This is a genomic window from Planomicrobium sp. CPCC 101110 (genome assembly GCF_007859395.1).
Lineage (GTDB): Bacteria > Bacillota > Bacilli > Bacillales_A > Planococcaceae > Planococcus.
Window position 1 is genome coordinate 173,014 of the sequence record NZ_VOHD01000011.1, and the last position, 48,060, is coordinate 221,073.

At 44.6% G+C, this 48,060-nt stretch carries 50 protein-coding genes and 1 riboswitch; of the genes, 33 read left to right on the forward strand and 17 right to left on the reverse strand.

Translation table 11 applies throughout. The features are described from left to right. Positions 1 to 105 precede the first annotated feature (105 nt). From FQV30_RS18050 to FQV30_RS16745, 16 genes are all read left to right on the forward strand, one after another. Positions 106 to 264, forward strand: coding sequence for a YuzK family famiily protein (locus tag FQV30_RS18050; protein ID WP_186725692.1), 159 nt, complete (start codon positions 106 to 108; stop codon positions 262 to 264). 367 nt (positions 265 to 631) lie between these two features. Then, entirely contained in the window at positions 632 to 1,417 is a 786-nt protein-coding gene (gene sufC / locus FQV30_RS16675) for a Fe-S cluster assembly ATPase SufC (RefSeq protein WP_304608867.1), read from the forward strand. 18 nt (positions 1,418 to 1,435) lie between these two features. Beyond that, positions 1,436 to 2,740 carry a Fe-S cluster assembly protein SufD gene (gene sufD, locus FQV30_RS16680; protein ID WP_146501261.1) on the forward strand — a complete coding sequence of 435 codons (1,305 nt, stop codon included), beginning with the start codon at positions 1,436 to 1,438 and terminating at the stop codon, positions 2,738 to 2,740. Then, positions 2,740 to 3,969: a cysteine desulfurase gene (locus tag FQV30_RS16685; RefSeq protein ID WP_146501262.1), complete on the forward strand. Its 1,230-nt coding sequence runs from the start codon at positions 2,740 to 2,742 to the stop codon at positions 3,967 to 3,969. Before sufD ends, FQV30_RS16685 begins: the two co-directional genes overlap by 1 nt. Beyond that, positions 3,959 to 4,399 (forward strand): Fe-S cluster assembly sulfur transfer protein SufU, encoded by a 441-nt coding sequence (sufU, locus tag FQV30_RS16690; RefSeq protein WP_146501263.1) that lies wholly within the window; start codon positions 3,959 to 3,961, stop codon positions 4,397 to 4,399. Before FQV30_RS16685 ends, sufU begins: the two co-directional genes overlap by 11 nt. Positions 4,400 to 4,420: 21 nt before the next feature. Continuing rightward, positions 4,421 to 5,818, forward strand: a complete 1,398-nt coding sequence (gene sufB, locus FQV30_RS16695; RefSeq protein ID WP_146501264.1) for a Fe-S cluster assembly protein SufB — start codon at positions 4,421 to 4,423, stop codon at positions 5,816 to 5,818. Positions 5,819 to 6,001: 183 nt separating this feature from the next. Continuing rightward, a complete protein-coding gene (locus tag FQV30_RS16700) occupies positions 6,002 to 6,187 on the forward strand; it encodes a hypothetical protein (protein WP_146501265.1) in 186 nt (61 codons plus the stop codon). A 411-nt stretch (positions 6,188 to 6,598) separates the two neighbouring features. Next, positions 6,599 to 7,459, forward strand: a complete 861-nt coding sequence (locus FQV30_RS16705; protein ID WP_146501266.1) for a DUF72 domain-containing protein — start codon at positions 6,599 to 6,601, stop codon at positions 7,457 to 7,459. Beyond that, positions 7,460 to 8,287, forward strand: coding sequence for a sulfite exporter TauE/SafE family protein (locus FQV30_RS16710; RefSeq protein WP_146501267.1), 828 nt, complete (start codon positions 7,460 to 7,462; stop codon positions 8,285 to 8,287). Positions 8,288 to 8,299: 12 nt separating this feature from the next. After that, positions 8,300 to 9,643 carry a bifunctional metallophosphatase/5'-nucleotidase gene (locus FQV30_RS16715; protein ID WP_146501268.1) on the forward strand — a complete coding sequence of 448 codons (1,344 nt, stop codon included), beginning with the start codon at positions 8,300 to 8,302 and terminating at the stop codon, positions 9,641 to 9,643. Between the two features lie 71 nt (positions 9,644 to 9,714). After that, positions 9,715 to 9,902: riboswitch (Lysine riboswitch) on the forward strand. Positions 9,903 to 10,009: 107 nt separating this feature from the next. After that, complete coding sequence (locus FQV30_RS16720) at positions 10,010 to 11,575, forward strand: Na+/H+ antiporter NhaC family protein (protein WP_146501269.1); 1,566 nt, start codon at positions 10,010 to 10,012, stop codon at positions 11,573 to 11,575. 206 nt (positions 11,576 to 11,781) lie between these two features. Beyond that, positions 11,782 to 13,302, forward strand: coding sequence for a sodium-dependent transporter (locus FQV30_RS16725; protein ID WP_146501270.1), 1,521 nt, complete (start codon positions 11,782 to 11,784; stop codon positions 13,300 to 13,302). 13 nt (positions 13,303 to 13,315) lie between these two features. Next, on the forward strand, positions 13,316 to 13,432 hold the full coding sequence (locus tag FQV30_RS16730) for a methionine/alanine import family NSS transporter small subunit (protein ID WP_146501271.1): 117 nt from the start codon (positions 13,316 to 13,318) through the stop codon (positions 13,430 to 13,432). Positions 13,433 to 13,602: 170 nt separating this feature from the next. Next, the gene (locus tag FQV30_RS16735) at positions 13,603 to 13,926 is read left to right on the forward strand and encodes a YutD family protein (RefSeq protein ID WP_146501309.1); all 324 of its coding nucleotides are present in this window, start codon (positions 13,603 to 13,605) and stop codon (positions 13,924 to 13,926) included. Positions 13,927 to 14,009: 83 nt separating this feature from the next. Beyond that, complete coding sequence (locus tag FQV30_RS16740) at positions 14,010 to 14,468, forward strand: DUF86 domain-containing protein (protein WP_146501272.1); 459 nt, start codon at positions 14,010 to 14,012, stop codon at positions 14,466 to 14,468. Then, complete coding sequence (locus FQV30_RS16745) at positions 14,455 to 15,219, forward strand: TIGR01457 family HAD-type hydrolase (RefSeq protein WP_146501273.1); 765 nt, start codon at positions 14,455 to 14,457, stop codon at positions 15,217 to 15,219. Before FQV30_RS16740 ends, FQV30_RS16745 begins: the two co-directional genes overlap by 14 nt. Before the next feature lie 21 nt (positions 15,220 to 15,240). Here FQV30_RS16745 and FQV30_RS16750 read toward each other — a convergent pair whose 3' ends face one another. Further along, on the reverse strand, positions 15,241 to 15,477 hold the full coding sequence (locus tag FQV30_RS16750) for a YuzB family protein (protein ID WP_146498099.1): 237 nt from the start codon (positions 15,475 to 15,477) through the stop codon (positions 15,241 to 15,243). 150 nt (positions 15,478 to 15,627) lie between these two features. On the opposite strand from FQV30_RS16750, the gene FQV30_RS16755 reads away from it, so the two are divergent. Next, entirely contained in the window at positions 15,628 to 16,695 is a 1,068-nt protein-coding gene (locus tag FQV30_RS16755) for an NAD(P)/FAD-dependent oxidoreductase (protein WP_146501274.1), read from the forward strand. A gap of 36 nt (positions 16,696 to 16,731) precedes the next feature. Here FQV30_RS16755 and FQV30_RS16760 read toward each other — a convergent pair whose 3' ends face one another. Continuing rightward, positions 16,732 to 17,058, reverse strand: a complete 327-nt coding sequence (locus tag FQV30_RS16760; protein ID WP_146501275.1) for a YuzD family protein — start codon at positions 17,056 to 17,058, stop codon at positions 16,732 to 16,734. Positions 17,059 to 17,141: 83 nt separating this feature from the next. On the opposite strand from FQV30_RS16760, the gene FQV30_RS16765 reads away from it, so the two are divergent. Both FQV30_RS16765 and FQV30_RS16770 read left to right on the forward strand, forming a co-directional pair. Then, complete coding sequence (locus FQV30_RS16765) at positions 17,142 to 17,378, forward strand: NifU family protein (RefSeq protein WP_146498102.1); 237 nt, start codon at positions 17,142 to 17,144, stop codon at positions 17,376 to 17,378. Between the two features lie 120 nt (positions 17,379 to 17,498). Continuing rightward, a complete protein-coding gene (locus FQV30_RS16770) occupies positions 17,499 to 17,861 on the forward strand; it encodes a HesB/IscA family protein (RefSeq protein ID WP_146501276.1) in 363 nt (120 codons plus the stop codon). A 174-nt stretch (positions 17,862 to 18,035) separates the two neighbouring features. Here the strand turns inward: FQV30_RS16770 and FQV30_RS16775 are convergent, their stop codons facing one another. After that, the gene (locus FQV30_RS16775) at positions 18,036 to 19,655 is read right to left on the reverse strand and encodes a bifunctional metallophosphatase/5'-nucleotidase (RefSeq protein ID WP_255473518.1); all 1,620 of its coding nucleotides are present in this window, start codon (positions 19,653 to 19,655) and stop codon (positions 18,036 to 18,038) included. Positions 19,656 to 19,887: 232 nt separating this feature from the next. Between FQV30_RS16775 and FQV30_RS16780 the strand changes: the two genes are divergently transcribed. From FQV30_RS16780 to FQV30_RS16795, 5 genes are all read left to right on the forward strand, one after another. Next, entirely contained in the window at positions 19,888 to 20,274 is a 387-nt protein-coding gene (locus FQV30_RS16780; protein WP_146501278.1) for a hypothetical protein, read from the forward strand. A 218-nt stretch (positions 20,275 to 20,492) separates the two neighbouring features. Beyond that, positions 20,493 to 21,707 carry an NAD(P)/FAD-dependent oxidoreductase gene (locus tag FQV30_RS16785; protein WP_146501310.1) on the forward strand — a complete coding sequence of 405 codons (1,215 nt, stop codon included), beginning with the start codon at positions 20,493 to 20,495 and terminating at the stop codon, positions 21,705 to 21,707. A gap of 58 nt (positions 21,708 to 21,765) precedes the next feature. Beyond that, a complete protein-coding gene (locus FQV30_RS16790; protein ID WP_146501279.1) occupies positions 21,766 to 22,263 on the forward strand; it encodes an NUDIX domain-containing protein in 498 nt (165 codons plus the stop codon). 123 nt (positions 22,264 to 22,386) lie between these two features. After that, on the forward strand, positions 22,387 to 22,512 hold the full coding sequence (locus tag FQV30_RS18055) for a YuiA family protein (RefSeq protein WP_186725693.1): 126 nt from the start codon (positions 22,387 to 22,389) through the stop codon (positions 22,510 to 22,512). Between the two features lie 238 nt (positions 22,513 to 22,750). Then, entirely contained in the window at positions 22,751 to 23,080 is a 330-nt protein-coding gene (locus tag FQV30_RS16795) for a YuiB family protein (protein WP_146501280.1), read from the forward strand. Positions 23,081 to 23,121: 41 nt separating this feature from the next. Here FQV30_RS16795 and FQV30_RS16800 read toward each other — a convergent pair whose 3' ends face one another. After that, the gene (locus tag FQV30_RS16800; protein WP_146501281.1) at positions 23,122 to 23,595 is read right to left on the reverse strand and encodes a divergent PAP2 family protein; all 474 of its coding nucleotides are present in this window, start codon (positions 23,593 to 23,595) and stop codon (positions 23,122 to 23,124) included. A gap of 151 nt (positions 23,596 to 23,746) precedes the next feature. On the opposite strand from FQV30_RS16800, the gene FQV30_RS16805 reads away from it, so the two are divergent. Next, a complete protein-coding gene (locus tag FQV30_RS16805) occupies positions 23,747 to 25,237 on the forward strand; it encodes a leucyl aminopeptidase (protein WP_146501282.1) in 1,491 nt (496 codons plus the stop codon). Between the two features lie 39 nt (positions 25,238 to 25,276). On the opposite strand, the gene mnhG is transcribed toward FQV30_RS16805, so the two are convergent. From mnhG to FQV30_RS16845, 8 genes are all read right to left on the reverse strand, one after another. Further along, positions 25,277 to 25,645 (reverse strand): monovalent cation/H(+) antiporter subunit G, encoded by a 369-nt coding sequence (mnhG, locus tag FQV30_RS16810; RefSeq protein WP_255473520.1) that lies wholly within the window; start codon positions 25,643 to 25,645, stop codon positions 25,277 to 25,279. After that, positions 25,629 to 25,910 (reverse strand): Na(+)/H(+) antiporter subunit F1, encoded by a 282-nt coding sequence (locus FQV30_RS16815; protein WP_146501284.1) that lies wholly within the window; start codon positions 25,908 to 25,910, stop codon positions 25,629 to 25,631. The genes mnhG and FQV30_RS16815 overlap by 17 nt, the downstream gene beginning before the upstream one ends. Next, a complete protein-coding gene (locus tag FQV30_RS16820) occupies positions 25,907 to 26,386 on the reverse strand; it encodes a Na+/H+ antiporter subunit E (RefSeq protein WP_146501285.1) in 480 nt (159 codons plus the stop codon). The genes FQV30_RS16815 and FQV30_RS16820 overlap by 4 nt, the downstream gene beginning before the upstream one ends. Positions 26,387 to 26,392: 6 nt before the next feature. Then, positions 26,393 to 27,874, reverse strand: a complete 1,482-nt coding sequence (locus tag FQV30_RS16825; RefSeq protein ID WP_146501286.1) for a Na+/H+ antiporter subunit D — start codon at positions 27,872 to 27,874, stop codon at positions 26,393 to 26,395. Next, positions 27,867 to 28,214 (reverse strand): Na(+)/H(+) antiporter subunit C, encoded by a 348-nt coding sequence (locus FQV30_RS16830; RefSeq protein ID WP_146501287.1) that lies wholly within the window; start codon positions 28,212 to 28,214, stop codon positions 27,867 to 27,869. Before FQV30_RS16830 ends, FQV30_RS16825 begins: the two co-directional genes overlap by 8 nt. Next, on the reverse strand, positions 28,214 to 28,636 hold the full coding sequence (locus tag FQV30_RS16835) for a Na(+)/H(+) antiporter subunit B (protein ID WP_146501288.1): 423 nt from the start codon (positions 28,634 to 28,636) through the stop codon (positions 28,214 to 28,216). The genes FQV30_RS16830 and FQV30_RS16835 overlap by 1 nt, the downstream gene beginning before the upstream one ends. Beyond that, a complete protein-coding gene (locus FQV30_RS16840; RefSeq protein WP_146501289.1) occupies positions 28,623 to 31,037 on the reverse strand; it encodes a Na+/H+ antiporter subunit A in 2,415 nt (804 codons plus the stop codon). The genes FQV30_RS16835 and FQV30_RS16840 overlap by 14 nt, the downstream gene beginning before the upstream one ends. A gap of 204 nt (positions 31,038 to 31,241) precedes the next feature. Further along, positions 31,242 to 32,474 (reverse strand): MFS transporter, encoded by a 1,233-nt coding sequence (locus tag FQV30_RS16845; protein WP_146501290.1) that lies wholly within the window; start codon positions 32,472 to 32,474, stop codon positions 31,242 to 31,244. 172 nt (positions 32,475 to 32,646) lie between these two features. Between FQV30_RS16845 and FQV30_RS16850 the strand changes: the two genes are divergently transcribed. After that, positions 32,647 to 32,907 carry a DUF1871 family protein gene (locus FQV30_RS16850; RefSeq protein WP_146501291.1) on the forward strand — a complete coding sequence of 87 codons (261 nt, stop codon included), beginning with the start codon at positions 32,647 to 32,649 and terminating at the stop codon, positions 32,905 to 32,907. A gap of 37 nt (positions 32,908 to 32,944) precedes the next feature. Here the strand turns inward: FQV30_RS16850 and FQV30_RS16855 are convergent, their stop codons facing one another. Both FQV30_RS16855 and FQV30_RS16860 read right to left on the reverse strand, forming a co-directional pair. Further along, on the reverse strand, positions 32,945 to 33,160 hold the full coding sequence (locus FQV30_RS16855) for a helix-turn-helix domain-containing protein (protein ID WP_186725694.1): 216 nt from the start codon (positions 33,158 to 33,160) through the stop codon (positions 32,945 to 32,947). Between the two features lie 102 nt (positions 33,161 to 33,262). Beyond that, the gene (locus FQV30_RS16860; RefSeq protein WP_146501293.1) at positions 33,263 to 34,597 is read right to left on the reverse strand and encodes a sodium-dependent transporter; all 1,335 of its coding nucleotides are present in this window, start codon (positions 34,595 to 34,597) and stop codon (positions 33,263 to 33,265) included. A gap of 272 nt (positions 34,598 to 34,869) precedes the next feature. Here FQV30_RS16860 and FQV30_RS16865 point away from each other — a divergent pair, with 272 nt between their 5' ends. Both FQV30_RS16865 and yugI read left to right on the forward strand, forming a co-directional pair. Continuing rightward, positions 34,870 to 37,491 (forward strand): RNA polymerase sigma factor, encoded by a 2,622-nt coding sequence (locus FQV30_RS16865; RefSeq protein ID WP_146501294.1) that lies wholly within the window; start codon positions 34,870 to 34,872, stop codon positions 37,489 to 37,491. A gap of 86 nt (positions 37,492 to 37,577) precedes the next feature. After that, complete coding sequence (yugI, locus tag FQV30_RS16870) at positions 37,578 to 37,952, forward strand: S1 domain-containing post-transcriptional regulator GSP13 (protein WP_146501295.1); 375 nt, start codon at positions 37,578 to 37,580, stop codon at positions 37,950 to 37,952. A gap of 29 nt (positions 37,953 to 37,981) precedes the next feature. Here the strand turns inward: yugI and FQV30_RS16875 are convergent, their stop codons facing one another. Beyond that, the gene (locus tag FQV30_RS16875; RefSeq protein WP_146501311.1) at positions 37,982 to 39,283 is read right to left on the reverse strand and encodes a sigma 54-interacting transcriptional regulator; all 1,302 of its coding nucleotides are present in this window, start codon (positions 39,281 to 39,283) and stop codon (positions 37,982 to 37,984) included. Between the two features lie 142 nt (positions 39,284 to 39,425). On the opposite strand from FQV30_RS16875, the gene pruA reads away from it, so the two are divergent. The 4 genes from pruA to FQV30_RS16895 all read left to right on the forward strand — a co-directional run bounded on the left by pruA (position 39,426) and on the right by FQV30_RS16895 (position 44,826). Then, positions 39,426 to 40,970, forward strand: coding sequence for an L-glutamate gamma-semialdehyde dehydrogenase (gene pruA / locus FQV30_RS16880; protein WP_146501296.1), 1,545 nt, complete (start codon positions 39,426 to 39,428; stop codon positions 40,968 to 40,970). 62 nt (positions 40,971 to 41,032) lie between these two features. After that, complete coding sequence (locus tag FQV30_RS16885) at positions 41,033 to 42,226, forward strand: ornithine--oxo-acid transaminase (protein WP_146501297.1); 1,194 nt, start codon at positions 41,033 to 41,035, stop codon at positions 42,224 to 42,226. Between the two features lie 81 nt (positions 42,227 to 42,307). Continuing rightward, positions 42,308 to 43,552 (forward strand): Glu/Leu/Phe/Val family dehydrogenase, encoded by a 1,245-nt coding sequence (locus FQV30_RS16890; protein WP_146501298.1) that lies wholly within the window; start codon positions 42,308 to 42,310, stop codon positions 43,550 to 43,552. Positions 43,553 to 43,662: 110 nt separating this feature from the next. Continuing rightward, a complete protein-coding gene (locus FQV30_RS16895) occupies positions 43,663 to 44,826 on the forward strand; it encodes an iron-containing alcohol dehydrogenase (protein ID WP_146501299.1) in 1,164 nt (387 codons plus the stop codon). Between the two features lie 40 nt (positions 44,827 to 44,866). Here FQV30_RS16895 and FQV30_RS16900 read toward each other — a convergent pair whose 3' ends face one another. Together FQV30_RS16900 and FQV30_RS16905 are read right to left on the reverse strand one after the other, a co-directional pair. Next, positions 44,867 to 45,862, reverse strand: coding sequence for a cation diffusion facilitator family transporter (locus tag FQV30_RS16900; RefSeq protein WP_146501300.1), 996 nt, complete (start codon positions 45,860 to 45,862; stop codon positions 44,867 to 44,869). Between the two features lie 16 nt (positions 45,863 to 45,878). After that, on the reverse strand, positions 45,879 to 46,610 hold the full coding sequence (locus tag FQV30_RS16905; RefSeq protein ID WP_146501301.1) for an MgtC/SapB family protein: 732 nt from the start codon (positions 46,608 to 46,610) through the stop codon (positions 45,879 to 45,881). 107 nt (positions 46,611 to 46,717) lie between these two features. Here FQV30_RS16905 and FQV30_RS16910 point away from each other — a divergent pair, with 107 nt between their 5' ends. After that, positions 46,718 to 47,620, forward strand: a complete 903-nt coding sequence (locus FQV30_RS16910; RefSeq protein ID WP_146501302.1) for a DMT family transporter — start codon at positions 46,718 to 46,720, stop codon at positions 47,618 to 47,620. The last annotated feature ends 440 nt before the right edge of the window (positions 47,621 to 48,060 follow it).

Below are 48,060 nucleotides of genomic sequence, written 5' to 3' on the forward strand. Positions count from 1 at the left end.
GTATATTTTTGTTTAAGTGGTAAAAAATCGGGTAATCCAATAATAACTAGATATTCGAAAGGAATGGTTACTATCAGTTCTCAAGAATTTAAGGTGACAGAAAACATGGAGCATGCGTTCCGAGATGCCCACGGATTTGGAATACACGAATGTGAAAACAACCCGGACCTGCTAGTGAAAGTGGAACAGAAAAGGGAGCAAGAATATCAGCAGAGCCAGCAAATGGTAGCTCGTTTGGATAACCAAGTTCACCGCAGTCTATAAAAGCAGCCGATGCCTAGCGCATCGGCTGCTTTTATATTTGGCATTTCTTCTGTAAACAGTATTCAGAGGGGATGCAAGCCTTCGGTGAAACAGCTCTATTTGCCTGCGGACCTGACCTGGAGCTTGTGACAGGCCCAGAGGATTTCAATGATATGTATTCTCAATTAGCAATCTTTTATTGAAAATAAAAAAAGCTGTAAAATGCTCCTTGAAAACGCTTAGATGCTATGGGAATTCAGTGCTGTAAATTGTTTAATTCTCATTTGGGGATTCAGTTTAATGATTTGCTACTGATGTGGTTTTCGGTTAAGATTAGAATGATACTAATTAAGAATGGTTTGCCATTCAAAATTAACTTTATGGAGGTATTTACATGTCAACTTTGGTTATCCAAGATTTGCACGTTGAAATCGAAGGAAAAGAGATTTTAAAAGGTGTAAACTTAACAATTAAAACAGGTGAAATCCATGCGATCATGGGGCCGAACGGAACAGGGAAATCTACTCTAGCTTCTGCTATCATGGGGCATCCTAAATATACAGTAACTTCTGGAAGCATTACATTAGACGGCGAAGACGTCCTTGAGATGGAAGTTGATGAACGCGCCCGCGCTGGACTTTTCCTTGGCATGCAATACCCAAGCGAGATTTCTGGTGTAACGAATGCTGACTTCATGCGCTCTGCTATGAACGCGCGCCGCGAAGAAGGCGATGAAATTTCTTTGATGAAATTCATCCGTGAATTGGATAAGAAAATGGAAGTTTTGGATATGGAAGAGGAAATGGCCCAGCGCTATTTGAACGAAGGTTTCTCAGGCGGGGAAAAGAAACGCAATGAAATTCTTCAAATGATGATGATCAAACCATCGTTTGCCATCCTGGATGAAATCGACTCCGGCCTTGACATCGATGCATTGAAAGTTGTTGCCGAAGGCGTCAACCAAATGAGAGGCGAAGAATTCGGCTGCCTGATCATTACTCACTATCAACGTTTGTTGAACTACATCACTCCTGACTATGTTCATGTAATGATGCAAGGCCGTGTAGTTAAGTCCGGCGGAGAAGAACTTTCTCACAAACTTGAAGCAGAAGGCTACGACTGGATCAAAGCGGAACTTGGCATTGAAGACGAGACCGTAGGGACAGAAGCATAATTGGAAGGGGAGACTAACGTGGCGGTTGAAACAAACATGACTATCACCGAGCAGGAAGTGCGCTCCTTCTCGGCTCTCAAATCAGAACCGGAAGAGTTCACTGAGCTGCGCGTGCAGGCATTGGCTGCTGCAGCGGTATTGCCGTTGCCAAAGCCTGATAAAACGAAAATTACAAACTGGAATTTTACTGAGTTCCCGGTTCATTCGACAGAAAGTTCAACTTACACATCTTTAGAAGAACTTCCAGAAGATGTGAAGACGATTGTCGATTTGGAGCAGAAGAATCTATACATCCAGCACAACAATACTCCGGCTTATCTTTCTCTTTCTGAAGATTTGAAAGCAAAAGGAGTCATTTTGACTGATATTTTTACAGCAATCCGCGAACATAGCGAATTGGTCGGGAAATACTTCATGAAAGAAGCTGTGAAAGCGGAAGAGCACAAGCTGACTGCGCTTCATGCAGCACTTTTGAACGGCGGAGTATTTGTTTATGTTCCGAAAAATGTTGTAGTTGAAGAACCGATTCAAGTTGTGTTCATCCATGACAACGAAGAAGCGTCATTGTTCAATCACGTATTGGTCGTGGCTGATAAGAGCAGTAAAGTGACTTATGTGGAAAACTACCTTTCTACAGTTCCGCATGCCAAAGGCTTAGCAAACATCGTTTCTGAAGTGTTCGCTGAAGACAATGCGCAAATCACATATGGCGCTGTTGATGTTCTGGCTGAAGGATTTACGACTTACGTAAATCGCCGAGGCATTGCTGCCCGCGATGCTCGCATTGAATGGGCACTGGGATTGATGAACGACAGCGACACGATTTCTGAGAACGTAACCCACCTTATTGGCGACAATTCGGTTGGCGATACTAAAACAGTAGTTGTGGGAAGAGGTTCCCAAAAACAGAACTTCACGACAAAAGTGGTCCATTGGGGCAAAAATTCCGATGGCCAAATTCTTAAGCACGGTGTCATGAAAGATTCCGCTTCTTCCATTTTCAATGGGATTGGCAAAATCGAGCATGGTGCGACAAAATCGAACGCTGAACAGGAATCGCGCGTTTTGATGTTGAGCCCGCAAGCTCGCGGAGATGCAAACCCGATTCTGCTTATAGACGAAGATGATGTTACAGCAGGCCATGCGGCTTCTGTAGGGCGTGTAGATCCATTGCAATTGTTCTATCTGATGAGCCGCGGGATTACAAAACAAGAGGCTGAACGTCTTGTTATTCACGGTTTCTTGGCACCGGTTGTTAACGTATTGCCAATAGAAGGCGTTAAAAAGCAATTGACGGAGGTTATCGAAAGGAAAGTCCGCTAATGATGAATCGAGAGATAAAAAGTTATTTTCCCATACTCGACCAGGAAGTGAATGGACATCCACTTGTCTATTTGGACAGTGCAGCAACATCTCAGAAGCCGGTTCAAGTTATTGAAGCATTAAAGCATTATTATGAATTCGATAATGCCAATGTCCACCGTGGAGTCCATACTCTGGGGAACCGTGCAACTGACATGTATGAAGGCGCACGCGAAAAAGTCCGGAAATTCATCAACGCGACTTCGACCGAAGAAGTCATTTTTCTTCGGGGAACAACAACCGCACTGAACTTAGTGGCACAAAGCTATGGGCGGGCGAATGTTGAAGAAGGGGACGAAATCGTCATTACGTACATGGAGCACCATTCGAACATTATTCCATGGCAGCAATTGGCGAAAGAGCGCGGTGCCATTCTCAAGTACATCGAGCTGAATGAAGATGGCACGATTTCATTGGAGCAAGTCCGTGCGGCTGTTACGGAACGGACGAAAATCGTTTCCATGATGTACGTGTCAAACGTCCTTGGCACTATGAATCCCATCAAAGAAGTGACGCAGATTGCGCATGAAAATGGAGCGGTCATGGTGGTGGACGGGGCGCAAGCGGCTCCCCACTTGAAAATAGATGTGCAGGATCTGGATTGCGATTTCTTCGCTTTTTCTGGCCACAAAATGTGTGGGCCTACCGGAATTGGCGTTTTATACGGCAAAAAAGATTTATTGAACAATATGGAACCGGTTGAATTCGGCGGAGAAATGATTGACTTTGTCGGTCTATATGATTCCACTTGGAAAGAACTTCCTTGGAAATTCGAAGGTGGAACGCCGATTATTGCCGGAGCCGTCGGATTGGGTGCCGCAATCGACTTTTTGAACGAAATCGGATTGCCTGAAATCGAAAAGCACGAGCATAAAATGGCGGCATATGCCATGGACGTGATGAGTGAAATCGACGGACTTTCAATTTACGGTCCAACAGATCCTCAAAAACGTGCAGGCATCGTCACTTTCAATTTGAATGATGTTCATCCGCATGACGTGGCAACGGTTCTTGATATGAGCGGCATCGCTGTCCGTGCAGGACACCATTGTGCACAGCCGCTCATGAAATGGCTTCAGTGTACAGCCACAGCACGCGCCAGCTTCTACGTTTACAATGACGAATCGGATATCGATCGTCTTGTAGAAGGCTTGCGTTCAGCAAAGGAGTATTTCAGCGATGTCTTCTAAAAATTTAGACCAGCTTTATCGCCAAGTGATTATGGATCACTACAAAACGCCGAGAAATAAGGGAACCCTTGATAACGACAGCGTAAACATCGAAATGAACAACCCGACTTGCGGAGACCGGATCCAATTGACGCTGCAAGTAGAAGAAGGCATTGTGAAAGATGCAAAATTCGACGGGGAAGGCTGTTCCATTTCTATGGCTTCGGCATCAATGATGACGCAGGCGGTCAAAGGGAAAGACGTCGATACGGCGCTTCAGCTTTCCCATATCTTTTCTGATATGATGCTTGGCAAGGAGTATGATGATACAATTGATTTAGGGGATATTGAAGCCCTTCAAGGCGTCTCTCAGTTTCCGGCACGGATCAAATGCGCAACGCTTGCATGGAAAGCCATGGAAAAAGGCGTGCAAAGCGAAGGCAAATCGTAATACAAGAACGGAGGAACGACGATGGCAAAACAAATGCCAGAAATCGGTGATTATAAATATGGTTTCCACGACAAAGACGTATCGGTATTCCGATCGGCTCGTGGACTGACTGAAGATATCGTCAGAGAAATTTCGAATATCAAAAACGAGCCAGAGTGGATGCTTGAATCTCGTTTGAAAGCATTAAAATTGTTTTATTCTATGCCGATGCCACAATGGGGCGGCGATTTGAGCGCGCTGAACTTTGATGAAATTACGTATTACGTAAAACCATCTGAAGCCAGCCAAACTTCATGGGATGAAGTGCCTGATGAAATCAAAGCTACTTTTGATAAATTGGGTATTCCAGAAGCGGAACAAAAATACTTGGCCGGTGTTTCTGCACAGTATGAGTCCGAAGTTGTTTACCATAACATGAAAGTGGAACTTGAAGACATGGGGATCGTTTTCAAGGACACAGACGCAGCACTTCGTGAAAACGAAGACTTGTTTAGAGAATACTGGCAGACGGTCATTCCTGCAGCCGACAACAAATTCGCTGCTCTTAATACAGCTGTATGGTCAGGAGGATCTTTCATTTACGTGCCAAAAGGCATAAAAGTGGATTCTCCGCTTCAAGCATATTTCCGCATCAACTCGGAAAATATGGGGCAATTCGAACGTACAATGATCATCGTTGATGAAGGCGCAAGCGTCCATTACGTAGAAGGCTGTACAGCTCCAGTCTACACAACAAATTCACTTCACTCAGCGGTTGTTGAAATTATTGTGAAGAAAGATGCTTATTGCCGCTACACAACAATCCAAAACTGGGCAAACAATGTCTATAACCTAGTGACGAAACGCGCATTCTGTGACGCGAACGCTACAATGGAATGGATTGATGGCAACATCGGTTCAAAACTGACAATGAAATACCCAGCGGTTTACCTTCGCGGCGAAGGCGCTCGCGGTATGACTCTTTCCATCGCAATTGCAGGGAAAGGCCAACACCAAGATGCCGGAGCTAAAATGATTCACTTGGCGCCAAACACATCTTCCTCAATCGTTTCGAAATCCATTTCGAAACAAGGCGGGAAAGTTTCTTATCGCGGAATCGTCCGTTTCGGACGCAAAGCGGATGGTGCTCGTTCAAACATCGAATGCGATACATTGATCATGGACAACCAATCCACATCTGATACAATTCCATACAACGAAATCTTAAACGATAACGTATCATTGGAGCATGAAGCGAAAGTTTCGAAAGTATCAGAGGAGCAATTGTTCTACTTGATGAGCCGCGGAGTTTCCGAGCAAGAAGCGACAGAAATGATTGTAATGGGCTTTATCGAGCCATTCACAAAAGAACTTCCGATGGAATATGCGGTAGAAATGAACCGCCTCATCAAGTTCGAAATGGAAGGTTCAATCGGTTAAGCAATCAATAAAAACCCTTGGCAGGACAATTCCCATGCCAAGGGTTTTTTTATGGTTTTACTTCGTACTGAAATGTTCATGATGGAGGGTCTTTCAAGTTCCTCGCGAAAAACCATACAGTTTTACTGAATGCACAAAGGGTATACAACCTGGGAAGATAAATTTCAAGGAGGTATGTTGTAAATGAGCCAGACATTTGATGCATTGAAAGAAAAGCTAAGCAACGCTGATATGGGGCAGGCAAAAGAAGTCATGGAACAAGCTAAACAAGCTCACGCTGATGGAAAGATTGATGAGAACGAAAAGAAGGAACTGTTTGAATCCGCAAAGTCTGTAATCGGCGGCAAAGGACTCGGTGGAATATTTTAAGAAGATATGATGAAAAGTGCAATGGATAAGAGGCGATAACCTTTGGTGTATACATAATACACCAAAGGTTATTTTTAATGGTAGATTAAAACAGAAGCTTAAAGTTAAAGGTTAGCTAGGCGCCGGAGTCCGGTTTTCTATTGAGCATGTTTCGGAGAAAAGGAGATGGGGCAAAGCCTTCCCGCTTCCTTATAGCGCTTCAGGAGTTTAGGCAAAGCGTATTCTGTAAATTGTTCTTTAAGAAACTGTTTGCGAAGGGGGCAGTGGAAGGCGTTTTTCCTGGAGGATTTCTTGGGTGCGGCAGAAATACTACAGCATGTCCCTGCTTCTTTGCCGCAACAATATAAGCCAAACGACCTTTGGCAAATATTGTGCTATCATAAAATAACAAAGAAAATCGGAGGTGAAATGATGATCAATATTGGATTGACGGGGTGGGGCGATCATCCGGATGTTTATAGCCCTGGTTCGAAAAAGACAGAACGATTAATCGATTACAGTTCCCACTTTCCCATTGTGGAACTGGATTCGTCATTTTACGCAGTGCAGCCCGAACGCAATATCACCAAATGGATCAATGAGACGCCGGATGGCTTTCAGTTCATAGTGAAGGCTTATCAAGGAATGACAGGGCATCAGCGAGGCGAGAATCCATTTGAAAGCGTTGAGGCGATGTTCGAGGCCTATATCAAATCGATTCGGCCGATGAAAGAGGCGGGAAAACTTGCTATGGTTTTGCTGCAATTTCCGCCATGGTTTGACTGCAAGAAAGAACATGTCGAGCAGATCAGGGATATTACGGAAAAGTTGAAGGAATTTGATCTAGCGGTGGAATTCCGCCATCAGTCTTGGTATGCAGCTGAACTTCGTGAAAAAACACTGGATTTTTTAAGGGGAAACAACTTGATCCACTCGGTTTGCGATGAACCGCAAGCGGGAGACGGATCTATTCCGCTTGTGCCGATATCTACGCGCAAAGATAAAGTATTGGTGCGTCTGCATGGCCGGAATGTACATGGCTGGTCAAGTCCAGGGCATGGCCAGAAATGGCGTGAAGTGCGGTATCTGTACGATTATAATAAAGAGGAACTGGCGGAGATTGCGAAAGCCGTCAACAGTCTGAACGCCACGACAGATCAAGTGTATGTTATTTTCAATAACAATTCCGGGGGGCATGCAGCAGGGAATGCAAAAGCGTTCAAAGAGCTGAACGGCCTGGAATACAATAATTTGGCGCCCAAGCAAATGGATTTGTTTGAAGGAGGATTTTAGTTGATATTTGTGGTAATGGCGATTGTCGGTTTGTTTTCCGGCGTCGTCGGGGCATTGATCGGTCTAGGCGGAGGGGTCATTCTCGTTCCGTCGCTGCTGTTCCTTGGAACGGCTTTTGCGTTTTTTCCGGATTTGTCGCCGCAGAAAATTGTCGGCTTATCGGTCATCATGATGATTTTCACCGGTTTATCTTCGACCCTTTCCTACATGAAAGTAAAGACGGTCGATTACAGGAGCGGCTTTATTTTTTTTATCGGCAGTGCGCCAGGAACGATATTAGGTGCATTTGCGAACAAAGGGTTGGACCTCCCTTCGTTTAATTTGTATTTCGGCATTTTACTCGTCTTGCTTGCCCTGCTTCTTTTAGTCCGCGACCGGTTGAAAACGGTCCATTGGTTTGTGGAGCACGGCAGAAAATACAAATTCATCGATAACCAGAACAAGGAGTATGTCTACGGCTACCCGATTTGGTTTGCAATGCTTTTAACGTTTTTCATCGGTTTTGCTTCGGGGCTTTTTGGCATTGGCGGCGGTTCGATGATTGTACCGGCTATGATTTTGCTGTTCCTGTTTCCGCCGCATGTGGCGGTCGGGACATCAATGTTTATGGTATTCTTATCTGCTATCGTCAATTCGATTACCCATGTTTCACTCGGTAATGTACCGTGGATATACACGCTGGCGGTCGTGCCAGGTGCTTATATCGGCGCTAAGATCGGTGCATCGCTAAATAAAAAACTTAATTCCGATACGCTGGTTGTTATTTTGCGGATCGCGCTCTTGGTTTTGGGGCTGCGTTCCATCTACGAAGGGTTATTCAGTTCTTAAAGAGGTGTTTTCATGAGTGAGACCATACACATTTACCATACAAACGATCTGCACAGCCATTTCTCCAATTGGCCGAGCATCAAAGCTTTGCTTACGGAACGGAAGCGCTGGCATGAAGAAGAAGGGGATACATGCCTGGTTCTTGATATCGGCGACCATGTAGACCGTTCCCACCCCTATACCGAAGGCTCGGCAGGCAGAGGCAATATTGTCTTGCTCAATGAAGCTGGCTACGACGTAGTTACAATAGGCAATAATGAAGGAATCACATTAACGAAGCAGGAATTGAACGATTTATATATTCAAGCGGATTTTGAAGTAGTGGTCGGCAATTTGAAAGATACTGCGGGATTTCGTCCGAAATGGGCGAAGCCCTATCATATCATGGAGACAAAAGGCGGTACCAGGATCGGTCTGGTCGGTGCGACAGCTGAATTTACGCCATTCTACAAACGGCTGGGCTGGTCCATTTCAGAAGGCAAAGAGGCCATTATCGAAGCGGTGGAAGAAATAAAGGGACGGACTGATCTAATCGTTTGCCTGTCGCATCTTGGCGTAAAGGACGATGAACTTCTTGCCGAAATGTGTCCGGACATCGATATTATCCTCGGAGCTCATACGCACCACATTTTCCATGAAGGAAAAATGATCGGCGATACGCTTCTTGGGGCAGCGGGGAAATTCGGCATGTATGTTGGGCATGTGACAATCGAAAATGGGTTGAAGGACAAAAAAGCTTACTTGATCGAAACGGAAAGCTTGCGCAATCCTGACGAATCCTTTGATGATTGCTTGATGGAAGAAGGGAAGAACCAGTTGAACGAACCGGTTTTTTGGAATTCGGAAATGTTGAAAGCCGAATGGTTCAAAGAGTCTAAGCTTGCTGATTTGTTCGGCGAAGCGATGATTGAATTTTCGCAAGCCGACTGTGCAATATTCAATGCCGGCATTTTTATGGACAATTTGCCTGAAGGCCAGACGACCCGCTATAATTTCCACAAAATGTTGCCCCATCCCATCAATCCTTGCTTGATTGAATTGACAGGAGCGGAACTCAAAGAAATCTATACGCAATCGCTGAACACCGAATGGCCGCATATCGAATTAAAAGGATTGGGCTTCAGGGGAGCGATTTTCGGCAACATTATTCATGCGAATATAAAAATGAAAGACCATAGATTGTATATAAACGGCGAACTTGCCGTACACGATCGAGTATACCGACTTATTACATTGGATATGTTCACTTTCGGCTATTTCTTCCCAACACTGAAGCGCGCCCAGAAAACCTATTTCATGCCGGAATTTATCCGCGATGTTTTTAGCCGGTTTTTCCGCAGCAAAGCGTTGAAGTAATAAGAACATTCGGATTTAATACACATTTGATTTTGGCTTTAGTAGTTGTTATGCTATTTAGGAATTATATATTGATGGATAGAGGCCGCGAAGCTTATCAGTATGATACGGGAGTTTAACAGCGTTGAACGTATCGGAAAGGAAGTTTCGCCGAAACTTGTTTAGCAATTGTTATAGACAAACAGGTTGGGGGCATTTTGAAGAAGGATGCCACTGTCATTTATGTTCGTTCGGGCATAAATGGAGAGCTATAGGATTGTTTGATGTTTTGTACACAGACGAATTTTAAGAAGCTGACTGTATCCGTTTATGGAGAGGTCGGCTTTTTCTCTTTTCTCTTCCATCTAAAAATAGGAGGAAAATTTCATGGAAAATACGATTTTTTCAATTTTGCCGCCGATTATCGCAATTGTCATGGTGCTTTTAACACGCCGTGTCCTGCTTTCATTAGGTGCCGGAATTGTAGCCGCAGCGCTTATCTTAACAGCTTTTTCACCTGTTGAAGCATTGCGGGAACTGGTTAACTCGTTTGCAATAACATTTTGGGATGAAGGTTTTAATGCTTATAATGTCTTCATTATTTTGTTTTTGCTTTTGCTTGGTGTGATTACCGCGTTTGTCAGCTTGTCTGGAGGAAGCCGTGCTTTTGCGGACTGGGCTTCCAAACGCATCAAAACGCGCCGAGGTGCAAAAATGCTGACTGTATTTTTGGGGATCTTGATCTTTATCGATGATTACTTTAATGCATTGGCAGTCGGACAAGTGGCGCGGCCGATTACGGACCGTTATAAAGTGTCCCGGGCGAAGCTGGCTTACTTTATTGATTCGACAGCTGCGCCAGTCTGTGTGGTTTCACCTGTATCAAGTTGGGGAGCGGCCATCATCGGAATCGTTGCCACAATATTAGCGGGGCAAACATACATTACAATGTCTGCCATCGAAGCTTTCCTTTGGATGGCGCCGATGAACTTTTATGTCGTGGCGACAATGGCCATCGTAATCTTTGTAGCTATTCGGGACGTGGATTTTGGAGCGATGAAAAAGCACGAAACGCTGGCGATGACAACAGGTGAATTGTTTGATGCAAACAAAACGATCCCAGGTGAAATGAAAGAAGATTTCCCGGCCCACAACCATGGACGGGTAATGGATCTTTTGCTGCCGATCTTGCTGCTTGTAGCAGGAACGGTAAGTGCGATGATTTGGACAGGCTATCAAAATGCCGGGCAAGTTTTTGACATATGGCTGATTTTTGAAAATACCGATGTTCCTGTTTCGCTTCTTACAGGCGGGTTGTTGGGTGCGATTACTTCGATTGTTCTTTATGCGATGCAAATGGGGTACAACGAAACAGCCAGCGGCAGCTGGATTGGCAAAGGGATTTGGGCCGGAATCAAGTCAATGATGGGGGCTGTCCTGATATTGGTTTTCGCATGGTCTTTGACTTATTTGATCGATGCGCTTCAAACAGGGCAGTATCTTGCCGACGTAGTAGCGGCAGGGAATATTCCGACTGCGATTTTACCGGTGCTGTTATTCATTTTAGCTGGCGTAATGGCTTTTGCGACAGGAACTTCTTGGGGCTCATTCGGGATTCTTTTGCCCATTGCAGGAAAAATCATGTCCCAAGCTGAACCGGAACTGTTACTGCCGACTTTGGCAGCAGTTTTAGCTGGTGCCGTTTTTGGCGACCATTGCTCTCCGATATCCGATACGACGATTCTTTCGTCTACCGGTGCGGGAAGCAACCATATAGACCATGTTATCACCCAGCTTCCATATGCAGTTACAGCAGCGGTTATCGCTGCTATCGGATATATAGTCATAGGCATTACAGGTTCTCTAATATTGTCGTTGGGAACTGTGGTAATTGTTTTAGCAATATTATTCGTTGTTTGGTCTAAACAAAAACCAATCACTGGAAAACACTAGAAAAACGTGAGTTTTTGAAAGCAGAAATCTATGATTTCTGCTTTTTTATTATTGAATGAATAGTTTTTTATAAAAATTCTTTGAAATCATCTTTACTTTGTATATGCCCCTCGGTATACTGATTTTAGATTAATAAATAATCTGAAAATATACAAACTTCCTATTTTTCTGCAAGAAAATTGGAAACTATCAAAGGGGGAAAAAACATGGAACGTTCGCAATGGGGAACACGCGCCGGTTTTATCATGGCTGCTGTAGGTTCAGCGGTTGGTCTAGGAAACATATGGCGTTTTCCGTACGTGGCCTACGAAAATGGTGGAGGAGCATTCTTTATACCGTACTTATTCGCTCTGTTAACTGCAGGGATACCGATTCTTATTCTAGAATTCACCATCGGCCACAAGTTTCGCGGATCTGCGCCATTATCGTTCTTCAGAATGGGCGGCAAAAAATTGGAATGGCTTGGCTGGTGGGCGGTCTTTGTATCGTTTATCATATCCTGCTATTACGCCGTCATCATTGCGTGGGCAATGCGGTATACGATCTTTTCATTCAACCAGGCATGGGGAACAGATACAGAAGCCTTCCTGTTTAATGATTTCTTGAATTTAACGGTTCAGCCGGGGCAAACAGGCGGAATCGTCTGGGGCGTCTTTATTCCGCTGGCGATCGTTTGGATTATTACTCTTGGCATTTTGCTGGCCGGGGTCAAAAAAGGGATCGAACTTGCAAACCGTATTTTCATACCGACACTCGTCGTTATTTTCTTGATTGTCGTCATTCGTGCACTAACATTGGATGGAGCGGCGATGGGGCTGGATGCATTCTTCAAACCGAATTTCGAAGCCATCATGGATCCTTCTGTATGGGTCGCGGCATACGGGCATATTTTCTTTAGTTTATCAGTGGCATTCGCCATCATGATCACTTATGCAAGTTATCTTCCAAAAAAATCGGACATTACGAACAACGCGTTCATTACCGGATTTGCAAACTCTGCATTTGAATTGCTTGCAGGTATTGGGGTATTCGCAGCGTTGGGGTTCATGGCGAGCCAACAAGGTGTTGCGGTAGCAGATGTCGCTTCTGCAGGTGTAGGATTGGCGTTTGTTGTCTTCCCGCAGATCATCAATGAATTCCCGGGGTTCAACGGGTTGTTTGGAGCATTATTCTTCCTGTCCCTGACACTTGCCGGTTTGACTTCGTTGATTTCGATCACTGAAACATATGTGGCAGGTATTTCCGAGAAATTCGGCATCACGCGCAACAAAGCGGTAGCTTTCGGCGGCGGATTGGCTGCCTTGATTTCTATCTTGTTCGCAACTCAAGGCGGACTATTCTTCCTTGATCTGGCCGATTATTACATCAACCAATTCGGGGTAGCCGCTATCGGACTTGTAGAAGTTGTGCTGGTCGTATGGGTATTCCGTAAAGCGAATCTGCTTCAAAGCCATGCTAATGGCATTTCCGATATCCATCTTGGCGGCTGGTGGAAGTTCTGCTTAGGCGTTATCACACCAATCGTTTTGGGCTATATGATGTTTGGGTTGTTAAGACTGAATATCCTTAAGCAATTTGATACAGAAACAGGCAACTATGAAGGATATTCTAATATGTTCACATTATTCGGCGGCGTTTCAGTCGCTTTGGCAGCTATTGTTTTGGGGATTCTTTTCACACTCGGCAAGTGGCACAAAGACCACGCTCAGTTCGAAGAAAACAAATAAGGGGGTTCGCAATATGTCGACAAGCGCAATCATAGTCATGATTATCGGTATGGTGATTATATGGGGCGGATTAGCTGCAAGTATTGGGAATGCCGTCAGCAAAAGCAAAAAAGCAAAAAGAACTGCATAATTGTTAAGCCCGGAAGCTTCGGCTTCCGGGTTTTCTATTCTCCGCTAACTTGTGGGGGAGCGTGCTTTATGGTACATTTGGAAGAGAAGTTAACGGCTGGGATTTTGATTCCAAGCTATGGTTTATTGGACAAAGCAGCTGAAAATGTCAGCTAATGGATGGTGAGAAAGTTGATCACGATAGAGCAGTGGAACTATGAAATAGTCATCGATTACCGTGAAGGATTCAATGAAGAAGCATTGACCGGCCGGTACAGTGAAATATTAGCCAAATATGATTATATTTTAGGCGACTGGGGCTATGGCCAATTGCGCTTAAAGGGCTTTTTTGAAGATACGAACCATAAAGCGACATACGATACCAAAATCAGCACCCTGCAAGATTATTTGTATGAGTATTGCAATTTCGGCTGCGCTTATTTTGTGATAAAGAAAAACGGCAAAGCGGCAGTCCCGGAAGCGGCGCCAGAAAAGACCCTCGAAACGGATGCATAATCCGCCGAGGGTTTTTTATTGGCATATGATATGATAAATAGGAAAACATTCAAGATTTATGAAAGCAAAACGGAGGAGAGTTTATGTACTTTATTGACCGCACAAAAATTACACAGACGGTTTCTTATATGAAATCCTTGTTGGATCTATATGAAAAAAAAGGCAGTTGGGACTCGCTTGAAGATCAGCTGGCTTTGGAAAGATTGGCTTCGAATGTTGTCGAATCCATTATTGATGTGGGCAACACAATGATTGATGGCTTTATCATGCGCGATCCGGGCAGCTATGATGATATCATCGATATTTTAACAGATGAAAAAGTGATCACTGCTGAAATGGATGAACCGTTGAAAAACGTGATTGCTTTGCGCAAAATGCTGGTGCGTGAATTCATGAAGGTGGACCATTCCAGTATCATAGCCGTATTTGACGCTAGTTTCAAAGAGTTGAAAGAATTTGGTCCTAAAGCGGAGCATTACTTGGAGCATGAACTTGGCCCAGTATCGGCTTTCTTGCCGGAGGCCAAAGATGAAGAGTTATAAAGCTTATTGCCTTGATTTGGACGGAACCGTTTACCGGGGGACAGAAGTGATTCCGGAAGCGAAAATATTTATCGAACGGCTGCAGAAAAAAGGGATTGAACCGTTTTTCGTTACGAACAATGCATCTATGACCCAAAAACAATTGAGCGATAAATTGGCTCGGTTCGGGATAAAAGCTGAAAAATCACGCATCATCTCTTCAGCCATTGCAGCAGCTAAATACGTCAAGCACTGGCATCCGGGCAAGACGGTTTTCATGATCGGTTCAATTGGACTGGAAAAAGCATTGGCCCAAGAAGGCATCAAACGGGTAAAAGAAAATGGAGATATCGTCCTGATGGGAATTGACCGGGACATCAATTTCGACAAGCTGGCAAATGCTTGCTTGGAAGTGCGAAAAGGCGCCACTTTCATATCGACAAACGGCGACCTAGCCTATCCTTCAGAGAAAGGGCTTATCCCGGGGAACGGGGCATACACGACGCTTGTAGCTGCGTCAACTGGTGTTGAGCCGATGTATATCGGCAAGCCCGAAATGCATATGCTTGAAGCGATCATGCTGGATTTCGGATTTGAAAAAGGCGATATGGTGATGATTGGCGATAATTACGATACCGACATCAAAGCCGGCCTCAATTTCGATATCGACACGGTCCATGTCAATACAGGAGTCACTTCTACAGAAGCGGTCCTGAAAAAGGAAATGCAGCCAACGTATGCCTTAGAAAGCCTCTTAACCTGGGAAATATAAAAAAAGCCGTTTTTCAACGGCTTAGAAAAGCGGGTTTTCTTCTATAAAATCATACACTTTTTGTGTCAATTCTTCAGGGGAATCGGCTTCTACGATTTCACCGTTCACCAAAGCGTACAAGGATTCTGCGCATTGGGTGCAGTAACTCAAACAGCCATAATCCAAAACATCCAGATTGGGGTCGCGTTCCAGTTTTTCAAAAGAATCTTGTGCTCCATTGGCGATGTTGCTGATGCAAAATTCAACAATTGGTTTCATTTAGCTCACCTCGCTACATCGAAATCCTACCTCTTTTCTTGGCGTTAGTCAATTAATTGATTTTAGGTAAATATATTGTGAAAGTTATCACAATCAGCTATACTCATATTGGAGAAAATGAGCAGACAGAAGAATTTAAAGGAGATTTTTATGAGAAAATTAGTCTTACTTGGTGGAGGATATGGCAATATGCGGATTTTGCTGCGCCTATTGCCGAACAATTTGCCGCAAGATCTGGAAATCATTTTAATCGACCGAACACCGTTTCATAGCATGAAAACAGAGTTTTATGCATTGGCAGCGGGAACGGAATCAGACCATGATGTACGTGTTCCGTTTCCTGAACATGAGCGATTAAAAATTGTGAATGGTGAAATTTTAGAAATTGACCTTGAAGAAAAATGCGTGCTGTTGGAAAACGGGGAGCGAGTGGCTTACGACGATTTGGTCATAGGCCTCGGATGTGAAGACAAATACCACAACGTCCCTGGAGCAGAGGAATATACGTACAGCATCCAGACAATCGGAAAATCACGCCAGACATATCAAGCGCTTTTAGGATTGCCATCAGGCGCAGTAGTTGGAGTGGTCGGAGCAGGGCTCAGCGGCATCGAGCTTGCCAGCGAACTTCGCGAAAGCCGAAAAGATCTGCAGATCAAGTTGTTTGACCGGAGCCCGCGTATTTTGCGTGACTTCCCGGAACGATTGAGCAACTTCGTGAAAAAGTGGTTTGACAGCAATAATGTCGAAGTGATTCCAAGTTCCAACATTACGAAAGTCGAACCGAAATTGCTTTATAACCACGAAGAAACGATACCGGTTGACGCGGTTGTGTGGACTGCCGGAATCCAGCCGGTCAAGCCGGTGCGCAGCATGGGCCTTGAAACCGACAATAGCGGACGCGTGGTCATCAACCAATACCATCAATTGCCGAACGACGAACATGTTTATATTGTCGGGGACTGTGCGGCACTGCCGATGTCCCCTTCTGCTCAGCTTGCGGAAGAACAAGCGGAACAGATCGTCAAAGTGCTGAAAGCGGTTTGGAACGGTGAAGCATTGCCGGAGACGATGCCGGAGATCAAGCTGAAAGGCTTCCTTGGTTCCCTCGGCAAAAAGCAAGGATTCGCTTATTTGGCGGACCGTACTGTTACAGGGCGTATTGCACGCCTCATGAAATCAGGCGTACTTTGGATGTATAAATGGCATAATGGATGATTTAAAAACGCTCAGTTCAAATGAACTGAGCGTTTTTCATTCTGCCGCCACAAATCCGTGTTTTTCAAGTTCCTTGTAGACTGGCTTTAACTGGACGTATCCTTCGCCGACCACTTCGCCTTCGACCAAAACGAGCGGGTAAAAGAATTCGTCATCCAGAATACGCTGGGCATAGTCTTGTTTATGGGCTTCGGTCTGAGGTTTCTCAATATCGATATAGGTAATTGAAAACGGCTGGTCTTTGTATTTCCGTGAAATAGCAGCTTCTAGCCATTCATATGTGTCTTTGGAAGAAGGCGCATTTACGCAGCTTGCGCAAATAACCTCGGTTCCGTAAACTTCAATCGATAATTCTTTCGGCATAAATGTCTTCCTCCTGTGAATTCATTAGTGGCTTTTTCCTTCTAATCACATTATAATGATTATAATGAAAGGAGTCGATATAAATGGCTGAAGCTTTGATGGAAAATCAAGTAATGGAAGTCTTAGATAAATTGCGTCCATTCCTTTTGCGTGACGGTGGAGACTGTGAACTTGTTGATGTGGAGGATGGAGTTGTAAAACTTCGTTTGCTTGGCGCGTGCGGAAGCTGCCCAAGTTCGACCATTACATTAAAAGCAGGAATTGAACGCGCTCTAGTGGAAGAAGTTCCTGGCGTTGTAGAAGTAGAACAAGTATTTTAATGCCAAGGGACCTTTACAAGGTCCCTTTTTCTGTACTTGAATAAAATTGCTTTTAAAGTTGCCTCACTTGAATAGAGATGGAAAACATTGCTATGATAACGGTATAGGAAGGTGATATGGATGACACAAGCAGTAGTGATTACAGAAGCGGCGTCGTTTCAAGTGAAAGAGATGATGCGCCACAACGAAGAAGAAGGATCGTTTCTGCGGGTTGCTGTAAAAGGCGGCGGCTGCAGCGGTTTGACATATGGTATGGGCTTTGAGAAAGCACAGGGACCGGAAGATGAACAATACGAACAATTCGGCATCAAAGTGCTGGTGGCGAAAGAAGACGCAGGAATCTTAAACGGCACAGTCGTCGATTACAAGCAATCTTTGATGGGCGGCGGTTTTACAATTGAAAACCCGAACGCGATCGCTTCTTGCGGCTGTGGAACTTCTTTCCGTACCGCGAAAAAAGCGGGTACTCCGGAAAGCTGTTAAAAGCTTATATACAAACAAAAAAAGCCATCCTGGCAAGCAGCGTAAATGCTGCAGCCAGGGCGGCTTTTTGTTTTGGGGGAAGCTGAGTTTCCCGGCTCTCCCGGAAAGGAACGAGCAAAAGAATATAAGAAAAATCCCCGTAGACCTAAGTTGGCATCTACAGGGATTTTGTTTTTATTGGACGATGACACGGTCTGTCGCAGGAGCTGTGACCGAACCGCCGAACTTAGCGATATAAGCTTCCAAGGCATCCAAATCGACAGGTCCTACAACTTGATTGGTGCCTTCCTTAAACTTAGCGAAGCCATCTCCGCCTCCGGCCAAGAAATTGTTGATCGTAACTGTATAAGACTGATCAGCGAGAATGGCATTGCCATTGGCATCTTTTAAATCCGTGATCTTGCTGCCTATTGGGGCAAGTTTATCGTAAGTGTACGTCAACCCTGAAACTTGCAAAATCGTTGTTTTGCTGGCTGTAAATTGCTGCTCTAACACTTCTTTGATTTGTTGTCCTGTATAAGTGAGGCTAACTAACTGATTGCCGAAAGGCTGGATTGTATACAATTCGCCCCATGTGATCGGACCGGCATTCAAGTCTGCGCGGATACCGCCTGGATTCATGAAAGCAAAGTCGGTGTTCATCGCTGTACGCTGAGAATCGGCGATCAAGTTGCCAAGTGGGGATTCGCCGCTGTCATCGCCTGTTTTTGTAATGGCTTCAGCAGCTGTGCCGACTTCGCGGCTGATCAATGGGGCGACGGCCGCTTTGTAGCCATCGACCATAGCTTTCACTTCTGCATCCGGTTCGATGTCGTCATGGAAAGTGGTCACGACTTCCGCAGATTTCTTAACGATGTCTTTCGTTTTCGGGTCGATGACCAAATCGATATCCGTGAATGCTGTTCCGTACGAATAGCCTTGGACAACCAGTTTGTTGTCGACAACTGCATCGGAATACGCGTGGTTATGCGCTCCTAGAATGATATCAACTTCATCGTTAATACTGTTTGCCAAATCAACTGATTCCCCAGCTGCTCCTGTCCCGTCAGTCTTTGAAGAGGCTGGAGCATGCGCCAAAACAACAATCGATTCAACGCCTTGTTCCTTAAGTTCAGCTACAGCTTTATCGATAGCCGCTTTTGAATCCGTAACTTCGATATTTTCCAAAGCGCTTGCGATAACGACATCTTTGATATCTTTTGTCACAACGCCGATAAAGCCGATTTTCATGCCATTCACTTTCTGGATATTGTAGGCAGGAAGCAAGTTCTTTCCTGAATCTTTATAGACGACGTTCGCCGCTACGTATGGAAAATCAGCGCCTTCGAACTCTCCCGTCGCTTCATGGTAGCCGCCGTCAAGAAGGCGTTTCAGTTCATCCACGCCGCGGTCGAATTCGTGGTTTCCAAGTGTACCGATATCAAAGCCGAGTTCGTTCATGATTTCAACAGTCGGTTCATCCTGCAGAAGAGCTGAAGCCGGCGAACTTCCGCCAGTCATATCCCCGGAATGAATAATTAATGTATTTTTATTTGTCGCTTCTCTCTGCTTCAAGTATGCCGCTAGATATTCAGCGCCGCCAGCCTCTTTTCCAGCCACTTTGCGTACGACATCAATTTGGCCGTGCCAATCGTTGACACCCAATAGTTGAACTTCGATGCCGCGGTTAGAAACTGCTGCATCCTTGCCTGGCGCCGCTTCTGCTGCAGGTGCTGCAAATGATGAGCCAAAAACCCCTAAGGCCAACGCTGTACTCGCAAAAACCTGGACTTTCTTCTTTGTGTTTTTTTGCATGAGCTGATACATCCTCCTATGGATAAAAGATTAGTAATGCAAAGAACGATTGTTTTCGAGCAGACAGATGACTTCCTCTGAAAAGGCTGTAAGAGGAATATATGCCATAAATATACTATCACAATAGTTGAAAATGTTAATAGAGTCCTTCGATTCAGAAAATATAATCAATCCATTTCTGTTATGGGTTATTTGATGTGAAAATGGACAGAATTGTACAGGAGGGTTTTTGATGGAACAAATGGAATTTGAGAAAGGGTATAGGGGAAATATCGATCTGAGGGCAAGTGATAACGGAATCTACAGAAGAAAGAGTACCGGTTTCCACTCGGTTTGCAACGGCGAATGCAGCTGGCATAGCGATGTATCATATGTTGACGGGCTTCAAAGACTGCATCTGCCATTCGGAAAAGCTGGATGCTCTTCTTCTTCTTTACAAGCAGGAAAAACAGCAGCTCAATATTTTGAGGTTAACAGCAAAGCGTCAGTAGGCGCTCATGCTGTGGCAGAGGAAGTAGCGGACAAAGCACCGGAACAATCCTCTTTCATTATACTCCGGATAATAACGGAATTCAGTTGGAAAAGAAGCCTTTCAAACGGGATGGAGCTTTGTTTATAAAGGAGAACAGCCGCCTTTTGTATCCCGCCCAAGTCCGGTCACAAGTTGCGTCAGAAGCTTGAACAAACATGTGCAAAGCTTTGCCAATAAAGCAGTAAGCAGTTGAAATCGACTTGTAAAAGGTCTAATATAGAATATAGGAGTTTATTGGAATCAGGTGCATTTTGCACATTTCTTTTTTCCGATCTAAAAATTACTTGAAGGTGGTTGCGATTGTGTTGAAAAGACCGTCAATATTAGTATTAGGGGCAGGTTACGGTGGTTTGATGACTGTTGTAAACTTGCAGAAAGTGCTCGGCACAGATGCCGCAGACATTACGTTAATCAATAAAAATGAATACCATTACGAAAGCACATGGCTTCATGAGGCAGCTGCAGGTACAATGCTTTCTGAAGAAGTGCGTTATGACATTAAAGAAGTTATAGACAGTGTTAAAACAAAGTTTGTTCAAGCGACTGTAGAGGAAATCGATGTAGTTGGCAAGAGAGTTTTGACGGATAGCGGTGAGTATACGTACGATTATCTTGTTATTGGCTTAGGCTTTGAAGGCGAAACATTCGGTATTGAAGGCCTTGATAAATACGCTTTATCAATCGCTAACGTGAAAGCTGCACGCTATATCCGCGAGCATATCGAATATCAATTTGCTACATGGTCAACTGACCCAGTAAAAGACGATAGCCGTTTGACGATTGTTGTGGGTGGCGCAGGGTTCACAGGAATTGAATTCCTTGGTGAACTTGCAAATCGTGTACCTGAGCTATGCAAAGAATTTGATATTCCACGCGAAAAAGTGCGCGTTATTTGTGTAGAAGCTGCACCGATGGTTTTACCAGGTTTCGATCCAGAACTGGTAAACTATGCAGTGGGCCACTTGGAAGCAAAAGGAATTGAGTTCTCAATCGGAACTCCGGTTGTAGAAGCTACTCCAGAAGGCGTTAAAATCAAAAAAGGCGACGACCAATTTGAATTCATCAAAGCCGGTACAGTTGTATGGGCTGCAGGCGTCCGCGGCAGCAGCGTTCTTGAAGCAAGTCAAATTGAAAGCATGCGCGCACGCGTTAAAGTCGAAAAAGACCTTCGTGCACCTGGATTCCCTGACGTTTTCATCGTTGGCGACTGCGCATTGATGATCAATGAAGAAACAAACCGTCCTTATCCGCCAACTGCCCAAATTGCAATGCAGCAAGGCGAGACAATAGCGAAAAACATCAATGCGTTGATTAAAGGCGAAGATACGGCTGAGTTTGTTCCTGACCTTAAAGGAACTGTCTGCTCTCTTGGCGAAGACGATGCAATCGGTGTGGTTTTCGGCAAAAAAGTTACCGGCAAACGAGCTTCATTCATGAAGAAAATGATCGACAACCGTGCATTGTTCATGGTGGGCGGAGCAAAACTGGTCATGAAAAAAGGTAAATTCAACGTACTTTAATAACCATAAACAAAAGCTCCCCTCAGCGGGAGCTTTTTTTGATAAGGAGGCGTGTGCAGTGGAAAAACAAACAAGAGGCAATGTTTGGCTGGGAGCAGCCGGTTTGGTGGTGAATTCCCGGAAAGAATGGCTCGTTGTCAAAAAGAAGTACGGCGGCTTGAAAGGCAAGTGGTCATTGCCGGCAGGATTCGTGGATGCTTCGGAAACCATCGACCAGGCGGCAGTGCGTGAAGTGAAAGAAGAAACGGGGGTGGATTGTGAAGTGCTGGGGATGATCGGCTTTCGATCTGGCGTTATACACAGAAAAATAAGCGATAATATGGCCATCTTCCTTTTGAAAGCGCACGATGAACAGCAAAAACTTCTTGTTCAGGAATCCGAGCTTTACGAAGCTGCCTGGAAATCTCCTGAAGAACTGGCGGAAGACGAAGGGGTTTCCGTTATGCTCCATGAAATGGCTTCCTATGTTACTGAAGAAGGCATGCAACCTATTGAAGGGGTCGATCCAGGAGAAGTTTTCGGCTATTCCCTTTATAAACTGTTCTTTAAGATATAAAAAATAAAATAAAAAGAAAAGTTTAAATGTATACGCTTTCATAGGTTTTTTATTCTTGCATACTAAAGTGATATGTGATATATTTCTGAATATTAAGAACAAGCAACTGAGGAGGTGTTTCAGATGAGATTTTTTAAAGTAGCTAAACCAGCTAACCAGTGTCCGTACTGCGGCGGAAAAGGCTATTTCCAATTGCGTTTGGGTGGTTCAGAAACGTGCTCCTGCTGTTCTGGTTCCGGAAAAAAATAAAACTGCTGATTCAAAGGCGTTTGCGGTGTTATACCGTGGATGCTTTTTTATTTTGATAAAACGTTGAAAAGAACCCTCATGTGTTTTGAAGAAGCCAAAGTTTGATGTGAATGAGAGTGTCGAACTTAAGCGGCCGTTTCCGCTTTTCTGTGACAAAGCGATGAACTCTGGTTCGGCTGATTGAAAGCCCCTGGTATTTCGGTTAAACTGGTTAAAGGAATATCGGAGGTTAGCATTCATGAACAATTCTATTACCATTGTGCAATTAATTATTTCCATGCTTTTGTTTTTAGTGATGTTTTTCGGGATCGGCTTTTTGTTGAATATGCTGCTGCGCATGACATGGCTTATGGCAATCGTTTATCCGATTGTGGTGCTGCTTATTATTGATGATGTCAGCTTCTTTGATTACTTCACGAACTCAGGTGAATCATTTTCCATGCTTGGCAATACATTGATGTCTTTGACAGGATCGGACATTGCAGTGTTATTGGCCGGATTTGCAGGGGCGATCATTTCGGGGATTGTCATGAAAATCTTGCGCAAAATGGGTTATCAAATGTTTTAAAAAATAAAACTGCCAAGCCGGATACCGGTTTGGCAGTTTTTTTATAGAAAGGCATAAAAGACGAAGGAAATAATGATTCCGGTGATGGCTCCCATCAGCACTTCGCTCGGTTTGTGGCCGAGGAGTGTTTTTAGTTCTTCAATTTTTTCTTCTTCTTTTTTCTGCTGCCAAGTGCGTGTTTCGTTCACGAATATATTGAAGTCATTCCGGAGTTTGTTGATGGTCAGCGCTTGTTGTCCTGCCTGGAAACGGACGCCTGTAGCATCATACATCGTAATCACTGCAAACAAAGTAGCGACGGCAAAAATGGTTGAATCCACGCCATGCTCAATCGCAACAGCTGTCGTCAGCGCCGTTACTGCGGCAGAGTGGGAACTCGGCATGCCTCCGGTTGACGTAAACAATTTCCATTCGATTTGCCGGGTTACAATATACTGGATCGGAATTTTGACAAATTGGGCGAACAGAATAGCAAAAAGGCCGGCCATAAGCGGAAAGTTAGAAAAAATGTCCATTCGAAAACAACCTTTCAATACTGGATATTTTCTAAGTATATCATACTCGCCTGGTATAATTTATTTGCACATTCATTTCGCCTTACGAACTACTCGGCGGACGGAATACATGCTAAACTGAAAAAGAACGCTAATAAGAGGGGGATATAACATGAATCTGGTTGTACATTCAAATCCTGAAAACCTGGAAGCTGAAATTTTAGTGGTCGGCCTTAGCCGCCATCCTGAAAACACAAAAGGCTGGCAGGAATTTTCAGAGCGCTTTAACGGCAAATTGGAAGAATGGACAAAAGAGTTATCTTTCGATATGAAATCGCTCATCACTTATCCGACATTATCCGGTTCTATTCCACGCGTGCTTTTTGTAGGGTTGAATGACCGGAAAAAATTGACTGAAGATGATTTGCGCGCTGCGTTTGGCCAAGCCGGCAAAGAGTTGATGAAGAAAAAAATCAAGAATGCGGCAGTATACTTGGATTCATTCCAAAATGACGGCATTGATGCAGAGAACGCGGCATATTTAGCAGCTGAAGGCATAACACTGGGAGCCTATCGTTTTGATGATTACAAAACATCTTCCAATGAAGCGGACAACACAATTGAAACATTATCGATAATTTCTGAAGAAGAGGCTGAAGAAGTGGAAGCATCGGCATTTATCGGACAAGTTTTCGGGCAGTCGGTCAATGAAGCACGGACACTTGTCAACATGCCCGGCAACCTTCTGACTGCGACTGCACTTGCTGATTATGCAAAAGAATTAGGCGACAGTTATGGTTTTGAAACCGACATTATGGGAAAAGCGGAACTTGAAGAGCTTGGAATGGGGGCAATCCTTGCAGTCAACCAAGGTTCGGTAGAAGAACCGCGCCTCATTGTCCTCAAATACAAAGCGACCGAGTCTTTTGAAAAACCATTGGCGCTTGTCGGCAAAGGGATTACATTCGATACCGGCGGCTATTCTTTAAAGCCGAAAGACGGCATCGTCGGCATGAAAGGCGATATGGGCGGTGCTGCGGCTGTGCTTGGCGCCATGAAAGTGATCGGCGAATTGAAGCCTGAAAAAAACGTCATAGCGGTCATTGCTTCAACGGATAATATGGTTTCTGGCAACGCATTCAAACCGGATGACGTCATTACTTCGCTTAGCGGCAAAACCATCGAAATCCTGAATACGGATGCTGAAGGCCGTCTGGTGCTGGCAGATTCGGTAACATACGCAAAACAGCTTGGCGCCACCCATATCGTTGATGTGGCGACGCTGACCGGCGGGGTTATCGTAGCGCTTGGAAAAGACAAAACAGGCGCTTTGACGAACGATGAAGCGTTTTTCGAAACGTTCATGGAAGCGGCACTCGAAACTGGAGAATTTGTTTGGAGGCTGCCATTGACGGAAAGCGATAAAAAGCGCATCCGCAAGAGCGATGTAGCTGATTTGAACAACTCGCCAGGGCGCGATGGCCATATGATTTTCGGCGGAGGCTTTGTCGGGGAATTTGCCGAAGAAACACCGTGGATCCATTTGGACATTGCGGGAACTTCCGACGCGGGTTCAGCCCATGACCTCGGGCCAAAAGGCGGCACCGGCGTCATGGTGAGGACACTCGCCATGCTGGTGGAAAGAATGGCAGAAGAGCAATAAAAGGAAAAACGGCAAGCGTAGTTTTACGCTTGCCGTTTTTTATTTCTTTTCATCTGTTTTTGCTTCTGGACCAAGTACACCTTTCAAGTCATCCCTTACAGTTTCCTCAGCCAGTTTGATGCCAGCCACGTAGGAAGCGCGGCCAATCAAATGGCCGGAGACAGGGGAGGTGATGAACAAAAACGCAATAGCAATAATGAGTTGAGGATTGAAATGATCTTCCTTGAACCAGAAGTGCAGAAATACGCCTGCCAACACACATAAGACCCCTAGTGTAGCACTTTTGGAAGCGGCATGGGTGCGGGTGTAGACATCCGGCAACCGCACAAGCCCAAGAGCGGTCACTGCGCTAAAAAGCACTCCTGTGCCGATTAAAAGGATGATGAACACATTAATGACGGTTGTCACGATCGAAAATCACTCCTCTCTCGATAAACTTCGCGAAAGCAGCTGTCCCGATGAAAGACAGGATGCTGAGAAGCAAGATGATTTCAAGGAAAAATTCAGTCTCCATGATTAAAGACAACAAAGCGACTATCGATACCAATGCAACACCCAATGCATCCAGAGCGACCACTCGGTCTGCAATGGAAGGGCCTTTGATCAACCGGTACAAAAGGCCGACAAACGCGCAGCTTATGACAATAAGCGATCCCCAGTAGAACATCATCATGGGCGGCTCACCTCCATAATGGCGCGCTCGAATGTCGTTTTGATTGATTGGACTGCATCTTCAATATCGTCAAAGTCGATTGCGTGAATGTATAACTTTTTCTGGTCATCCGATATGGCGACAACCAACGTACCGGGAGTCAGTGTTATCAACGCTGAAAGCAGCGTGATTTCCCAGTCATGCTTCAACTCAGTCTCGAGTTCGAAAATGGCTGGGCGAATGTTCAGCCGGGGCTGGATGACAAGTTTGAAAACGGAAATACTTGATAAAATCAACTCTTTCAAAAATAAGAAAAACAGGGAAATGACCGCCCAGATCCGGGAGGTGTACAGCCGGTAAGTGAAAAAGCGGCGCATCACCACGATCAGCAATAGTCCGACCAAATAGCCGATTGCAAACCCGGCCGGCGTGAATGATTCAGTCATGAACATCCACACCGAAGCGAGAAAGAAATTGAGTAATACTTGCAACGCCATCTTCATCTACTCCTTTAATACTGCATCTATATAGATGGAGGGATTTAATAGCACTTCGCCAGCACCTGAGATGAGTGGCATAAATAATTCCGCCCCTACGCCAACGAAAACCGTAATAATGACTAGCAACAGGGAAGGAATGAACATCTGATTGTAAACCGATTTGTTTATTGGAACCGTCTTGACCGGAGTCCCCCAGAAGGCGTAAATGAAAATCCGGATGACACTTAATAAAACAAGCAGGCTTGTTGCCAAAATAACCAGGCTGCCCCAAAAATTCGGACCTTCAAAACCGCCCTGTACGATCAGCAATTTTCCTGGAAAACCGCTGAGAGGGGGAATGCCGGCTAAACCGAAAGCTGCTACCAGATAGGTCCAGCCCAGAAGCGGGTAAGTTTTGATCAGCCCGCCCATTTCCCGCAGATTGGTAGTGCCGAATAAAACCGCTATTATGCCGACTAAAAAGAACAAGGCGGCTTTGATCAGCATATCATGGATCAAGTAGAAGACTGCGCCTTCGATGCTAGCTCCGTTCATTTGGGAAACACCGAATAATATAACGCCGACAGCAATAATGATGTTGTAGATGATGATTTTCTTGATATCGAAATATGCAAGTGCGCCAATACAGCCAGCAAGAATTGTGAGGATGGCGATTATCGCCAACATTTCGTGGGTGACCTCAGTATTCATGGTGAAAAACAATGTGTATGTACGCGTTATAGCATAAACCCCGACTTTTGTCAGCAAAGCGCCGAACAGCGCAAGAACTGGTATGGGCGGCGCGTAATAGGATCCTGGAAGCCAAAAGTACAATGGGAATATTGACGCTTTAAAACCGAACACTACAAGGAATAGCACAGCGATCACGGTCAAAATGCCGGTTTCCTGGATTTGCGGTATCTTCACGGCCAAATCGGCCATGTTCAGTGTTCCGGCAACAGAATAAAGGAACGCAACCGCGGCAACAAACAAAGCCGAAGAGATGACATTTACAAGCAAATACTTGATCGTTTCTCTAAGCTGTGGCTTTTCGCCTCCATGCACAATCAGCATATATGAAGACATCAATAGAACTTCAAAAAATACAAATAAGTTGAAAATATCTCCTGTCGTAAAAGCTCCGTTTACTCCTGTCAGCAAAAACAAGACGGCAGGATAATAATAAGATTGTTCCCGCTCAAAACCGATCGTCTGAAAACTGTAAAAGATGACGAATACGGTCAGCAACGTGGCAGTAAGTACAAGCAATACTGAGAACAAGTCGGATACCATCGAAATACCAAAAGGCGCATCCCAGCTGCCAAGCGTCACTGCCTGCAATCCATTTGTTTTCACTTCAGCCAGCAAAAACAATGCAGCGATGAACGTAATTGCAGCTCCACAGACAGCTATTAGCCGCTGCATCCTGATATTTTTAGGGAAAAACAAAAGGATGGTGCCAAAGAGCATCGGAATGATGACAGGAAATAGAAGTAAATTAATCACGATCTTCAATTCCTCTCATTAAATTCATATCGTCGGTGCCAAGTTCTTGATACGCCCGGTAAGCAAGAACCAAGAAAAAGGAAGTAACTGCGAATGAGATAACAATTGCCGTTAAAATCAACGCCTGTGGCAGGGGATCAACATAATCGGCTACCTGGACGCCGTCCGCTACAACCGGCGGAGCGGTGCCATCAAGCCCTCCCATCGTCAAGATAAGCAAATGGGCGGCATGGCTCAATAATCCGGTGCCAATAATAATACGGATTAAACTTTTCGATAATATCAAGTAAACAGCGGCCATAAACAAAAAGCCGATAGCTACTGACATAATAATTTCCATTATTCATCCTCTCCAATCGTTTGAATAATGGTCATCGTAACCCCGACAACAACCAAATAGACGCCTAGATCAAATAGGGCCGCTGAATGCAGGGACGTTTTGCCGAACAATGGCAAGTAAAAATAATCATACGCATGGGTGAAAAAAGGGACGTTAAAGAAAATGGAAGCCCCGGCTGTTGCAAGCGCCAGCAATAAACCGATGGCTGTCATCATGACATAGTTGAACGGAATAATCTTCTTAACCGTCTCGATGTCAAATGCCAGCATCAGCAAAACGATAGCGCTTGCAGTCAATAGGCCGCCGACAAATCCGCCGCCAGGCGTATAATGCCCGGCGAAGAAGATATGGACGGCAAACATCAAAATGATGAAAGTCACCACTTTGGTCGCCGTTTGGAGCATTACATCATTTGTTCTCATGCTGTCCCTCCTTTCTGCTCAAGCGCAATTTGATCATCGTAATGATTGCAATACCTGCGATTCCCAGTACAGCAATTTCAAATAATGTATCAAATCCACGGTAATCCACTAAGATAACGTTGACGATATTGCCGCCGCCGGCTTCTGAATACACAGTTTCCTTATAAAACTCGGATATGGACGGCAAGACTTTCTGGGAATGGGCTGACAAAGCTACAAGTGTCATCGTTACGCCTACTCCTAGCGCGATCACTGCATTTCCTAATTTGAAGCCGAGCCGCTCTTCGGTTTTGCTGTTTTTAGGCAAGTGATAGAATGCCAGCAGGAACAGCGCCACAGAGATCGTCTCAATGACCAATTGGGTCAAAGCAAGGTCAGGCGCCCGGAAAATCACGAAGAACAAAGCGACCGAATAGCCAACAGCCCCAAGCGCGATAATCGCAATCAATCTGGACTTGGCGATGAGAATGGTGATAGTGCCGGCTATCAAGGCGAGCAATATGACGATTTCATAAAAGCCGACTGGCGAGGAGCCGGCTGTGCGAATGACAAAAGCATCCGTCAAAAATAACGTCGACAAGACAATTACAACCAAAAAGCCAAACATATAAACAAGGTAGGACCGGATAAAGCCGGTCATGTAAAGAGCTGAAAAACGATTTGCTCCGCCTTCGCTCAAATAAATGAAGTTATCATAAAGCCGGTTCAATGTAAGGTTATCCGGGAACCGGTCATATGCGCGCTGCCACTTCCGGAGCGTCCAGAACAGCAGCCCGCCGATCAAGAAGATGCCAAGCGTCATCCAAAATTCCGGATTCACGCCGTGCCATGCGGAAACATGGATATCCACGTCCGCCGGTGCGGCATACAGGAAGGGCTGAATAGCCGCAACGGCCGGTTTAATGAGCCAGTCGCCGACTTGGTTCGGGATAAAGAAAATGACCAGGACGAGAAGGGCAAGAAAAGCAGGCGATACAAGCATGCCAATCGGCGCTTCATGTGCCTTCTTCGGCAGCAGATCAGGCTTGTGTTTCCCGGCAAAGGTATGGAAAACAAAGAATAAGCTGTAGATAAATGTAAAGACACTGCCGATCCAAGCTAAGATCGGGAACAATAATCCCCAGACATCCATTGAGAAGAAATTGAATTCAGTCAAGGACAGCATTGCCGTCAAAAACATTTCTTTGCTCAGGAATCCGTTGAAAGGCGGAAGGCCGGCCATTGAGAAAGAGCCGATCATCGCAATCGTGAAAGTGATTGGCATCAAACTCATCAGTCCGCCAAGCTTCCGGATATCCCGGGTGCCAGTCTCATGGTCGACAATGCCGGCAACCATGAACAAGCTGCCTTTGAATGTTGCATGGTTGATCAAGTGGAAGATTGCGGCAAATGCCGCATATTTAAATACAGAGTCTGCAGCGCCTTCAACATGGTAGCCTGCTGCAGATGCACCAAGCAAAGACATGATCAACCCGAGCTGAGAAACAGTCGAGAAGGCAAGAATCCCTTTCAAATCCTTTTGCTTTAGTGCAAAAAACGAACCCCAGAACATCGTGAACAAGCCGACGCCTGCGACAAGCCACATCCACGTTCCAGATACTGCAAAAACGGGTGTGAACCGCGCGACCAAATACAAGCCGGCCTTGACCATGGTCGCAGAATGCAAGTAAGCACTGACTGGCGTCGGCGCTTCCATGGCATCAGGAAGCCAAATGTAGAATGGAAACTGGGCCGACTTTGTAAAGGCGCCGAGCAAGACCAAGACCAAAGCCCATGTAAAGAAACTATGGGAGGCAAGTTCTGGTGCTTGGGCAGCCAACTCGCGGATCGAATAGGTATTGCCCATGATGCTGAGAAGCACAAAGCCCCCAAGCATCATCAAGCCGCCGAAGACGGTGATCATCATCGACTTCAAGGCGCCGAAGCGGGAGCGGTCTCGCGTATACCAGTAGCCGATGAGCAGGAAGGAGGAAATGGACGTCAATTCCCAGAAAAGATAAAGGGAAATCAAATGGTCCGACTGGACAACCCCAAGCATTGCTGTCATGAACATCATCAAATAGACGTAGAAATTATGTAATTGCTCCCGGTTTTTATCTAGATAGAAAACCGAATACAAAACAACAAGAGCTCCAATTCCAGTGATCAATAACGAAAACAGCAGGCTAAGCCCATCGATATAAGCAACAATGGCAATATCGAGAGAAGGGATCCATTGGAAACTGGAAACAAGCTGCCCTCCTTCTGCAGTCGTCGGCAATAGAGTGGCATAATAAATAAATAGAATGACCGGAACGATCAGCACAAACCAACCGGTATGAATTTGTCTCATTTTTTTGAATAACAGCGGAACGAATAACGCTGCCAAGATTGGCAGGAAAATCAAAAATACGAATGACAAATGAATCCTCCTTTCTTATTGTTGAATATTATTAAGCTGCTAGAAAAATTATAACGTAAATGTAAGGGCTTTGCATTGCTGTGAACGCGAAAGGGGAGAAAAGACCGTGTTATTGAAATAGGAAGAAACTCAATTAAGAAAATTTTGTGACCGACTGTTAATAAACGAAAAAAGGCGATTCTTCAGTAGAAATCGCCTTTCCCATCACATGCTTTTCAATTCCTGTTCAAGCAGTACGTCTTCAAAATCCTGTTCCGGTCTTTTCAATGTATATTTCAAAAACGCGAACGAAATCAAAAAAAGGAGGCCTGTTACGATGAAAACCGAAGGGATGCCAATAAATCCGCTGACAATTCCGCCGAACATTGGTCCGATAATATTTCCCAAAAAGCGGAAACTCGTATTGTAGCCCATGACCTCCCCTTGGATTTCAACAGGTGCTTCGCGCCGCATCAAAGCGGTGGTGGTCGGAATCATTCCACCGACAGCAATACCGAACAAGACGCGCAGTGCGATCAATTGCCAAAGCTCGTTGGCAAAAGCTTGCGGAATGATAAAAACAAACGCAAGAACCAGCAAGAAACCTAATACCTTCTCATAGCCGATCGAATCCCCGAGGCGGCCCCAGCGCCGGGCAAAAAGCAAGTTGCCGACACCTGTCGCACTAAAGGTGATGCCTGCCAAGAAAGCGACCTGCGAGCTGCCTTCCACCAGATGGGACACGTACAGCGACAACAATGGCTGAATGCTGAAGGTGCCGATCTGGATAAGGGATGTGATGATCATGACATTGAGCAGCAACCGGTGGTGTAAGATGCCTTGAATGATTGTTTTCCTCGCATATATATGGGCATCCTTCTTTTTCAGGCGTTTCACTTCCTTGATGCCGAACAGTACGAGAAGGGCAGCTGTGCCGATCACTAAAGCAGTAATGATGAATGTGTATTTGAAACCGAATGTATCTGCCATCAAACCGCCGATTACAGGACCGAAAAGCGTTCCCGAGACACTGCCCATCTGCAGTGTCCCGAGTGTGCGGCCCGCAATTTCTCTGGATGTCTGCGAACTGACAAAAGCGAGAGATGTCGGGATGAATCCGGTAACGAGCCCCATGAACAAACGGATGAAAAACAGTTCATGTACCGAACCGGCCGTTCCCATCAGGTAAATACTGATGGCTATCCCGAACCCATTGATAACCAAAATCGGTTTATAGCCATATTTGTCTGCAATTCTTCCCCAAACAGGCGACATGATCAACGCGGCAACGAACGTAACACCGAACACTAGTCCAGCCCAGCGCTGAACATATTCTTCGGTATAAGAGCCGAGCGATTCAATATAAAGAGATAGGAATGGCATAATCATAGTCGTGCTGCCTGCTACCAGGAAATTCGTGAACATGATAATCATAAAATTCTTTTTCTGCATTTTCATGCAAAATCCCTTCTTTCCGAAACATGAACCCAAGAATTATTATATAATATTTCGTAAAACGAAGAAAGGGAAGAGCTTGCGGATTCCCGCTATGGAGGCAATCTGCCCTTTCCTTTTTTTATTTCTGTGCTATCATAGCTTTTAACAATAGAGAAATGTCAGGTGAAAATTAATGAGCATTAATGATATGAACCGAAAAGCTGTAAGGATACTAGAGGAATGGGATCCTTTTGCCATCGGTATGGATTTATACGATACGGAGATTGCGGGTGTTGTCGTGGCATTGCAGGTTCTTGATGACCCATCAGATCTGGCGAAGAAAATCCAAAGCATTTATGAATTCTCTTTTGAAAAATGGATTCCGTTCGAACGCTGCGTGGAAATTTCCTACAAATTGCTTGCGCTGAAATTCGAAGCGAAGTGCATCATCTAATAAAAAAAGCTTGCGGCCGATATGGCCGCAAGCTTTTTTATTCTACCGTTTCTAAGCCATCCAATAAATTGGAAGCAGGGACTTCTAAAGCGTTTGAGAGTTTTAAGATCGTCTGGACAGAAGGAACTTCTTCTCCTGATTCATAGGACTGCAAACGCGCTGCACCGACTCTAGCTTTCAAAGCTAGTTCGTCTAGCGACAATCGGCGTTCTTCCCGCAGGAATTTTAACTGGGCGTGTAAATCTTTTTGCAAATGCAGACACTCCTTTGCTTTATGTTCCATACAACTACAGAAAATCATATCATATAAAACCTATTTCGGTAGTCGAAACTGTGGCGGATTCAAAAATTTTCTTTAGAAGAAACCGATGATTCCCTGGATAAAGACGATCAAGATCGCCAGTGGAGCAATGTATCTTACGAGAACGCGCCACGTAGTGCTCCATAGTGACTGACCCTTCAGTTCCGCTTCTGTATCGTTCTTGCTCAATACATATCCGGCAAAGATAGACGTCAGCAAAGCTCCGAGCGGCATGCCGATTCGGCTGGTAATGATGTCCATAAAGTCAAAGAACGTATAGCCGAAAAAGATCGGATCGGAAAAGACACCGAAAGACAGCGCGCTTGGAATTCCGAAAACAAAGATGGCTAAACCGAAAATCCAAGAAGCCCGGCGCCGGCGATCGTATCTTTCTTTTACGATGATCGATACGGTGATTTCCAGCATGGCGATAGAAGAAGTCAATGTAGCGAAAAGAAGCAAGATAAAAAAGGCGATCATCAAGAATTGCCCCATGAACAGCTGATCGAAAATTGCCGGCAAAATAATAAAGACAAGCCCTGGGCCTTGGTCAGGCGTATAGCCTAACGCAAACACCGCCGGGAAAATGATCAAACCGGCCATGACGGAAATTGCGATATTCAGGCCTGCAACACTGACAGCGGAACGGGTCAAATTCTCTGTCTTCGGCAAGTAAGAGGCGTAGGTAATCATGCCCGCTACCCCGACACTCAGTGAGAAAAAGGCCTGGCCGAGCGCAGTCAGCGCTGTTTCGAACGTAAAGAAAGACCAGTCGGGTACGAACATAAAGCGCACGCCTTCCATAGCGCCATCAAGAGTCAATGACCGCACCATCAGCAAGATGAAGAACAAGAGCAAGGCAGGCATCATGATTTTGCTTGCAAGTTCAATGCCGCCTTTTATGCCGCCTTGAACAATCCAAACTGTCAAGAACATAAACAGCCCTTGAGCGAGCAGCACCTCAACCGGGTTGCCGATGATTCCGCCGAACAATTCAGCAAAAGCGTTGTCGCCCATATCGGACAGTTGAAGCAAAAGGGAGCGGCCCAGGTAAGAAAGGATCCAACCCCCGACGACCGAGTAAAAAGACAAAATCATAAAAGAAACTACAAAACCTGACCAGCCGATCAAATACCAATGCTTTCCAGGTGCTTGTTTTTTCAGTCCAGTTACCGCATCCGCTTGGCCTCTGCGGCCGATGATAAATTCAGCCAAAAGAATTGGCAAGCCGATTGCAATTGTGCTGATGATGAAAAGGAGGATAAAGACACTCCCGCCATTTGTTCCAGTTTCATAAGGAAACTTCCAAATTGCCCCTAATCCAATCGCGCTTCCAGCCGCTGCGAGGATAAATCCAATTTTAGAAGTCCATTGTTCGCGTTTTTTCATTCTGTTCACTCCTAAATCATTTGGATTTTTCTATTCTACATGACGGACAAACAAAAAAGTAGAGTATTTCTGAACGATTTAATCTTTATCATGTATAATGGAAAAAGAAAGAAAAATCCGAATATTCCATCCGGGCACGCAAGGATGTTACTACTTGATGCCTTTGCTGAATGCCATAGCAAAAGGGCGATTTTAACCGAAAGAGATCTACGAGCTTTTTGTGAAAATCCCCCATCCTTTGGCAAAGTTCAAGAAAAGGAGACGAAACGGCGATGAAATTTGAAGAATTGTTTGCATCTGCCATGAAAGGCGAAAAGACAGCTTACGCTGAATGGAGCTTGCTGCGACATATGCCAATCGCCCGTTTCGGTTTTCAGAATGGAATAGCTGCCATGCACCTGCAGAAGTTCCAAATAAGCGTGTTTCGGCAGTTCTACAGAGGGCTGCCAGCAGCTTTTTCAACCGAACAAGAAGCGGAAGCGGCGCTTTACCAAATCGCTTTGGTACGAGTGCATGATTTTACGGGCAAAGGACTGGCCAATGAGAAGGATCAAGCCCTGCGATTTGATGAAGACAAAGAAAGCCATGCGAGTATACAGCGCTTGAGTGAAAGCTTGCGTATTCCGTTCATCCTGTTTTATTTTCATGAAAAGCCGGCGAAGGAATTGGCTGCTTTACTCGGGCTGACAGAAAGTGCTTGCTTGGCTGCTGTCGAGGAAGCATTGGAGAGATTGCAAGAAGACCTTCAGTTGACAGGCAGAACCCTTTTGGAAAAACGGCTGGAATTTTTGGGGAAATCCTATCAGCGGTTCGTGCCTTCTTTTTATGAGGAGGAATTGTTTGCAGAGGAAGAACCAGTCGAAGAAATGGATCTGCTGGAACCTGCTGCGCCGAAAATACCGGTCAAAAAAGGCGCTGTTGCAATTATTGTCCTTTCCGCCGTATTTCTGATCGGTGTAGTGGGTGCGTCTTTTTCGGCAACTGAAAACGAAAATGAGACTGCTGCAGCCGTAGCTGAAGGGGGAGCCATTGACGAACGGACTGTAAAAGCATGGAAAGCGGAATACAAAAAAATCAAAGAATCGTCGCCGGAACTGCTTGGACTAGAACCTGAATTGTATGAAGAACTTGAATTCGTCCAAAGGGCAGACCAGAAAATGGAACGTCTCCTGAAAAAAAGGACACTCCAAAAATACGAAAACGATCCACAGCTTTTGCGCAAGCGGGTCGAAAAAGTGATGCTTGAAATTCAAACACCAAAAGGCATGTATGATTCTCTTGCAAGCGGCGGCATGAAAGCAAGTGAATCCATGGATTTTCTACAGTCTTTCGCATTGAAAACAAAAGAATTGATGACCCATGCGGATGCCGTACTGCTAAAGCATGAAGATGCCTTGTCTGGAGCGTTCCGGCATGGAGACTTTTCAGCTGAAAGTGTACGTGCGCATAAAGAACAGTACCCGGAAGAAATCGGTATATTGATGGATTCTTTGGATGAGTCCATGCTAATCATTGCACCGCATCCAAAAGAGGCAAAATTTATGGCTAGAAGAAATATGGAGTTTCTATACGGGAACGAAGTGCTTATGCACGACATGTTCAGTTACCAGTATTTAGCTCTCTTGGAAAACGAACCATACTTTGATGGCGTTGATTTGTTGCTGCCTTTGGATGTGGTATCGTTTCAGCTGGCCCAGATCGAACGGTTTTTAATAGATACCGCACATAACCCTGATGAAGTGTATGGGGAGTTTGAATTTATTTTCCAGCATGCTTTTTGGCTTCTGTTGAAAGGCAGTGAAACCAGTCCGGTATTTGATGCAGATGGCGTGGTGCACAAAGAATACCAAGCAGCATGGACCAATCTATTGACGGATACTGCAAATCCGCTGATTTACTTGATGCTGCCCATAATCGAGGAGATGGAGGCAAGCGGCTGGAAAAAGTCGGAACATTATGAAGCACTGGCGTATTCGGATATCATTCAAGCTTTGGAAATGGAGAAAAACGGAGAGCTTTCCGGAAAGCTTCCTAATGGCAACGTTTCGATTGAGGGCGCATTTGTGGATATGAAAGAATTCTCTTACGACGAGACAGAAGAGCTTTATAACGACTTTGTTGCATCTTATAGTATAGATGCGCTAAAAGGAGTGCCCCCGCTTGATGTCTATTTCTTATATCATTATGCGAACAAAAGAAAAGATCCGGAAACGATGTGGCATCTGTTGGCTGAAGATGAATTTAAACCTTCTTTGGAAGATTATGTGAAAGGCTGGAAACAGCAGCCGGATATCACGGAAGAGGCGCTATGGGTGGAAGTTTATGAGGAGTCGCTTTATCGGGTTAAAGATCAGCTGTATACGGAATTTCAAATTCAGTATAGGGACCAAAATGCTTTGATTCCGCCATCACCGAAATTGGCCACAAAAAGAGATAATATTTGGCTGGTAAAAAACCAAATGTTTGAAGTTTATTCAATGGAGGGTGAAACGACGGCGTATGAAGAAGCTGTAGCCTCTCTTTACAAGGAGTTTTCGGCAGAGCACAAGGAAGTTATCGTGGAATCGGCGACTCCCGGGGAAATTGCCGGCCTTTTTTTAGCAGCAGCGGAACGAGGCGACTTTGAAACAATGTATGCATTACTGGAAGATCCGGCAAAAACGGAATCGATGGAATCATTTCGGCATCAAGTGGCCGCCCGCAGCATTCCCGCCTTTTCAGCGCTTAAGGGATTGTCGTTCACGCTGGATACGTACGATTACGACGATGGACAAAAAAGAGGATGGGTGCAGGTGGATAACGGCTCGAGCTCTGAAGATTCCTTTGTATTATTCGAATTTTCCATGGTGGAAACCGAAAAAGGCTGGCGAATGGGAGATATCAATATATACTGATTTTACTCTGACCCGAAAACTGTGCTATAATCTACAGATGCCAATAGGTGTACAGGATATTAGAGAAGACTAGGAGCGGGTAGAACATGACAAAAGCATATCAAGCAGGAGATACGGTAATCGGTAAAGTAACAGGAATTCAGCCATACGGTGCGTTTGTAGCACTTGATGAGCAGACGCAAGGCTTGGTCCACATTTCAGAAATCACACATGGTTATGTGAAAGAAGTCAGCGAATATTTGGCTGTTGGCCAGGAAGTAAACGTGAAAGTGCTGGAAGTTGACGAAAAATCAAAAAAAATCAGCCTTTCCATCCGTGCTCTTCAAGAGCAGCCGCCGGCTCCGCAAAAAAGCGAGAAACCAAAGCAATCTCTTCAGTCACATGTGAACGAAAATGATTCTGAAGGATTCAACTCACTGAAAGACAAAATGCAAGAATGGATCAACAAATCAGGCCAATAAGAAAAAATGAAGGGCAGAATATCTGCCCTTCATTTTTTTTTGATTTTTCTTAAACGATATTGAAGATTTTGGCGGCTCATGCCAAGCGCATTAGCGGCTTTCGTAACATTGCCATGATACATATCCAGAGCTTTTTGGAGATAATACATTTCAGCTTCAAACAGATAATCTTCTAGTGGGAGCAATTCTTTGGCGCTGTTCACAAGAAAATCTTCAGGAGACACTTTTCCGGAATGCTTTGATTTTGCTTTGAAATATTGCGGCAATAAATCCAAGGTTACCGTTTCTTGGGTCGTCAGCATTGAAGTGATTTCGTCGAGCAAAAGCTCAAGTTCTTTTAGGTTTCCCGGCCAATCATACTCTTGGAACAACCGGGAGACTTCGTCGTCCAACTTCGTTACAATCGAGCCGAACTTCATGCGGTGGCGGGAAAAATAATCGGCTATGAACGGGAAAATATCTTCTTTGCGTTTGCGGAGCGGTTCTAGCGGAATCGTCATTGCTGAAAAGAAATAATACAGCTCTTTCAATAATTTCCCGGTTCCGATCAATTCGACAGGATCTTCTCCGACGCTCGCGATAAAACAAATTGAATCGCCAGACTGTTGTTCTGCCATCTGGAGCAGCTGTGCTTGCAGATGGAGGGGCAGTAAGTCGATTCGTTCACAATAGATGGTGCCCCCGACCATATTGGGCACATCAAGCGCTAATTGAGTGAGCAGATGCTGATCGGTACCATGGCAAAAAAGAGTATAAAATGGCCCGCCAGCTGAAGCCGCCCAATGGATGGCTTCAGCAATCAGCTCTTTGCCGGTTCCCGATTCCCCGATCAGCAAAACAGGCAGCTTCGCTTTTGCAGCCTTCTCGGCCGTTTCAATCACTTTTTTCATGCTGGATGAAATTGCCGTAATGCTGGAGAAGGTGATCGGTTCTTCGTATTTTTTCAATGGCTGGTAGACAACTTTTTCAAGAGTCGTGACATCTCGGGACAATTCAATAGCCCCGATCAATTTCTCGTCTGAAAAAATAGGGTAGGTGTCGTTGATCGTCGTAATTTCCTGGCCTTTGCGGTTCCAATACGTTTGTTTTGAATTTAAAACAGGGGTTCCGCTCTGAAGCACCTTCAGCAAAGTGCTTTCTTGCTGTTCGAAACGGAACATTTCAAGCAATGACCGGTCGACAAGCTCTTCGAAATCGAATCCTTCGATTTCCTTCATTTTGCTATTGTAAATAATCGTTTTTCCTTTTGCGTCAACCGCATGGATGCCCACAGCTACATGTTCTCCAGCAAATTGGTAAAAAGGAGTTAAATTCACTTTTTCGTTCGCCAAATCAGTCACCTCTAAATTATTTTTCATCTTTTAAACAAAAAGACTTGAAAAACGCAACGATCTTTTGCATTATTATAGATGGAAATAGTTTATTAGTGCAAATTTTTTTTGCACTTACTTTTTTAATCCAAGGAGGATTCACATGATTCCCTACAAACATGAACCATTTACAGATTTTTCAATCGAAGCAAATCGTAATGCATTTCTAGAAGGGCTTAAAACAGTAGAAGCTTATCTAGGGCAAGACTATCCATTGATCATCGGTGGAGAACGCATCACGACTGAAGATAAAATTGTTTCATTCAACCCAGCTAAGAAAGATGAAGTAGTTGGCCGTGTCTCAAAATCAAACAGAGAATTAGCTGAAAAAGCGATGCAAAGCGCTCTTGAAGCTTTCAAGACTTGGAAAAAAGTGAAACCTGAAGTGCGTGCAGACGTTCTTTTCAAAGCAGCCGCGATCATTCGCCGCCGCAAACATGAATTTTCAGCTCTTTTAACAAAAGAAGCTGGCAAGCCGTGGAACGAAGCGGATGCAGACACTGCAGAAGCGATCGATTTCCTTGAATACTACGGCCGCCAAATGCTGCGCTTAAAAGATGGAATGCCGGTTGAAAGCCGTCCAGGTGAATACAATCGCTATGATTATATTCCTTTAGGTGTAGGCGTTGTTATTTCTCCTTGGAACTTCGCTTTCGCAATCATGGCAGGTACAACGGTTGCGGCTATGGTTACAGGCAATACGGTATTATTGAAGCCAGCTTCAACAACTCCAATTGTTGCTTATAAATTTATCGAAGTGTTAGAACAAGCAGGTATGCCTGCAGGCGTTGTCAACTTCATCCCTGGACCTGGCGCTGAAGTGGGAGACTATCTTGTTGACCACCCTAAAACTCGCTTTATCTCATTCACTGGCTCACGCGCAGTAGGCCTTCGCATTGCAGACCGTTCTGCAAAAGTGAACGAAGGACAAGTTTGGATGAAACGTTTGATCGCTGAAATGGGCGGAAAAGATACAATGGTCATCGATAAAGAAGCTGACCTTGAACTTGCAGCTCAATCCATCGTGAAATCTGCATTCGGATTCAGTGGACAAAAATGTTCTGCAGCTTCACGCGCAGTTATCGTTGAAGACGTATACGATACAGTTCTTGAGCGCGTTATCGAATTGACAAAAGAATTGACAATCGGCAACCCTGAAGACCAATCCAACTTCATGGGTCCAGTTATCGATGCTGCTGCTTATAAAAAAATCATGGAATACGTTGAAATTGGCAAAGGTGAAGGCCGCCTAGTTGCTGGTGGAACTGGCGATGATTCAACAGGTTACTTCGTGAACCCTACGATCATTGCTGACCTTGATCCAAAATCACGCATCATGCAAGAAGAAATTTTCGGGCCGGTTATCGGAATTTCAAAAGCGAAAGATTTTGATGAAGCGATTGAAATTGCGAACAACACTGAATACGGTTTGACTGGAGCGGTCATTTCCAACAACCGCGACCACATCGAGCAAGCTCGTGAAGAATTCCATGTCGGCAACCTTTATTTCAACCGCGGCTGCACAGGCGCAATCGTAGGATATCAGCCGTTCGGCGGATTCAATATGTCCGGAACAGATTCAAAAGCTGGCGGACCTGACTACCTGGCTCTTCATATGCAAGCAAAAACCACTTCAGAAATGTTATAATTCTATTAAATTAAAAGGCAGACCTCAAGTCTGCCTTTTTTTTAAAAAAAGGAGGAAGTTTAATGACAATTACGCAACAGATTATCGAGCAAACTGAAAAATACGGAGCACCTAACTACCACCCACTTCCAATCGTTATTTCAGAAGCGGAAGGTGTATGGGTAAAAGACCCTGAAGGCAACAAATTCATGGACATGCTTTCTGCATATTCAGCTGTTAACCAAGGGCATCGCCATCCTAAAATTATACAGGCTCTTAAAGATCAAGCTGATCGCGTAACGTTAACTTCACGCGCGTTTCATAACGATAGGTTAGCTCCTTGGTATGAAATGATTTGCGAAATTTCCGGAAAAGAAATGGCTTTGCCGATGAACACTGGAGCCGAAGCTGTAGAAACAGCATTCAAAGCTGCTCGCCGCTGGGCATATGACGTTAAAGGCGTCGAAGAAAACAAAGCTGAAATCATCGCTTGTGAAGGCAACTTCCATGGCCGTACAATGACAGCGGTTTCCTTATCTTCTGACCCAGACTATCGCAAAGGCTTTGGCCCGATGCTTCCCGGCATCAATATCATTCCGTTTGGCGATCTTGAAGCATTAAGAAATGCAATCACGCCAAATACAGCTGCATTTTTGATTGAGCCGATCCAAGGGGAGGCAGGGATTATTATTCCTCCAGAAGGATTTCTTAAAGCTGCTAGAGAGCTTTGCCGTGAAAACAATGTGCTATTTATTGCAGATGAGATTCAAGCAGGCTTGGCGCGCACTGGGAAAATGTTCGCTTGCGAATGGGAAGATGTTAACCCTGACATGTATATTTTAGGAAAAGCACTAGGAGGCGGGGTATTCCCGATTTCTTGCGTAGTGGCTGACCATGAAGTTCTTGGAGTCTTTAACCCTGGTTCCCACGGTTCAACATTCGGAGGAAACCCACTTGCATGTGCAGTATCAATCGCTTCTATGGAAGTGCTGCAAGATGAAAAACTTGCTGACCGTTCACAAGAATTAGGTGCTTACTTCATGGAGCAGCTGCGTAAAATCGAACATTCTTCTATTAAAGAAGTTCGCGGACGCGGTTTGTTCATTGGCATGGAATTGACTGAAGCTGCACGCCCTTACTGCGAACAGCTGAAAGAACTGGGCCTTCTATGCAAAGAAACCCACGATACGGTAATCCGTTTCGCCCCTCCTTTGATCATCAAAAAAGAAGAGCTGGATTGGGCAATCGAACGCATTCAGAAAGTCTTTTCAAATTAAAACAGCATCACAAATGAGCGGGGAATTATGTTACACTAAGTGCGCGGCAATTACTATATTACAAAGAGGCGAAATAATATAATGGCTGAAAACTTGAACTTGTTGACGTCAACGCAGAATGTTATTAAAACTGCATTGGACAAACTCGGATACGAAGAATCGGTGTACGAACTTTTAAAAGAACCAATGCGCATTTTGGAAGTCCGCATCCCTGTGAAGATGGATGATGGCAAAACTAAAGTGTTCACTGGTTTCCGAGCCCAGCATAATGATGCAGTTGGACCGACAAAAGGAGGCATCCGCTTTCATCCGGAGGTTAACCGGGAGGAAGTTATGGCTTTATCCATGTGGATGACTTTAAAGTGCGGTATTGTTGAACTTCCGTATGGCGGGGCAAAAGGTGGCATCATTTGTGATCCACGTGAAATGTCCATGCGTGAAATTGAGCAATTGAGCCGTGGATATGTAAGGGCCATTAGCCAAATCGTTGGACCTAACAAAGATATCCCTGCTCCGGACGTTTTTACCAACTCTCAAATTATGGCTTGGATGTTCGATGAATACAGCAAAATCGATGAATTCAATTCGCCAGGTTTCATTACAGGTAAACCGATTGTCCTTGGTGGATCTCAAGGGCGGGACAAAGCGACTGCTCAAGGGGTTACCATTTGCATTTACGAAGCTGCGAAAAAACGGGGCCTTGATATCAAGGACGCGCGTGTAGTCATTCAAGGGTTCGGCAACGCCGGCAGCTTCTTGGCAAAAATCCTTTACGATGCGGGAGCGAAAATTGTTGGTATTTCGGATGCGTACGGGGCGCTTCATGATCCAAATGGTTTGGACATTGAATACTTGCTTGATCGGCGCGACAGTTTTGGAACAGTAACCACTTTGTTTGACAACAAAATCACAAACAAAGAGCTGTTTGAATTGGATTGCGACATTCTGGTTCCGGCAGCTATCTCTAACCAGATCACAGCAGAAAATGCAGCGGATATCAAAGCTTCTATCGTTGTAGAAGCTGCAAACGGGCCAACAACTGCTGAAGCAACAAAAATTTTGACTGAAAGAGGAGTTCTATTAGTGCCGGATGTATTGGCGAGCGCTGGTGGAGTTACCGTCTCGTACTTTGAATGGGTCCAAAATAACCAAGGCTACTACTGGACGCCGGAAGAAGTCGATGAAAAGCTTACGAAGAAATTAGTGGATGCGTTCGAGAACGTTTATAATGTTGCAACTACACGCAATATTGACATGCGTTTAGCCGCCTATATGGTTGGCGCCCGCCGCACTGCTGAAGCTTCACGCTTCCGTGGCTGGGTATAATATTCCTTTTAGAAAAACCGTCTGGATTCAATCCGGGCGGTTTTTTGCTTTAATTTTTGCATTTCAACCCGTAAAACTTCATAATATATAACGAATAGGAGGATGAAAATATGAATGCATTTTCTTTTTACAATCCAGTAAAGCTGATTTTTGGCGAAGGGCAGTTGCAAGCAGTGAAAGAAGAACTTCCGCAATACGGAAACAAAGTCCTTGTCGTATACGGAGGAGGAAGCATCAAAAAGAACGGCTTGTATGACGAAGTGATGGAGACGCTCAAAGAAGCGGATCTCGAAATTTTCGAACTGGCGGGTGTTGAACCTAATCCGCGTATTTCCACTGCTAGAAGAGGCATTGAAATCTGCAAAAAAGAAGGCATTGATATGCTGTTGGCAGTAGGCGGCGGATCCGTAATTGATTGCGCGAAATTGATTGCCTGTGGTGCTAAATATGATGGGGACGCATGGGATTTTGTTTCCCGTAAAGCGCAGCCGGAAGCTGCCTTGCCGTTTGGCACTGTATTGACATTGGCGGCAACCGGATCAGAAATGAATTCTGGCTCTGTTATCACTAATGAAGAAACGCAAGAAAAATATGGCTGGGGAAGCCCGCTCTCATTCCCGAAATTCTCTATTTTGGACCCCACTTACACATTGACTGTTCCGCAAGATCATACAGTGTATGGCATTGTGGATATGATGTCACATATATTTGAACAGTATTTCCATAACGCGACAAACACGCCTGTGCAGGACCGCATGTGTGAAGGTGTATTAAAAGCGGTTATTGAAACTGCGCCAAAATTAGTTGAAAACCTGCAAAGCTATGAACACCGCGAAACGATTCTTTTTGCGGGGACGATGGGATTGAACAATTTCCTTCAGATGGGTTACAGAGGGGATTGGGCGACTCATAACATTGAACATGCCGTCTCAGCGGTTTACGATATCCCTCATGCTGGCGGATTGGCAATTTTATTCCCGCAATGGATGCGCCACAATGTAAACGTCAAGCCGGCGCGTTTCGCCCAGATGGCAGTCCGGGTCTTTGATGTTGATCCAGAAGGCAAGACTGAAGAGGAAGTGGCGTACGAAGGCATTGACCGCTTGTCTGCGTTCTGGACCTCTTTAGGAGCGCCGACACGCTTGGACTATTACAATATCGATAGCGAAAAAATCGATTTGATGGTTGAAAAGGCAATGGTCTATGGTGAATTCGGCAACTTCAACAAATTAAAGGACGAAGATGTAAAAGCGATTTTAGAAGCTTCGTTATAAAAAGAAAACGGATTGAGCAGTTTTTGCTCAATCCGTTTTTTTAATTTGTCTTTAATGGTGGTAGGTTTTCAGGACGTGTGCTCAAATGTTTCCAGTGCGTCTGGCCGTCATCTGCATCAAAAGAAACAAGTACATCATTGACGCTAGGCTGGCTTAAGATAAGCTCCGCCAAAAGATCTTGGAGTCTGTCAGCTTCAGCGACATTCAAAGACGGTTCAATTTCAACTTTAGTTTCCACGTGAAGGAATTCTCCTTCTTTGATCACTTCAAGCTTCCGAATGTCCCTTACTTCGGGATGATCGGTAAGCAAGTGGGCGATATGGTTGGTCATTTGTTCATCTGTTTCACCGATAGCGCCGCGTGCATTTTCGAGGAACACCCGAGTTACTACATAGAACATCATAAGGCCGATAGCGATAGATGCAGCTCCTTCAATTGCCAGGAAGCCGGTATAATGGGCGATCAATACGGCGATAAGTGCAAGCACGCCACCTGAAGTCGCTACTAAGTCTTCCATGAAAACAAGTTTAGTTGCCGGTTTTGCCCGGTTCATGTGCGCAAAGCTTGTAGTCAGCGGGGCAAGCGCTCCACCTTTCACGCCGGCTTCGTGAAGCACTTCCTTGCCGGCTTTGTATAATACGAATGTTTCTAGAATAATGGCAATTACCAATACAATTACGCTTATAATGAAACCTTCCGCTTCTGCAGGATGCGTCATCTGATGCCATCCTTCAATTATTGTCTCGTAAGCCATGATCCCAACGATCAGCACGGCTCCAAGAAGAACAATATTCAATAACCGGCCAAAACCATTTGGAAACCTGGACGTTGGTGCTTTCTTTGATAAGGCGGAACCTATAAAGACAAAAAATTGATTGGCTGCATCACCGATAGAGTGCATCGTTTCAGCAAACATCGCGACATTTCCGGTAAAGGTAAATGCAATGCCTTTCATTATTGCGATGAATGTGTTTGTCAAAGCTGCATAAAGAGATGGTTTGTTGCCGCCTTTAAGTAATGTGAAAAATTCTGCCATGTGTTTTCCTCCTCCATTAATGAACTAATTCAATTTCAACTCGCTCGACACTTTCAATCTCGGAAATTTCCTGATACATGTCGATAGTTTCTTTATCTGGGAAGTAAAATGCGCGAATTGAAACTTCGTGCCGATCGCTGTCTTTTTCTTGATTGGCATGAGAGATTGATAAAGCCTCAACAATCACTCCCCCCAATTTTAACTCTTTCATCAGCGTTTCGATAGATGAGCGGTTGGAAATTGTAATCTTCATGTTGACTTCATTCATGCGTAGCCTTTTGGGGCCGAACTTGAAGAGAAGGGGAGTAAGAACTTCGATGCCGATCAAGATTATCAAGACAGATATGGCAGCTTCTATATAAAAGCCGGCAGCAACGGCAATGCCGATGCCTCCAGCGCCCCAGATCATTGCAGCGGTCGTCAGACCAGAGATGGAATCGTTTCCTCTTTTCAAAATCACCCCGGCTCCTAGAAAACCGATTCCTGAAACGATTTGCGCGGCCAGACGGAGAGGGTCCATGGTTATATTGACGTTTTCATATGAACTGCCTCTGGCGATGTAGGCAGATTCAATCGAAATAATTGTAAGAAGACAACTGAATGTCGAGATTACAATGCTCGTCTTCAAACCCACCGGTTTTCGTTTCAATTCCCTTTCGAGGCCAATCACTAAACTTAGAACCGCTGCTATCACCAATTTCGTAAAAGTTTCTAACGAAGAAACCTGAAATGCGGTGAAAAAGTCCATGTGTAAACCTCCAATCACGATAAAGGTTGATAAAGAAAAAAGGAACTGTCAAACTATTGAGAGTACATAAAAGAAAGAAATCAGAGAGAAAGGCAAGAGGTGCACGTATGGAAAAACCGGCAATTCATCCTTATATCCCAATCATCATTGGCGTATTTTCAGTAGCCTTATCTGCTATATTCGTGAAAATGACATCAGCCGATGCAGGAGTCATCGCATTCTATCGAATGTTATTCTCAATTGTCATCATGAGTCCACTCTTCTTATGGAGATATACCCACGAAATCAAAAAGTTAAGCAAGAGAGATTGGTACTTTACAGCAATAGCGGGAATTTTCTTGGCTTTTCATTTTATTTTATGGTTTGAATCGTTAAATTATACTTCAGTTGCAAGCTCGACAGTTTTGGTTACATTACAGCCGTTGTTTGCATTTGCAGGTACATACTTCTTTTTTAAAGAGAAAATTTCTATAAAGGCTCTAATATCAGGCGGAATTACGATTTTCGGCAGCGTTTTGATCGGCTATGGGGATTTTAAGATAAGCGGGACTGCTTTGTTCGGAGACATGCTTGCATTAATAGCTTGTGCCTTGATAACTGTATATTTGTTATTCGGCCAAAATGTACGCAAAAGATTATCGTTGATTACTTATACATTTGTAGTTTATAGCGTAAGTACAATAACGTTATTTTTCTATATCATTGCAAAAGGTGAATCTTTTGGTCCTTATCCAGCTTCCGAATGGTTTTGGTTCTTGCTATTAGCGATTGTCCCTAACTTGCTGGGCCATACACTATTCAATTGGTCCCTTAAGTGGGTAAGCACAAACGTCATTTCCATAGCGATCCTTTTTGAACCGGTAGGAGCTGCTGTCTTAGCGTTTTTCATACTTGGAGAGCTATTGAGCATCAGCCAGATTATCGGTGGAACCATCGTCATAATGGGAATTGTATTGTTTATAACAGACTACGGGAAAATAAAATCATACATTTTTAAAAAAAGGGGTTGATTTATCCGATTTAGCGGTTTATAGTTATAAATGTCCTTAAAACAACTCGAAAAAATATTTTGAAATAGTATTGACGACAAGTTGGAATTAAGGTATAAATAATAAGGTCGCTGATTAAGAGGCTCGGTTGTTGAAAATAAATTCTAAATTTATTATTGACAATGAAAATCTTGAGAGGTATACTTAAAAAGTTGTCGCTAAAGACGACGAACAATATGAACCTTGAAAACTGAACAGCAAAACGTCAACAAAGATTGTTGAGGCGTTCCGAACGCCGAAACAAATTTCTGCGACGGTTGCCCTTGGGCAATCGGAGCAAACAACTACTGATCAAGCCTGGCTAGATCAAGCGATTCGCGCGTCCTTCGGGACGGCGAGCGCCAGCATGAGCAATCAAGCTTCTATAATGGAGAGTTTGATCCTGGCTCAGGACGAACGCT

Excerpts from the sequence above, each read along its gene's own strand:
- FQV30_RS18055 (WP_186725693.1), top strand. The coding sequence starts at position 22,387 with ATGAGATTTTTTAAAGTAGCTAAACCAGCTAACCAGTGTCCGTACTGC.
- FQV30_RS16730 (WP_146501271.1), top strand. The coding sequence starts at position 13,316 with ATGTCGACAAGCGCAATCATAGTCATGATTATCGGTATGGTGATTATA.
- FQV30_RS16835 (WP_146501288.1), bottom strand. The coding sequence starts at position 28,636 with ATGAGAACAAATGATGTAATGCTCCAAACGGCGACCAAAGTGGTGACT.
- FQV30_RS16845 (WP_146501290.1), bottom strand. The coding sequence starts at position 32,474 with ATGAAAATGCAGAAAAAGAATTTTATGATTATCATGTTCACGAATTTC.
- FQV30_RS16800 (WP_146501281.1), bottom strand. The coding sequence starts at position 23,595 with ATGGACATTTTTTCTAACTTTCCGCTTATGGCCGGCCTTTTTGCTATT.
- FQV30_RS16815 (WP_146501284.1), bottom strand. The coding sequence starts at position 25,910 with ATGATGATGTTCTACTGGGGATCGCTTATTGTCATAAGCTGCGCGTTT.
- FQV30_RS16860 (WP_146501293.1), bottom strand. The coding sequence starts at position 34,597 with ATGAAAAAACGCGAACAATGGACTTCTAAAATTGGATTTATCCTCGCA.
- FQV30_RS16685 (WP_146501262.1), top strand. The coding sequence starts at position 2,740 with ATGATGAATCGAGAGATAAAAAGTTATTTTCCCATACTCGACCAGGAA.
- FQV30_RS16905 (WP_146501301.1), bottom strand. The coding sequence starts at position 46,610 with ATGGACTTTTTCACCGCATTTCAGGTTTCTTCGTTAGAAACTTTTACG.
- yugI (WP_146501295.1), top strand. The coding sequence starts at position 37,578 with ATGACAAAAGCATATCAAGCAGGAGATACGGTAATCGGTAAAGTAACA.
- FQV30_RS16805 (WP_146501282.1), top strand. The coding sequence starts at position 23,747 with ATGAATCTGGTTGTACATTCAAATCCTGAAAACCTGGAAGCTGAAATT.
- FQV30_RS16820 (WP_146501285.1), bottom strand. The coding sequence starts at position 26,386 with ATGGCGTTGCAAGTATTACTCAATTTCTTTCTCGCTTCGGTGTGGATG.
- FQV30_RS16910 (WP_146501302.1), top strand. The coding sequence starts at position 46,718 with ATGGAAAAACCGGCAATTCATCCTTATATCCCAATCATCATTGGCGTA.
- FQV30_RS16700 (WP_146501265.1), top strand. The coding sequence starts at position 6,002 with ATGAGCCAGACATTTGATGCATTGAAAGAAAAGCTAAGCAACGCTGAT.
- FQV30_RS16725 (WP_146501270.1), top strand. The coding sequence starts at position 11,782 with ATGGAACGTTCGCAATGGGGAACACGCGCCGGTTTTATCATGGCTGCT.
- FQV30_RS16715 (WP_146501268.1), top strand. The coding sequence starts at position 8,300 with ATGAGTGAGACCATACACATTTACCATACAAACGATCTGCACAGCCAT.
- FQV30_RS16830 (WP_146501287.1), bottom strand. The coding sequence starts at position 28,214 with ATGGAAATTATTATGTCAGTAGCTATCGGCTTTTTGTTTATGGCCGCT.
- FQV30_RS16705 (WP_146501266.1), top strand. The coding sequence starts at position 6,599 with ATGATCAATATTGGATTGACGGGGTGGGGCGATCATCCGGATGTTTAT.
- FQV30_RS16775 (WP_255473518.1), bottom strand. The coding sequence starts at position 19,655 with ATGCAAAAAAACACAAAGAAGAAAGTCCAGGTTTTTGCGAGTACAGCG.
- FQV30_RS16770 (WP_146501276.1), top strand. The coding sequence starts at position 17,499 with ATGACACAAGCAGTAGTGATTACAGAAGCGGCGTCGTTTCAAGTGAAA.
- sufU (WP_146501263.1), top strand. The coding sequence starts at position 3,959 with ATGTCTTCTAAAAATTTAGACCAGCTTTATCGCCAAGTGATTATGGAT.
- FQV30_RS16850 (WP_146501291.1), top strand. The coding sequence starts at position 32,647 with ATGAGCATTAATGATATGAACCGAAAAGCTGTAAGGATACTAGAGGAA.
- FQV30_RS16740 (WP_146501272.1), top strand. The coding sequence starts at position 14,010 with ATGTACTTTATTGACCGCACAAAAATTACACAGACGGTTTCTTATATG.
- FQV30_RS18050 (WP_186725692.1), top strand. The coding sequence starts at position 106 with ATGGAGCATGCGTTCCGAGATGCCCACGGATTTGGAATACACGAATGT.
- FQV30_RS16780 (WP_146501278.1), top strand. The coding sequence starts at position 19,888 with ATGGAACAAATGGAATTTGAGAAAGGGTATAGGGGAAATATCGATCTG.
- FQV30_RS16890 (WP_146501298.1), top strand. The coding sequence starts at position 42,308 with ATGGCTGAAAACTTGAACTTGTTGACGTCAACGCAGAATGTTATTAAA.
- FQV30_RS16720 (WP_146501269.1), top strand. The coding sequence starts at position 10,010 with ATGGAAAATACGATTTTTTCAATTTTGCCGCCGATTATCGCAATTGTC.
- FQV30_RS16895 (WP_146501299.1), top strand. The coding sequence starts at position 43,663 with ATGAATGCATTTTCTTTTTACAATCCAGTAAAGCTGATTTTTGGCGAA.
- pruA (WP_146501296.1), top strand. The coding sequence starts at position 39,426 with ATGATTCCCTACAAACATGAACCATTTACAGATTTTTCAATCGAAGCA.
- FQV30_RS16795 (WP_146501280.1), top strand. The coding sequence starts at position 22,751 with ATGAACAATTCTATTACCATTGTGCAATTAATTATTTCCATGCTTTTG.
- FQV30_RS16755 (WP_146501274.1), top strand. The coding sequence starts at position 15,628 with ATGAGAAAATTAGTCTTACTTGGTGGAGGATATGGCAATATGCGGATT.
- FQV30_RS16745 (WP_146501273.1), top strand. The coding sequence starts at position 14,455 with ATGAAGAGTTATAAAGCTTATTGCCTTGATTTGGACGGAACCGTTTAC.
- FQV30_RS16750 (WP_146498099.1), bottom strand. The coding sequence starts at position 15,477 with ATGAAACCAATTGTTGAATTTTGCATCAGCAACATCGCCAATGGAGCA.
- FQV30_RS16760 (WP_146501275.1), bottom strand. The coding sequence starts at position 17,058 with ATGCCGAAAGAATTATCGATTGAAGTTTACGGAACCGAGGTTATTTGC.
- sufB (WP_146501264.1), top strand. The coding sequence starts at position 4,421 with ATGGCAAAACAAATGCCAGAAATCGGTGATTATAAATATGGTTTCCAC.
- FQV30_RS16765 (WP_146498102.1), top strand. The coding sequence starts at position 17,142 with ATGGCTGAAGCTTTGATGGAAAATCAAGTAATGGAAGTCTTAGATAAA.
- FQV30_RS16865 (WP_146501294.1), top strand. The coding sequence starts at position 34,870 with ATGAAATTTGAAGAATTGTTTGCATCTGCCATGAAAGGCGAAAAGACA.
- FQV30_RS16885 (WP_146501297.1), top strand. The coding sequence starts at position 41,033 with ATGACAATTACGCAACAGATTATCGAGCAAACTGAAAAATACGGAGCA.
- FQV30_RS16900 (WP_146501300.1), bottom strand. The coding sequence starts at position 45,862 with ATGGCAGAATTTTTCACATTACTTAAAGGCGGCAACAAACCATCTCTT.